Origin of the sequence: Paracidovorax sp. MALMAid1276 (genome assembly GCF_049198005.1) — a bacterium.
GTDB lineage: Bacteria > Pseudomonadota > Gammaproteobacteria > Burkholderiales > Burkholderiaceae_C > Acidovorax.
In genome coordinates, this window is record NZ_JBMIRS010000203.1 from 1 (window position 1) to 57289 (window position 57289).

Genomic DNA, 57289 nt, shown 5'->3' on the forward strand with positions numbered 1-57289 from the left:
TGCGTCCCCCTTCCCGAATCGCGCAGCGGTTCGAGAGAAGGGGGAAGGCGCGCAGCGCCACAGGGGGTAGAATGCTAGGTGACGGGCCTCCTCGCATGGTGAAGCGGCCAACCGGGTCAGGTGGGGAACCAAGCAGCCCTAACCGTGGAGTCAGTGCCGGGGGTAAGGCTCGTCAACTTCCTGTTTTTTCCTTTCGCGTCGCGTTTCGGCTGAAACGTTGCATGGCGCGAATCCCCTCTCCCTCCTTCTTCATTCCTTCTCCACCTGCACCGCGCTGTGCCGGTGGATGTCTTCTTTCCCCTCTCGCTGCCCTCCGCATTGATCGCACTTGGCGCGGCTTGAACACGCCCCTTGGCGGCGCGGTTGCGCCCGTGCTGTCGTGTCGGCGCTATCCGACGGCGGGATGCGGCGGCGGAGCAGTCTGCGCCGGCGTGGGGTTGGGCACACTTTGCGGCATCCGTTTCAACTCCTGGTTTTTTTGCTCCGCAGGTGTTTCCATGCCAGCCCTTTCAGCAGCGCCCATTGCCGTGTTGTTGTTCCCTGCCAAGCCTGCCCGCGCGCCCCGCTGCCTCGGCGCGCTTTCGATGTCGCTGGCGCTCACGCTGGGTGCCGCCGGTGCGGGATATGCGGCCGACGGCACATTTGGCAGCGATGCGCTCGCGGCCTGGCAGAAGGAGTGGCAGGAGGAATGGACCACAGAGCGGCAGAGCCTGGGGTCGGCTTTCGAGCTGACCACGGCCGTACGGCCGCAGCTGGGCGACCTGCCCGGATCAGGCGGAATGGGGCGAAGCCTTGCCGCCGGCAGCAACGCCTCCAACGCCACACAACATCTCGACCTGACCCGCTGGCTGACGCCGCAGAGCCCCCAACGTTTTGGCGTCACCCTGGGGTTGAGCGGGCCGGCCCCTCCCTCTGCACCACCGAGCCCCACCACCGGCAGCACATCGGGCAGCCAGCCGCCGCCCATGCAGCTGGACCTGGGGGTGCGCTGGCGTTCGCAACTGCAACCGGGGCGGCACCTTGATGTCTCAGCCTGGGCGCAAACGCCCGACACCATGGGCTTGATCTGGCAAACCCAGCCGCCCACCTACGGTACGCGCGTGGAAGTGCAATGGGCGTCTTCGCGCACGCGCGGGCTGGTGCCCGAATTCGGCGCCATCGGCGTGCAGTTGCAGGGCAGCTCCCGCCTGGTACTGAGGGCGCGCAAGGGCGGCCCCATGCTGTACTACCGCGCGAAATTTTGACCCCCTCCTGAGCGGCTGCGCGGTTTCGCGTTGAGGGGACGGCACCCTCGCTGCGGGGCCGCCTTTGCTCGGTGTCTGCTGATAGGGTCGCGCCCGTTTTGAAGTCTGGCAGTGGGTTGTGGTTGTCTACTACACCGGCTGCGGCTGCGATGGCTGTGATGGCCTAATCCACTCCAGCGCGCCAGCGCCCGCCATGCGGCCAGTGGCCATGCACGCCGTGAGCAGGTAGCCGCCGGTGGGGGCCTCCCAGTCCAGCATTTCGCCTGCACAGAACACGCCGGGCAGGGCGCGGGCCATGAGGTGTTCGTTGAGCGCCTCGAAGGTGACGCCACCCGCCGTGCTGATGGCTTCGTCGATGGGCCGGGCCGCCACCACTGTGATGGGCAGGGCCTTGATGGCATGCGCCAGGGCGACGGGGTCGTTCATGCCGTCCTTGCCCAGGTGCTCGTACAGCACGCCGGCCTTGATGCCGTCGAGCCCCAGGCGGCTCTTGAGGTGGCTGGACAGCGAGCGCGAACCGCGCGGGTGGCGCACCTCCACCAGCACCCGTTCGGGCGTGTGGTCGGGCAGCAGATCAAGCTGAAAGGTGGCGTGGCCATGGGCCTCGATCTCGTCGCGCAACAGATGCGACGCGGCGTAGACCAGGCTGCCTTCCACCCCCGTGGCGGTGGCGACAAACTCGCCCCGGCGCTGAAAGCTGCGGCCCTGGCTGTCGGTGAAGCCCAGCGCCACGGTCTTGAAGGGCTGGCCCACAAAACGCTCGGTGAAATGGGGCGTCCAGCCCACGGCGGGGCTGGGTGTGCGGCCGATCAGTTCCTGCAGGAAGGCGCGGCGCGTTTCGCCGGTCGGCGCGTCGGCGCGCAACACATCGAAGCCGCAGTTGGCCGGCCGCAGCGGCGCCACCGCCACGCCGCGCTCGGCGAGGTGGGGCACCCACGCGCCATCCGACCCCAGGCGCGCCCAGCTGGCGCCCCCCAACGCCAGCACCACCGCGCGGGCATTCACGCGCACCTCACCGGTCGGCGCTGAAAACACCAGCGCCCCGCCGTCCGCCCAGCCCTGCCAGCGGTGCCGCATGTGGAACTGCACACCCTGCGCGCGCAACCGCTGCAGCCAAGCGCGCAGCAGCGGTGCGGCCTTCATGTCGGCCGGAAACACCCGGCCTGAAGTGCCCACAAAAGTCTGCACGCCCAGCCCCTGCGCCCATTCGCACACCTGCGGCCCGCCAAAGGCCTGCAGCAGCGGCTCGATCTGCGGCTGGCGCTGCGCAAAGCGGCTGGCAAATGCCGCGTGCGCTTCGGAGTGCGTGAGGTTGAGCCCGCCCTTGCCTGCCAGCAAAAACTTGCGGCCCACCGAGGGCATGGCGTCGAACACGTGCGCGGCGGCGCCGCCCTGCGCCAGCACCTCGGCCGCCATCAGGCCCGCCGGGCCACCGCCCACCACGACGGCGTCGCAGCGCAGTTCGGTAGCTGCATTGCGGTCGGCGTCGGCAGAGGGAGAAAGGGGTGCATTCATGAAAAAACCTTTGGCTCGAAATCTATGGCAGGGAGTCTTTGGCAGGGAAGGCGGGCCCACATCAGGAAGTGGCCATGATCAAAAGAGCGACCCTTGCTGGGGGCCATCCGCGCGTTCCGCACCATTGCGGCCCACCGGGGGCTCAGCCTGCGCTGCGGGGGCGAGAGTATGCCCCAGGCCAACCCCCGGCGCCGGCCCCGCACCGGCAACGGCTGGCGGCTGCGCCGCGTCGTCCGGCACCCGCACACAGCGCCCGTCGCCCGTGAGAAAAGCGGCGCGCACCACTTCGCCCGGAAGCTGCTGGCGCACGGCGGCGCGGTAACGCTGCAGCTGGGCGATCAGCGCGGGCTGGCGCTCGGGCTGCGCGGCGCTTTTGTAGTCCAGCACCCACCAGCCCGCGTGCTCGGGGGGGTGGTGGCGGTGCACCAGCCGGTCGATGCGCAGGCTCTGGCCCTGGTGGCGCAGCGGGGCCTCGTTGATGGCGGTGTCCACCACCGCCGCATCCCAGGCCCACGCGCCCTCGCCCGCCAAAATGCGCTGGGCGGTCTGCGCGGCGCTGTGTGCGGCCTCCACGGTGATGTCGAAGTCGAGCGCCAGCCGTGCCACGCGGGCGGCGGGCCAGCCCTCAGCGCGCAGGCTGGCCAGCGCAGCACCGGCCACGCCGGCCTGCTCCAGCAGCTGGTGCATGGCCTCGCCCCAGCGCGAGACAGGGGTGGACGCGGATGGCCCAAGCACGTCGACACCCACCTCCGCATCGTCCTTCTGCCGCTGCGGCGCGCGCAGCGCCTGCGGCAGCGGGGGCAGCTCGGCCAGCGTGAACGTATCCACGGGTGTGCCGCCCACCGTGTCTGCGCCAGTCCAGGCAGTAACGTTGCCAGGATCGGCAGCAGGATCCACATCGGCCAGCAGCGGGGCCAGCCGGTTCCACCAGCTGCCGGGGGCCGACACACTGGGCGCCACCGACGACAGCGCCAGGCAGTGCTTGGCCCGGGTCATGGCCACATAGAGCATGTTCAGCTCTTCGCGCTGGCGCGCCTGCTGCTCGGCCGCCAGCGCGGCTTCGGCGCTGGGCGGCGGGCTGGATTCGCTGGCCAGAAAGACAAAGCCCGCAGGCTCGGCCCGCTCGCCGGGCCAGTCCACCAGCACGCCCATGGTGTCGGCCTTCTGCGGGCGGGTGTCGGTGTCGAGCAGCAGCACGCAGCGCGCCTCCAGCCCCTTGGCGCCGTGCACCGTCAGCAGCCGCACGGCCTGCGCATCCACGCGGCCGGGGGCGCGCACGCCGCCTTTCTTCATCGCGCGCACAAAGGCATAGGGCGTGAGGTAGCGGCCGCCGTCGTGCTGCAGCGCGGCCGACAGCAGCGCGCGCAGGTTGGCCAGCACCGGCATGCGCTGTGCGGCCGGGGCGGCGGCCGCAAACCGGGCCAGCACGTCACCGTGCTGGTAAATGGCGTGCAGCGCATCGTGCGGCGGCAGCGCGTCCACCCAGGCCTTGTATTGAGCCAAATCAGCCCTCAGCGCTTTACCATCAAGCGCTGGCAGCTCACATTTTTGAAGCAGATCAAACCAGCTGCGCCCGGCATGCTCGGGCTGGCGGCGCAGCGCGGCCAGCGCCACCAGCGTGTCGTCGCCCACGCCAAACAGCGGCGACTTGAGCGCGCGCGCCAAGGACAGGTCATGCCCGGTCGAGACCAGCGCATCCAGCAGCGCCACCATGTCCTGCACCTCCGGCGCGTCGAAGAGGTCGGCCTTTTCGGGCTGCACGCAGGGCAGGTGCAGGGCGCGCAGGGCGTCCTGCATGCTGGCGAGCCGGTCGCGCTTGCGGGCCAGGACCAGCACTTCGTTGGGCGGTGTACCCGCTGCGATCTGCGCAGCCACCCAGGCGGCGGCCTGCGCGCACTCGCGCATGCGCTGGGTTTCCTCGGCTTCGTGGCGCGGCTCGGTCAGGCTGTCGCGCCAGGCAAAGGGGTCGGCGGCGGCGCCGCTGCCCTTGCCGTCCGGCGGCAGGATGGCGGGCAGGCGCAGCAGCTGGCCCGGGTCTTTCGATTCGGTGGTGTGGTCGCGGAATCCGCTGGTCTCGTGCTGCGCCTGGGCTGCGCCCATGACGCGGTTCACGGCGGCGATCACGCCAGAGGCGTTGCGGCGCGTGTGGTCGCAGCTGAGCAGGTCGCCGCCCAGGCCGTCGCGCACAAAGGCCTGCGCGGCAATGAACACCTGCGGCTCGGCCCGCCGAAATCGGTAGATGCTCTGCTTGGGGTCGCCCACGATGAACACGCTGGGCGCGTTCTGCCCGCTGGCGCCGCCGCCAGCGCCCGCATAGCCCGCCAGCCAGGCGTGCAGCGCCTGCCACTGCAGCGGGTTGGTGTCCTGGAACTCATCCACCAGCAGGTGGCGGATGCGGGCATCGAGCCGCTCCTGCACCCAGCCCGCCAGCACCGGGTCGGCCAGCATGACGAGCGCGGTGCGTTCCACATCGTTCATGTCCACCCAGCCGTGCTGCTGCTTGACCGCCGCGAACTGCGCCAGCAGGCAGCGCGCGAGCCGCGCCATGCGCTGCTGGTGTTGCCAGGCCTCGTGCTGGCGCCGTGCCATGAGCAGGCGTTGCAGTTCGGGCTCGGCCTCCTGCGCGGGGGCAAACTTTTCGAGGTTCTTGGTGAGGCGGTCTTCCTTGGCCACGAACATCGCGCGGCGCAGCCCGTCCAGGGCCTCGTTGGCGTCAGCGCATGCCAGCGCGTCGATGATGGCGTCGGCGGCCTTCTGCGGGGTCTGTTTGGCTTCGGTGCCCAACGCCCGGGCACGGGCCAGCCAGCGCTGGCGGCTCGCCTCGCCTTGCAGCGCCTCGGCAGGCCCGGCAAAAGCTGCCAGTTCGGGGTACGCCAGCTGGAACGGCGGCACCGACGCATCGACCACACCGGCCGCATCGGCCAGGTCGAATTCCACCCGCTTGGCCAGCGCTGCGGCCAGGGCCTTGTGCGTTTGCGAGCGGCCGTGGCGTGCCACCACGGCCTCATAGTCGGCACGCAGGCTTGGGCTGTCGGCCACCGCCTGCAAAAAGGGCCCCCACACCTCGCGCACGGCCTCGGCGTCGTCTTCAAGCAGCTCGAAGCGGGCGGGCAGGCCCCGGTCTTGCAGCAGCGCCACGGGCGCGGTGCCCAGCAGGGCCGCAAACCAGCTGTGAAAGGTGCGGATCTGCACGGGGCGCCCGCTGGCCAGCATCTGGCGGTATAAATTTTGTAGCGCCTCGCGCTTATCCAGAGCGCGCTCAGGGCTGATTCCTCTTGAAACCAGCTCACGCGCCAGGTCCGCCAGCGGCGCATGGGCGAACGCTTCGAGCCACTCCTGCAGACGCTGGCGCATCTCGCCCGCCGCCTTCTTGGTGAAGGTGATGGCCAGGATCTCGTGCGGTGCGCTGCCGTCCAGCAAGGCGCGCAGCATGCGCGACACCAGCATCCAGGTCTTGCCGGCACCGGCGCAGGCCTCCACGGCCACGCTGCGCGCGGGGTCGCAGGCGATGGCGTAGAAAGCCTCGCGCGAGACGGGCTGGCCGTTGTGTTCGTAGGCGGCGTTCATGGGATGCATCCCCTCGAACGGCGGTGAGGGGTCGGCGGCTGGAACCGGCGCGGCCCGGGCGCGGGGACACCGAGCAAGGGCCGCCCCGCAGCGAGGGTGTCGTCCCCCCTCCCGGCGCAGCCCAGAGAGGGGGTGAAGGCGCGCAGCGCCACAGGGGGGTGCCCTCTTCTATTCATTCCAGAAGTCTTTCCGGCACAGGCCGCGGGCTGCGCAGTAGTCGCACACGGCGCCCTCGCCCAGCGCGGGCATGGGGGTCCCGGCGGCAATGCGTTCAAAGTCGTGCCGGATGCCATCCACCAGCAGGTCGCGCAGGTGCACCACCTCGTCCTGCTCGTGCATCTGTGTTTCGCCGCGCTCACCCACGTTCACATAGGCGGCACGCAGGGTGTCGTGGCTCAGCAGCGCGGCATAGAACGCGAGTTGCGTGTCCTCGGCGCCTGCGCCGATGCGCTTGCGGGTGGCGGCGTCGTTTTCGGTCTTGTAGTCGATGACCAGGGTGGCGGGCTCGCCGGTGGTCGACACGCTGTCGATGCGGTCGATGGTGCCCACCAGCTGCAGCGTGCCCAGCGGCTGCGCGGTCTTCACCTCGGCCTGGCGAAAGAGCCCACCCGCGCTTTCGTGCTGTGCCAGCCAGCGCAAATAGCCGTCGCGCACCTGGGGCCAGCCTGCGGCAAACGGCAGGAATTCGCCCTCTCCCAGGCGCTGCGCCTGGGTGACGGCCTGCGCGGCACTGTCCATGCGCGCCACGCGCGCGGCCGCGTCGTCGGTGGGCGCGTCCCGCAGCGACTCGTGGAACTGCTGCAGCACGGCGTGCAGCCAGTTGCCAAAGTCGCGCTTGTCCACTTCGGCCGCCAGTTCGTCGGACTCCTGCAGACCCAGCTGCCGCAGCGCAAAGAACCGGTAGGGGCAGTGCCGCAGGTCGGAATACGCGGTGGAGGACAGCCGCTGCACCGGCAGCGCCTGACCGCTGGGCGTGGGGCGCGCGGTGGGCTGCGCGGCCACGGTGCGCGGGCTGCGGCCGTCGGCGCCCGGTGCGGCCGTGCCGTCCAGGTGCAGGGCCAGCACCAGCGGGCTGGCCAGCAGGGGCTCGCCCCCCTCGTCGCCCGTGCGCCACAGCACATCCACCACGGGCGTGCGCAGCGCCTGCTGCCAGGCGGCGCGCTGTGCGGCCTCCAGGGTGTCGCGCGTGGGCAAGCCGAAGGCCTGGCGCTGCTGCGCGGTCCATTCGCCCGGCGGCTCGGGGGCAGCCTGCAGGCGCTTTTCATCGCAGCCGGGCAGCACCAGCGCGGCAAAGGGGCGCGCCAGCAACTGGGGCATGGGCAGCACGGTCACCGGCACCTCGCCGGGCTGCAGCGGCACAAAGCGCGCGGCTTCGAGCACCTCGTTGGCCCATCGGGTGAACTCGGCCAGCGCCATGCGGCGGCCCGCTCCGCTCCAGCCCGCGGGTTCCGCCTCTTGCCCGGGCTGCAGCCGCAGCGCGGCCAGCACGCGCTGGCCTGCGGCGTCGGCCTCCAGCAGCGCCCACTGCCCGCTGGCCGCCAGCAGTTCGCGCAGCGCGCCCAGCCATTGCACCAGGGTGCGCGGGGCAGACAGCGGCTTGCGCCAGGCATCGACCTGTTCCACGCAGGCGGCGAGCGCGGCCTGGCCCTCGCCATGGCCCGGGGCGCCTGCCGCGCCTGGCGCGTTGGCCCACGCGGCCACGGCGGCCCGGCGCAGGGCGCGCTCCAGGGTGTTGACGGTGGCCGCAGGCAGCACGGGAGCGTGCTTGAGCCAGTCCAGCACCTCGTCGGCCGAGGCATTCCACGCGCAGGCCTTGAGCGCCGCCATCAGCTGGGCCGCAGCGCGGGTGGTGGACAGGGTCCAGCCGTTCTCGTCGCGCACGGACACGCCGCTGCTGGCCAGGTGGGCGCTGATGCGGCGCGTGAGGGCGCGGTCGTTGGCAGCCAGCGCCACCGGGGTGCGGCCTGCGGCAATATGGGCCAGCACGCAGGCGGCTGCGCGCTGGGCTTCGTCTTCGGCATCGTGGGCGGCATGCAGGGCGACGGCGCCGGTGACCACGGCGCCGTGCGCTGCGGGGGCACCCTCTGGCGCCAGCGCCAGGGCCACCGCCTTGTCACCCCAGTGGGCCTGCAGCGCGCGGGCCAGGGGGTCTTCTTGAAACCCCTGCAACACCACCAGCGCGTCCACCGCCTGGAGCACACCCGGCTCGAACAGCACATCGGTGGCGTGCCGCGAAGCCAGCGCCCATTCCAGTGCGATGCGGGCCACCGCGGCCTCCAGCCGCAGCGCCGACCCCTCGTCCGGCTCTGCAAGCAGGCCGCGCGCGCGGACGGCCCAGGCCGCCCGCTCGGCCGGGGGCACGGCCGCCACGGCCGCCGCCAGCTGGGCCGCGCCCTCCTGCAGCGGTGCGGCCAGCACATCGCGCTGCGCTGCAAGCCCCGCCTGGTCCAGCAAGGTGCGGGCGGTCAGCGCATCGCACGCCACGTCGCCCGCCAGATCGCTGCCCAGGGGCACAAACGCTGACAACTGGCGAGCCCAGTTGCGCGTGGTTTCAAACCGGGGTGAGAAACCGTCGGGGCAGTATGCGGCCCAATAGCGCTGCGCAAGCGGCATGAGCTGGGCATAGGGCACCAGCACCACCGTGCGCGCCGGATGGGCGCCCCGGGCCTGCATGTGCGCCTGCACACGGGCCAGCACTGCAGTCCACAAGGCATCGCACTGATCGCTTCTCGCTATGACAGTCATAGCGTCGCAAGGCCCGGCCATAACGGTGAACGTGGAATGGGTTTCTGTCACAATCGCCAGACTTTAAACGTATACCGCTTGCAACCCGCCCCAGATACAAGGAATCCGCCATGGCCAGCGAACTCATCAAACACGTCTCCGACGCCAGCTTTGAAGCCGACGTTCTGCAACCCGGCACGCCCGTGCTGGTGGACTACTGGGCCGAATGGTGTGGCCCCTGCAAGATGATTGCCCCCATCCTCGACGAAGTCGCAGGCACCTACCAGGGCAAACTGCAGATCGCCAAGATGAACGTGGACGAAAACCGCGAGATCCCCGCCAAGTTCGGCATCCGCGGCATCCCCACGCTGATGCTCTTCAAGGACGGCCAACTGGCCGCCACCAAGGTGGGCGCCATGAGCAAGGCCCAGCTCACCGCTTTCATCGACCAGCAACTGGCCTGATTTCGCAAGCCCCGCAGCAGCAACGCCCGCTGCGGGGTGCTTCAGGGATGGCCTGCCAGCGGCACGCGCCGCGGCCTGGCACAAACGGACCGCAACCAGCACCCGAGCCCCTGAAGCCCCGGATTTTTTCCTGTCATAATTCCCCCAGATCACCGGCCTGCACGCATTGGCAGCCGGTCCCTGATCCCCGGCGGGCCGGGCCTGCAAACAGCAGCCCTTCCGGCACCCGCCCCCACCCCCCAAGATTCTTACCAGCTCCGCCCAGGAGTCACTCCATGCACTTAAACGAACTCAAGGCACTGCACGTGTCTGAAGTCCTGAAGCAAGCCGAAGAACTCGAAATCGAAAACACCGGCCGCATGCGCAAACAGGAGCTGATGTTTGCGATCATCAAGAAGCGCGCCAAAGCCGGCGAGCAGGTGTTTGCGGATGGCGTGCTGGAAATCCTGCCGGACGGGTTCGGTTTTCTGCGCAGCCCCGACACCAGCTTCACGGCCAGCACCGACGACATCTACATCAGCCCCAGCCAGGTGCGCCGCTTCAACCTGCACACGGGCGACATGATCGAAGGCGAGGTGCGCACGCCCAAGGACGGCGAGCGCTACTTTGCCCTCACCAAGCTGGACTCGGTGAACGGCGGCCCGCCGGAGCAGAACAAGCACAAGGTGATGTTCGAAAACCTGACACCGCTGTTCCCGAAGGAACAGATGCGCCTGGAGCGCGACATCAAGGGCGACGAGAACATCACCGGCCGCATCATCGACATCATTGCCCCCATCGGCCGAGGCCAGCGCGCGCTGATCGTGGCGCCCCCCAAGAGCGGCAAGACGGTGATGATGCAGCACATCGCTCACGCCATCACGGCCAACAACCCCGATGTGCACCTGATGGTGCTGCTGGTGGACGAGCGCCCCGAAGAAGTGACCGAAATGCAGCGCACGGTCAAGGGCGACATCATTGCATCGACCTTTGACGAGCCCGCCGCCCGCCACGTGCATGTGGCCGAGATGGTGATCGAGCGCGCCAAGCGCTTGGTCGAACTCAAGAAGGACGTGGTGATCCTGCTCGACTCCATCACCCGCCTGGCCCGCGCCTACAACAACGTCGTGCCTTCCAGCGGCAAGGTGCTGTCGGGCGGTGTGGATGCTGCCGCGCTGCAGCGCCCCAAGCGCTTCTTCGGCGCGGCGCGCAAGGTCGAAGAAGGCGGCTCGCTCACCATCATCGCCACGGCGCTGGTGGACACCGGCAGCCGCATGGACGAAGTGATCTTTGAAGAATTCAAGGGCACGGGCAACTGCGAAATCCACCTGAACCGCCGCCTGTACGAAAAGCGCGTGTTCCCCGCCATCGAACTCAACAAGAGCGGCACGCGCCGCGAAGAGCTGCTGCTGGCACCCGAGATCCTGCAGAAGACCCGCATCCTGCGCCAGTTCATGTACAACATGGACGAGATCGAGTCGATGGAACTCATGATCAAGAACATGAAGGCCACCAAAACGAATGTGGATTTCTTCGACATGATGAGGCGCGGGGGCTGATTTTCAGTCTGTGCAATAATCGAGGGCTTTTTCTTGCGGAAAGTACATCGGACTGGCCGGTGCGGCTCCCGCAGTTGACCTAAAGGAAGATCATGAAAGAAGGCATTCACCCCAACTACCGCGAAGTTCTGTTCGTGGACCTGTCCAACGGTTTCAAGTTCGTGACCCGTTCGTGCGTGAACACGAAGGAAATGGAAACCTTCGAAGGCAAGGAATACCCGCTGTTCAAGCTGGACACCTCTTCTGAATCGCACCCCTTCTACACCGGCACGCAAAAGTCCGTGGACAACATGGGTGGCCGCGTGGAGCGCTTCCGCAACCGTTTCGGCAAGACCGCAGCGAAGTAATTCGACACCTGCGTTTTCGCACAAGGGCAGCCCGGGCAACCGTGCTGCCTTTTTGTTTGCTTTTGCCCTTATTCTTGGCGGCTTCGCCCCGCGCTGCCCCCGCCCCTGACGTGTGACCCCTCCCACCCCCGCCATCGTGACCCAGAATGCGGTGAGCCCGCTTCCGCGCTGGGCGCTGCTGCTGCTCTGTATTGCCTATGTGGTGCCTGGTTTCGTGGGCCGGGACCCGTGGAAGAGCGCGGACGTCACGGCCTTTGGCTACATGCTGGAGCTTGCGCAGGGCCGCACTTCCTGGGCCAGCCCGCTGCTGGGCGGCATGGCACCGGAAACCGAAGGGCTGCTGCCCTACTGGATGGGCGCCTGGGCCATGCAGATCGCCCCTCAGTGGCTGCCTGCCGAAATGGCCGTGCGGCTGCCGTTTGCCGCGCTGCTGGTGCTGACGCTGATGGCGACCTGGTACGGCGTGTACTACCTGGCGCGCAGTCCGGGCGCGCAACCCGTGGCCTTTGCCTTTGGCGGCGAGGCCAATGCACCCGACTACGCGCGCGCCATCGCCGATGGCGGCCTGCTCGCCCTGATCGCCTGCCTGGGCCTGGCCCAGCTTTCGCACGAAGTCACCAGCTACGTGGTGCAGCTCAGCTGCACGGCCCTGGTGTTCTTCGCGGTGGCCGCCATGCCCTACCGCACGGTGGCGCCGGCATGTGCGCTGGTGGCCGGCACGGTGGGGCTGACGCTGGCGGGGGCGCCGGCCCTGGCCGTGATGCTGGGGGCGCTCAGCGCCGCTGTGGTGGTATTTGCGCCGGGCAGCGGTGCCGACCGGCGCCTGCGGTGGGCGGTGGTGATTGCCGGGGTGGTGGTGGCGGCAGCGCTGCTGGCCCTGGCGCTGGACCTGTGGCGCTGGCGGATCGTGGGCACCGCCGCAGGCGGCAAGGAATGGCAGAGCCTGGCCCGCCTGCTGCTGTGGTTTGGCTGGCCTGCGTGGCCCATGGCGTTGTGGACGCTGTGGCGCTGGCGCAAACAGGTGTTCAACCTTCCGGGGCACCGGCATCTGCTGCTGCCGCTGGGCTTTCTGGCGCTGTCCATCGCCGCCACCGTGGCCACGGCACCCGCCGACCGTGCACTGCTGCTGGGCCTGCCGGCGATGGCCGCGCTGGCCGCGTTTGCACTGCCCACCCTGGGGCGCAGCGTGGGCGCGCTGATCGACTGGTTCACGCTGCTGTTCTTCACTGTGTCGGCGCTGGCCATCTGGGTGATCTGGATCGCCATGCAGACCGGCCTTCCTGCCAAGCCCGCCGCCAATGTCGCCAAACTGGCACCGGGCTTTGAGCCGCAGTTCTCTGCGCTTGCGCTGGCGGTGGCGCTGGCGGCCACGGTGGGCTGGGCGGTGCTGGTGTGGTGGCGCGCTTCGCGCGACCGCGCCCCGATCTGGAAGAGCCTGGTGCTGCCCGCGGGCGGCGCCACCCTGGGCTGGCTGCTGCTGATGACGCTGTGGCTGCCGCTGCTGGACTTTGCGCGCAGCTATGCGCCGCAGGTGCGCAGCGTGATGGCCGTGGTGGGGCCGGCACCCGGCTGTGTGCAGACGCTGGGCCTGAGCCGGGCGCAGGTCGCGGCCCTGCAGTACCACGGCGGGCTGGAACTCACGCGCGCCGGTCTGCAGGACGAATGCGACTGGCTGGTAGCCGACATCGCGTCCTGGCCCGCGTCGGAGCGCAAGGTCAACGCCGCCCTGTGGGAGCTGCAGGCCACGCTCCCCCGCCCCACGGACAAGAACGACCAGCTCCTGGTGCTGCGCCGCGTCGGATCCGCGCCCTGATGTCGGAGCGGTCCGTCATCGTTCGCCACGCCCTCACGGTGCTGGCGGGCCAGCTGGCGGTCATGGCCTTTGGCGTGACCGACACCATCGTGGCGGGGCGCCACAGCGCAGCGTCGCTGGCCGCACTGTCCGTCGGATCCGCGATCTTCATCAGCGTCTACGTGGCACTCATCGGCGGCCTGCAGGCGTTGCTGCCCGTGTGGGCCGAACAGCGCGGTGCGCAGCAGACCGACGCCGTGGGGCGTTCGATGCGCCAGGCTCTGTATCTCTGCGCTGCGGCATCGGCCGTGGGCATGGCGGTGCTGCTGGCGCCGGGCCCTCTGCTGCGCCTGACGGAGGTTCCACCCGGCCTGCGCGGCGAGGTGGAGAGCTATCTGGCCGTGCTGGCACTGGCCCTGCCGCCCGCGCTGCTGTTTCGCATCTACAGCACGCTCAACCAGGCACTGGGACGGCCCAAGCTGGTGACGGTGTTGCAGGTGGGGGCGCTGTTCGTCAAGCTGCCCCTGTCGGTGTGGTTCACCTTCGGGGGCGCCGGCCTGCCGGCGCAGGGGGTGGTGGGCTGCGCCTGGGCCACGCTGGTGGTCAACTGCAGCATGCTGGCCGTGGCGCTGTGGTTGCTGCGCACGCAGGATCTGTACAGGCCGTTCGGCATCTGGCAGCGCCTGGAGCCGCCCCACTGGCCCACGCTGGCAAACTTTGCGCGGCTGGGCATCCCCGCAGGCCTGGCGGTGATGGTGGAGGTCACATCCTTCACGCTGATGGCGCTGTTCATCGCCCGGCAAGGCACCACGGCGTCCGCCGCGCACCAGATCGCCGCCAACGTGGCCGCGGTGCTGTACATGGTGCCCCTGTCGCTGGCCATCGCCACCAGCGCCCGCACCAGTTACTGGCTGGGCGCGCAGGACAATGGCCGCGCGCAGCATGCCGTTTCAATAGGTTTTAGGCTCTCAGCGCTTACTGGTATTGCGCTGGCAGCTATGCTATTTATAGCAAAAGACCATGTAGGCGCCATCTATTCCGGCAACGCCGCAGTGGTGGCCATGGCCGGGCCGGTGCTCGCCTGGGTGGCGGCTTACCATGTGGCGGACGCGCTGCAGACCGTGTGCGTGTTCGTGCTGCGCTGCTACCACATCACCGTGGCGCCGCTGATGGCCTACTGCGGCCTGCTCTGGGGCGCTGGGCTGGGCGGCGGCTACTGGCTGGCCTACGGCGCGGGGCATCCCGGGGCCGTCATGGCGCAGTCGCCCACGCCCTTCTGGGCGGCCAGCAGCGTGGCACTGGCCGCAACGGCCGCCCTGTTCGTGGCCATGCTGTGGTGGGCCGTCAACCCCGCAGCGCGAACCCGCGCAGCCGGTTTGCCGGGAACGTGACCGAAAACACCGAGCCCTTGCCCACCGTGCTGCGGATATCCAGCGCCGCACCGTGGCGCTGCAGCACGTGCTTGACGATGGCCAGCCCCAGCCCGGTGCCGCCAGTTTCGCGCGAGCGGCTGCGGTCCACACGATAGAAGCGCTCCGTCAGGCGCGGGATGTGTTCGGGCGCAATGCCTGGACCGGTGTCCCGCACGGAGAACACCGCGCTGCCGTCCGCCAGCCGCAGCCATTCCACCGTGATGGAGCCGCCGGCCGGCGTATAGCGCACCGCGTTGCTGATCAGGTTGGACATCGCGCTCTGCAGCTCGGCAGACACGCCGGCGATGTCGCCTTCGGTGCGCAGCTGGTCTTCGGACGGAAACTGCAGCACATGCGGCGCCTGGTTCTGCGTGAGCAGGGCCGACAGCGCACGGCCTTCGTCCTCGCAACGAGTCAGCAGCGCCTGCACCGGTGTCCACTCGGCCATGCCGGGCAGCGGGCTGCCCTCCAGCCGCGACAAGGTCAGCAGGTCCTGAACGACGCTTTGCATGCGCAGTGCCTGCTGGGCCATCATGCCCAGGTAGCGCGATCGCTCGTCCGCCGCCAGGGGCAGCGTCTGCAGGGTTTCGACGAACCCTGTCAGCACCGTCAGGGGCGTGCGGATTTCGTGGGAGACGTTGGCCACGAAGTCGCGCCGCATGGCATCGGCCTGCTCCAGCGCCGTGACGTCGCGCGACAGCAGCAGCGTGCGGCCATCGCCGTAAGGGTGCAGGTGCACGGAAATGCGCACGGGCCGCGACGGCGTGCTGAACCGACCTTCCAGCACCACATCGCTGCCAAAGTCCTGCTCGGCCAGATAGGCCGTGAAGTCAGGGTCTCTCACCAGGTTGCCGATCGACTGCATCACGTCGCGCTGCGCATCGAAGCCGAACTGGTTGGCCGCCATCTGGTTGCACCACTCGATGCGGCACTGCGCGTCCAGCAGCACGACGCCATTGGGCGTGGCCTGCAGGGCAGCCAGAATTTCCTGCAACCGGTCCTGGCTTTCGCGGATCTGGGATTCCTGACGCCGCAGCAGGCGCCGCGCGCGGTCGGCGGCCTCGCCCCAGATGCCGCGCATCACCGGCACATCGGCCAGATCGCCGTTGCGCAGCCAGCGCAGCACCCGCACCCCGCGCAGCAGATCCCACACAAACCAGGCCCAGGCGGCCAACGCCGCCCCCAGGGCAGCTCCCCAGGGCCCCCCTTGCCACAAACCCAGACCACCCCCCGCAAATTGCCAAAGCAGGAAATACGTAATACGCCACAGCATGCGGTCAGCAAAGCCTTCCAAGAAACCCGGGGCGGCTCGCGCGCCCCATCCATACATTCAGGCCAGGAATGGGCACGCCAGACGACGCACCGGGCGCAGCGCGCGACCCACTGGTCTTGCGCGCGCCGCACGGTGCCTGCTGCCGCGCCCGCTCCTGATCGCCGTCAGGCCTGCAGTTGCACCTGCGGTTGTGCGGTCAGCCGGTAGCCAGCGCCGCGCACCGTCTCCACCATGACGGAAGCCGCCCCCAGCGCCTCGCGCAGACGCTTCACGTGCACATCCACGGTGCGCTCCTCGATGAACACGTGGTCGCCCCACACCTTGTCCAGAAGCTGCGAGCGGCTGTGCACCCGCTCCGCGTGCTTCATCAGAAAGTGCAGCAGCTTGAACTCGGTCGGGCCCACCTTGAGCGGCTGGCCCTGGAAAGACACCCGGTATGTCGCCGCGTCCAGCACCAGGTCGGCGATGGTGACGCTGTCGCTCACCTGCTCGGGCGCACGGCGGCGCAGCACGGCGCGGATGCGCGCGAGCAGCTCCTGCGTGGAGAACGGCTTGGTGATGTAGTCGTCCGCACCCGCGTCCAGCCCGGCGATCTTGTCGGGCTCGTCGCCACGCGCGGTGAGCATGAGGATGGGGATGGGCTTGGTGCGGCTGTCGGCGCGCCACTTGCGGGCGAGCGACAGGCCGCTTTGCCCGGGCAGCATCCAGTCGAGCAGGATGACGTCCGGCAGCACGGCGTCGAGTTCGCGCTGGGCGGAGTCGCCGTCTTCCGCCCAGAAGGGCTGGAAGCCGTTGTGCCGCAGGTTCACGGCAATCAGCTCGGCAATCGCCGGTTCATCCTCGACGATGAGGACGCGTGGGAGCTTTCTCATAGGTTTGCCAAAGCCCTTTCTGCTTACAGCACGGCCGACTCGATCTCGTCGAGGGCAGTGTGGCGCACATCCTTGCCCTTGACCAGATAGATGATCAGCTCGGCCACGTTCTTGGAATGGTCTCCGATGCGCTCGATCGCCTTGGCGAGGAACAGCAGGTCCAGGCTGGGCGAGATGGTGCGGGGGTCTTCCATCATGTAGGTGATGAGCTTGCGCACGAAGCCGTCGAACTCCTTGTCGATCAGGTCGTCCTCCTTGAGGATGGCCACGGCCGCCTTGACGTCCAGGCGCGCAAACGCGTCCAGCGTCTTGCGCAGCAGGCCCGAGGCCAGCTCGGCCGCCGTGCGCAGATCGCTCGAAGGCAGCGAGCGCGGCGCGCCGCTCTCGATGATGGAGCGCACCATGCGGGCCATCTTGTTCGCTTCGTCGCCCATGCGCTCCAGGTTGGCCGTGGCCTTGGAGAAAGCCAGCAGCAGGCGCAGGTCACGCGCCGTGGGCTGGCGGCGGGCAATGATGGAAGACAGTTCCTGGTCGATCTCGACCTCCATCGCGTTCACGCGGGTTTCGATGGAAGCCACCGTGTCCGCCGCCTCCAGGCTGAACTGGGACAGGGCGTAGACCGCCTGGCGGATCTGCGATTCCACGAGGCCGCCCATCTCCATGACGCGGGCGGAGACGCTGTTGAGTTCACTGTCGAACTGCGAGGAAAGATGTTTGTCTGGCATTTGGCGTACAACCTCACGGTTATGAATCAAATTTGGCCCCAGCGCTTATCCATAAAGCGCAAGCAGCTATCAACAATGTAGCAAAGCCTTAGCCGAAGCGGCCGGTGATGTAGTCCTCGGTTTCTTTGCGCTCGGGCTTGAAGAAGATCTGCTCGGTGGCGCCAAACTCGATCATCTCGCCCAGGTACATGTAGGCCGTGTAGTCGCTGCAGCGCGCGGCCTGCTGCATGTTGTGCGTCACGATCGCGATCGTGTAGTCGTGCTTGAGCTCATCGATCAGCTCTTCGATCTTGGCGGTGGACAGCGGGTCCAGCGCCGATGTGGGCTCGTCCAGCAGCAGCACCGAGGGCTTCACGGCCACGCTGCGCGCAATGCACAGACGCTGCTGCTGGCCGCCGGACAGCGACAGCCCGCTCTGGTGCAGCTTGTCCTTCACTTCGGTCCAGAGCGCCGCCTTGGACAGCGCCCATTCCACACGGTCGTCCATCTCGCTCTTGGAGAGCGTCTCATACAGCTTCACGCCAAAGGCAATGTTGTCGTAGATGGACATGGGAAACGGCGTGGGCTTCTGGAACACCATGCCGATGCGGGCGCGCAGCAGGTTGATGTCCTGCTTGGGGTCCAGGATGTCCTGGCCGTAGAAGTTGATGGAGCCTTCGGCGCGCTGGCCGGGGTACAGGCTGTACATGCGGTTGAGCGTGCGCAGCAGCGTGGACTTGCCGCAGCCCGAGGGGCCGATGAAGGCGGTGACCTTGTGCTCTGCGATGTTCAGACTCACATTGCGCAGGCCCTGGAACTTGCCGTAGAAGAAGCTCAGATTGCGCAGCTCCAGCGCGTTCTTGACGGCGGGTGCTGCGGCGGTGGCGGTGGCGTTCATTGTCAGATCCTGGGATTGGAGACGTTGTTCGTATCGGGAAGACGGGGGTGTGGATGCGTCAGCTGCGGCTCTTCTCGCGCAGGAACACACGGGCCACGATGTTGAGCACCAGCACCGACAGCGTGATCAGCAAGGCGCCACCCCAGGCCAGACGGACCCAGTTTTCATATGGGCTGAGCGCGAACTGGAAGATCACCACAGGCAGGTTGGCCATGGGGGCGTTCATGTTGGTGCTGAAGAACTGGTTGTTCAGCGCCGTGAACAGCAGTGGAGCGGTCTCGCCGCTGATGCGGGCCACCGCCAGCAGCAGGCCGGTCATCACGCCGCTGCGGGCGGCGCGCAGGGTGACCATGGTGGACACCTTCCAGCGCGGCGCGCCCAGCGCAAAAGCGGCTTCGCGCAGGCTGCCCGGCACCAGGCGCAGCATGTTCTCCGTGGTGCGCACGACCACGGGCACGGCGATGAGCGAGAGCGCCAGGCTGCCCGCCCAGCCGGAGAAATTACCCACTGTGGCCACCGCAATCGCATACACGAACAGACCCAGCACGATGGAGGGGGCCGACAGCATGATGTCGGTCACGAAACGGGTGAGCTCGGCAATCTTGCTTTGCTCGCTGTATTCGGCCAGGTAGACACCCGCCAGCACGCCGATGGGTGTGGAGACCAGCACCGTGAAGCCCACCATCATCAGGCTGCCGACGATGGCGTTGGCAAGCCCTCCCCCTTCCGAGCCCGGCGCCGGGGTGGACTGGGTGAACATGTTCCAGTCGAGCGCGGCAAAGCCATTGGCCAGCAGCACGCTCAGGATCCAGAGCAGCACGGCCAGGCCCAGCACCATCGCGCCCAGCGACAGCGTGAGGCCCACGGCGTTGGAGCGCTGCCGCTTTTTGTAGAGTTGTTGATTGAATTCCATGGTGGCTACGTCTCTTGAACGGTTTCGCTGGGGGCGGGGTCGATCGCGGTTGCGGCCTGCACCGTTACAGGCCCTTGGCCTTCTCGGCGCGCAGCATCATGATCTTGGCCGCCGACAGCACCACAAAAGTGATCACGAACAGCAGGAAGCCCAGCGCGAACAGTGTGGAGAGATGGAAATCCGCGGCTTCGCCAAACTCGTTGGCCAGGGTCGAAGCGATGGAGGTACCTGGCGAGAACAGCGATGTGGGCATGCGGTTGGCATTGCCGATCACGAAGGTGACGGCCATGGTCTCGCCCAGCGCGCGACCCAGGCCCAGCATGATCCCGCCGATCACGCCCTTTTGCGTGTAGGGCAGCACCACGCGGCGAACCACTTCCCAGGTCGTGCAGCCCAGGCCATAGGCCGATTCGCGCAGGATGGGGGGCACGATCTCGAACACGTCGCGCATCACCGCTGCCACGAAGGGCAGCACCATGAACGCCAGCACAATGCCGGCGGCCAGAATGCCGAAGCCGTTGGTGCTGCCGCCGAACAGAAAGCCCACCAGCGGCATGGAGCCCAGCAGCTTTTGCACCGGCATCTGGAAATAGTCGGCAAACAGGGGCGCAAACACGAACAGGCCGAACATGCCGTAGATGATGGACGGCACGGCCGCCAGCAACTCGACGGCGGTGCCCAGCGGGCGGCGCAGCCAGACCGGGCAGGTCTCCGTCAGGAAAAGCGCAATGCCAAACGCGAGCGGCACCGCAATCAGCAGCGCGATGCCAGCACTGGCCAGGGTGCCGACGATGGCGATCGCCGCACCGAATTCTTCATTGATGATGTCCCATTCCACGCGCCAGATGAACTGCGCCCCGAACTTGTGGAACGTGGGCCACGCGTAGACGAACAGCGAAACGATGATGCCCAGCAGCGCAGCCAGCACCAGCAGGGACAGGCTTTGCGTCAGCCGATGGAAAAAAATGTCCTGAAGCCGTTGCCGCCGAGCAATCGACACCATGGACTTGGTGGGTGCATCCGCCAGCTTGGCAGGTGCGGTTTGTGAACTCATGGTGGTTCCCACGCTCATGTTGACTCCCAACTGGCTTCTGGAGACTCCACAAACCAGCGCCCATCGGCCAGCCAGGCCGACCCATGGGCGCTATTTTGGAGCAGACTGCTTACTTCTTGATTTGCGACCACACCTTGGAGCGGATTTCGGCGGTCAGGCTGTCAGGCAGCGGCACATAATCCAGGTCTGCAGCCATGCCCTTGCCGTTCTTAAAAGCCCAGTCAAAGAACTTCAGCACTTCGGCCGACTGGGCCTTGTCTGCAGGGTCCTTGTACATCAGGATGAACGACGCCGTGCTCACGGGCCAGCTGTCGGCACCCTTGGCATTGACCATGGAGATGCCCATGCCGGGAACGCTGAACCAGTCGGCGCCGGCAGCGGCCGCCGCAAACGTCTTGTCGTCCGGGCTCACATACTTGCCATCGGCGTTCTGCAGCTGCAGGAAGTTCATGTTGTTCTTCTTGACGTACGCGTATTCCACGTAGCCCACCGCGCCCTTCACACGGGTCACGTTGGCGGCCACGCCTTCATTGCCCTTGCCGCCCACCGAGGAGGCGGCGGGCCACTTCACGGCAGCGCCCTTGCCCACCGTGTCCGCCCACTCCTTGCTCACGGCCGACAGGTAGTCGGTCCAGTTGAAGGTGGTGCCCGAGCCGTCGGCGCGGTGCACCACCGTGATGGCCTGGTCGGGCAGGTTCTTGCCGGGATTCAGGGCTGCCAGCTTGGCGTCGTTCCACTTGCTGATCTTGCCCAGGAACATCTCTGCCAGCACCGGGCCGGTCACACGCAGTTCGCCGGGCTTGAAGCCGTCCAGATTGATCACAGGCACGGTGCCGCCAATGATGGCGGGGAACTGCACCATGCCATCCTTGTCCAGATCGGCGCCGGAGACGGGGGCGTCGGTGGCGCCAAAGACCACGGTCTTGGCACGGATCTGGCGGATGCCGCCGGACGAGCCGATCGACTGGTAGTTCAGGCCGGTGCCGGTTTCCTTCTTGTAGGCCTCAGCCCACTTGGCGTACATGGGGAACGGGAATGTAGCCCCAGCGCCAGTGATGTCAGCCGCAAAGGCGGCGCTACCTACAGCCACGCTGGCCAGCGCTACCGCGACGGATTTGAGAAATGTGCGTTTCATTCGATACCTTCTTGGCTAGGGTTGACAGGAACAGGTGGGACTTTAGGGCGGCAAGATGACAGTTCGGTGACAAAACCTCCCCATCCACCCCTTCTGCCGAAACATTTCAACGGGATTGCGATGTCACAAAACCGTCATCGCGCACAGAGAAACTGCCCGAGTGCTCCCCCGCCCGGGCCCTTGCGCCCAGAAGTGCCGCAGCGGCGTCACGGCGCCGCGCTCGCGGTACGATGCCGGGGCAAGCAGCTTCAATAATTCCATGCAGAACGGCACACGACTCGCCGCGGTCGATCTCGGCTCCAACAGTTTCCGCCTTGAAATCGGGCGTTATGAGTTTGGCCACATCCAGCGGGTGGAGTACCTGAAGGAAACCGTGCGCCAGGGAAATGGCCTGGACGAGAACCGCAACCTGACCCGCGAAGCCATGGAGCGAGGGTGGGCGTGCCTTGCGCGCTTCGGCGAGCGCCTGGCCGGATTTCCGCCCAGCCAGGTGCGGGCCGTCGCAACGCAGACGCTGCGCGAGGCGCGCAACCGGGACGAGTTTCTGGCCCGGGGCCGCGATGTGCTGGGCTACCCCATCGACGTGGTGTCCGGCCCGGAGGAAGCGCGGCTGATCTACCAGGGTGTGGCACGGCTGCTGCCGCAGTCCGACGAGCGCCGCCTGGTGGTCGACATCGGCGGACGGTCGACCGAACTCATCCTCGGCCAGCAGTTCACCCCCCACGCGGTGGCCTCGTTCCGCGTGGGCAGCGTCGCCTGGTCGCAGCGCTACTTTGCCCGGGGTGAATTCACGCCACAGGCCTTTCTGGCCGCCGAGATCGCCGCGAAGGCGGTACTGGACGAAGCCCTCGCAACGTTTCGCCCCGACACCTGGGACGTGGCCTACGGCTCCTCCGGAACTGCGGGCGCCGTCGGCGACGTGCTCGCGGCAGCCGGTGGGGCGGAGGGTGTGATCACCCTCGATGGGCTGCACTGGCTGCAAGACAGGTTGTTGCGTGCGCAGTCCGCCGATCGCGTGCGCATGGATGGCCTCAAGGATGAGCGCAGAGCCGTCATCGGCGGAGGCATCAGCGTGCTTCGGGCCGTGTTTGACTTGCTGGAAATCCGGCAGATGCAGGTGGCCCAGGGCGCGCTGCGCCAGGGCGCGCTGTATGACCTGCTGGACCGGGAGCAGCCGGGCACCGACCTGCGCACCAGCACTGTCAACGGCCTGATGCACCGGTTTGGCGTGGACATGGAGCACGCAGAGCGTGTGGCCCGCACGGCTTGCGCCCTGTTCGAGCAGGCAGCGCCGGCGGGGAGCGAACGTGCATCGCGCAAGCTCGAGTGGGCGGCGCGCCTTCATGAAATCGGCTGCATCGTTTCGCACGGCGACCACCACCGGCATGGCGCCTACATTCTGGACAACACCGATGCCGCCGGTTTCGCGCTGCCCGAGTTGCACCGGCTCGGCCAATTGGTGCAAGGCCAGCGCGGAAAGGTCCGCAAGCTGGATGTGGACTTCGACGACCCGGTGTTTGTCCTGCAACTTCTGAGTCTGCGGCTTGCCGTGGCGCTGTGCCACGCACGGCGCGCCCCCGATACGCGCGGCCTGACGCTGCGGCGCGACGCGCAGCGTTTTCACCTGGCCACCCGTGCGGGCTGGAGCGCCGCCTATCCGCAGTCAGCGCACCTTGTGCGCGAAGAAATGGGCGCCTGGCAAAAGACACCATGGGAGCTGGTGGCAGAGCTGTCTTGAGCAGCCTTGATAAACGGTATAAACTGTTTATACCGTTTACTCATCTGCAGTCATGTCAAGCGCCACCCCCTCCCCCACCGTGCTCTCTCCAACCCCCGCCGCCCCCGCTCCGGGGCGAACGGCAAAGGCCGCCAAATCCACCAAAGCCACCAAAAACGCCGCCCCCGTGACCGCACCGGCCACCGTGCCGGCGCCCAGCCAGCCTGTACCCAGCAAGTCCGCCGCAACCAAAGCGACCGCCAAGAAGTCTGCCAAGCCCCGAAGCGCTGCACCGTCCCCAGCGGCGCCCAAGGAATCAAAGGCCAAAAAGCCCAAGCTCGTGCGCGACAGCTTCACCATCCCGAAGGACGAGTACGCCGTCATCGACACCCTCAAGGACCGCGCCACCGCACTCGCGCACCCCGTCAAGAAGAGTGAAATCCTGCGGGCCGGACTGAAAGCGCTCGCAGGTCTGTCCGACAGCGCTCTGCGCAGCGCTCTGCAGGCGGTTCCCTCCATCAAGACGGGGCGCCCCAAGGCCGATGCATCCGCTCCCGCTCCCGCCTCAGCCACCGCAACCAGGACGAAAGCCAAGCCGGCAAAAAAGTGAGGGGGTACCCCCCGGCCCCTTGCGCCGCAGCGAAGGGGCCGGCGTCAAAGCAGCTCTGGAGACTGCACGGTCAGCAGCACCGTCTGGCTCTGGTCCATGCGCTGGCGCTGGCGCAGCCACCACACCGCGCCTTTGCGCACGGAACATTCGGCAGCCTGCATGCCCAGCAAAAGCGAAATCGTCTGGCCCAGCACGGGCTGGTGCCCCACAATCAGCACCGTTCCTCGGGCGCGCGGCCACTGGGCCAGCTCCAGCAGGTCCTGCGGCGTGGCGCCAGGCAGCAGTTCCGCGCGCATCTTGAACTTGCGGCCCAGGGCGCTGGCCGTCTGCTCGGTGCGTCGGGCCGGGCTGGCCAGCACGCGCAGGCCCTCTGGCAGTTGCCGATCAAGCCAGGCGGCCATGCGGGAAGCCTGCTTTTCTCCGCGTGCCGTCAAGGCCCTCGAAAGGTCATCCGACCCCACAGGCCCCTCCTCGGCCTCCGCATGCCGCCAGAGGATGAGATCCATCATGCGGCTCCTGCAACCACAGGGGCGACGGAAGGGCGCACTCGGGGTCCGTAGCGCACCATCAGCGCCGCCTGTGCGCCCAAGCCATCGCCGGGACGCGGTGCCCTGTCATAGGTGCCCTGGGCATTGAGCGTCCATGCGTCACGGTCATCGAACAGGTAGGCGACCAGGCACTCGTCCACGATCTGCTGGCGCAGCGCAGGGTCAGTCACCGGCCAGGCCAGTTCCACGCGCCGCATCATGTTGCGGTTCATCCAGTCTGCACTCGAGAGATACAGGTCCTCTTGATCTCCGCACCGGAAGTAGAAGACACGGGTGTGCTCCAGAAACCTGCCGATCACCGACCGCACGCGGATGTTGTCGGTCACCCCCGGAACCTGAGCGGCCAGCATGCATGCGCCCCGCACGATGAGATCGATGCGCGCGCCCCGCTGCCCCGCAAGGATCAGGGCGCGCATCAGCCCTTCGTCCGTGAGCGCGTTCATCTTCGCCACGATGCGCGCGTCCTCGCCGCGGCTTGCCGCCAGCCCTACCTGTTCAATCTTCTCGAGCATGCGCCGGTGCAGATGGAACGGCGCCAGCATGAGCTTGCGCAGCTTGGGGGGCCGGTTCTGGCTGGCCAGGTGGTTGAAAACCCCGTCCATGTCGGCCGTGGTGTCTTCGTCGGCCGTCAGGTAGCTCAGATCGGTATACAGGCGCGCGGTGCGCACGTTGTAGTTGCCGGTGGAAAGATGACCGTAGCGCCGCAGGCTCCGTCCTTCGCGGCGGGTGACCAGGAGCATCTTGGCGTGCGTCTTCAAGCCCACCACGCCATACACCACCTGCGCGCCGATGGATTCCAGCGCCTCGGCCCAGTTGATGTTGGCCTCTTCGTCAAAACGCGCCTTCAGCTCCACCACGGCCATGACCTCCTTGCCACGCCGCACGGCTTCCGTCAGCAGGTTCATGAGCTCGGAATCCGCTCCGGTGCGGTAGATCGTCTGCTTGATCACGAGAACCTGCGGGTCGTTCACGGCCTCGCGCAGAAACGCCAGCACGCCGTCAAAGCTCTCGAAGGGCTGGTGGATGAGCACATCCCGGTGGCGCAGCTGCTCCATGATCGACACGTCCTGCCGCAGCTGGCGCGGCCACGTGGCGCTCCACGGCGGGAACAGCAGCGAAGGATCGTCCACCAGGTCCACCAGCTGGTTCAGGCGCACCAGGTTCACCGGGCCATGCACACGGTAGAGCGCCGCAGAAGGAAGGGCGAACTGCTCCAGCAGGAACTGTGCGAGAAATGGAGAGCAGCCCGCCGACACTTCGAGCCGGACCGCCTGCCCGTAGTGGCGCTGCTGCAGGCCCTGGCGCAAGGCGGTGCGCAGGTTGCGCACATCCTCCTCGTCCAGGGCCATGTCGGAATGCCTCGTGACGCGAAACTGCGAGAACTCCGTCACCTCACGGCCGGGGAAGAGATCGGCAAGGTGCGCGCGGATGATGCTCGACAGACTGACAAACAGCGATTCGTGCGGCGCCACCTTCACCGGCATGCGCACCAGGCGGGGCAAGGCCCGGGGCACCTTCACGATGGCAATTTCATTTTCGCGTCCGAAAGCGTCATGCCCCTTGAGGCGAACGATGAAATTCAACGACTTGTTCGCAACCTGCGGAAACGGATGCGCCGGGTCCAGCCCCACCGGAATCAGCAGTGGCCGCACTTCCGCAACAAAGTAGTCGTGCACCCAGCGCTTCTGCGCTCCGGATCGGTCTCCGTGGGACACGATGCGGATGCCGTGTTGCGCAAAGGCCGGCACCAGCGCCTCGTTGTACAGGGCATATTGCCGTTCCACCAGGTCGTGCACCTTGTCGGCCAGCGCTTCAAAGGAAGCGGTGGTGTATGTCCCCTTCGTCTCTCCGCGCTTGGCTGCCGTGATGTGGGCCTCTGCCCGCACCTCAAAGAACTCATCCAGGTTGGAGGAAACAATGCACAGGAAGCGCAGACGTTCCAGCAGCGGAATGTCGGTGCGCGCCGCCCAATCGAACACACGCTGGTTGAACGCCAGGATGCTGTGATCGCGGTCCAGAAACATGTGTGGCGGCGGCGCCACCCAGGCCGAAGTCGCCACACTGTCGACCGAAGGGCCGTCGGAATCGGTCAGCGCGACCGGTTCGGTGGCATTGCGCTGAGTTTCGGCTGCATCATGAGGAGGCGAAGGCAACATGGTTTCGCTGGCGCGGCAAGTGCGGAATAGACCAGTATTTAACGCCCAGATGACAATGATGTGACAGATTTTGTGACAGTCATGGGGTGCGCGCTGGCGCCCCGCGCGGGGACCAGATGGGACTGGAACTGAGCCGCAGCCTGCGTCCAGGTGAAATCCAGCGCGCGGCTGCGCGCTGCGGCCCGGGGAATCGCGAGGGCCTCCTTGGCGGCCGTCAGCAGGTTGTCATGCAGCACACCGCCCTGCGGCTGCGCCCCGGCACGGGCTCCCAGCACCTCGGTCGGCCCTTCCACAGGGAATGCCGCCACCGGTGTGCCGCACGCCATGGCTTCCAGCATCACGAGCCCAAAGGTCTCCGAACGGCTGGGGAACACGAAGACATCTGCCGCGGCATAGACCTGCGCGAGCGAGTTGCGATCGAGGATGCCCAGCCAACGCACCTGGGGGTACCTGGCGCGCAGCCGTGCCTCCAGCGGCCCCACGCCACAGACCACCTTCGTGCCAGGCAGGTCCAACTGCAGGAAGGCTTCAATGTTCTTTTCGTAGGACACGCGCCCCACGTACAGCGAAACAGGGTGTGCCAGCGCTCCGGTGAGCGGGCTGGGGCACACCTCGCCCTGAAACGGGAAAGCGTGGGTGTCCACGCCGTGGGTCCATTGCCGCAAGTTGGAAAAGCCGCGCTTCTGCAGCATCTGCAGCACGCCCAGCGTGGGCACCATGACCCCGGCGGATGGGCGATGGAAATGTCGGAACAGTGCGTAGCCCCAGTTCAGCGGCACCCGCAACGCGGCGTGCAGGATCTCGGGAAATCGCGTGTGAAAGGCGGTGGTGAACGCGAGCCGGTGTTGCACGCAATAGCCGCGTGCGGCCCAACCCAGCGGACCTTCGGTGGCGATGTGAATGGCATCGGGCCGAAGATCGTTCAGCACGCTGGCAACCTGTTTTGCGGGGCGCACCGCCAGGTCGATGCCGGCGTAGCCCGGGCACGGCCGCGTTCGAAACTGGCCGGGGTGGACCACATGAACCTCGTGGCCCGACAACTCCAGCTGACCTACCAGTTCGATCAAGGTGGTGACCACGCCATTCACCTGCGGCGCCCATGCGTCCGTGATCAGCGCAATCCTCATGCGACCGCCTCGGTGGCATTGCGGGCTTTCCTTTCCATGCCGGGCGCTGTCCACTGCACCAGCTCCAGCCTCCCGTCCAGATGCTCCACCAGCGCGGTATGGCTTTCCACCCAATCACCGTCGTTGCAATACAGGACGCCGCCTATGTCGCGCATCTCGGCACGGTGGATGTGTCCGCACACCACGCCGTCGTGCCCCCGGCGACGCGCCTCAGTGGCCACGGCCACCTCGAAGTCGGTCACATAGTTCAGCGCCGACTTCACCTTGCCCTTGAGGTAGGCCGACAGGGACCAGTACGGCAACCCCATGCGCGCCCGCAAGGTGTTGAGGTGGCGGTTCAGCTTGAGCGTGAATTCGTACAGGTTGTCGCCCAGGTAAGCCAGCCATTTGGCGCACTGGATCACGCCGTCGAAATGGTCGCCGTGCGTGACCCACAGGGTTCGACCGTCTGCGGTGGTGTGCACGGCGTCGGACACCACATCGATGCCGCCGAACGAGTGCCCTACAAAAGCGCGCGCGAATTCGTCATGGTTGCCGGGCACAAAGACCACCCGGCAGCCCTTGCGGGCGCGGCGCAGCAGTTTTTGCACCACATCGTTGTGCGCCTGCGGCCAGAACCACCTGCGGCGCAGCTGCCATCCGTCCACGATGTCGCCGACCAGGTACAGATGTTCGCTGGGGTGGTGCTTGAGAAAGTCCAGCAGCGCAAGCGCCTGGCACCCCGGGGTTCCCAGGTGCAGATCGGATATGAACACCGCGCGATACCGGTGCGCGCCTGCCTCCGAAAGATGCGCGTCGGTCGCTGCGTCCTCGGGCACGCCCAGGTCACCCATCCAGGGGCCGAAAGCGTCGAAGGCGGCACGCATCAGGCCCCCAGGAAGTGCTTGCGGTAGCGCGGATGCAGGTCGGAAAGCCGCATGAGCATGGGCAGGTCCGCCGTGTTGAAGTCAGGATCCCAGGCCGGTGCGCCCAGCACGCGCGCGCCTAGCCGCAAATAGCCCTTGATGAGCGCGGGCGGCTCCACCGTGATCGAACCATCCAGCTGGTCCACCGGCAGCGGCAGTCGGGGCAGCACATGGTAGTCAATGGGGGCCAAGTGGGTCTTGCGCACCTGTTGCCAGATGCTGGCTGCGGCGTCGCCGCTGACCACGCCGTTGTGGAGCATCGGGATGCTTGCGCAGCCGATCATGGTGTCGAGCTGATTGCGCACCATGAAGTCTGCCAGCGCGCTCCACAGCGCCATGATCACGCCGCCGTGGCGGTGGTCCGGGTGCACGCAGCTGCGGCCCAGCTCCACCATGCGGGCGCGCAGGCTGCGCAGCCTTGTGAGGTCAAACTCGGTGTCGCTGTAGGTGCCGCCCACACGCCTTGCCTGCGCCGGCGTGAGCACTCGGTAAGTCCCAATGACTTGCTGGCTCACGGCATCGCGCACCAGCAGGTGCTCGCAGTAGTCGTCGAACAGGTCCACGTCGTGGCGCGCAATGGGGGTCGTCAATCGAGCGCCCATTTCGGCCGCGAACACTTCGAATCTGAGGCGCTGCGCCTGGCGCACTTCGTCCAGGTGCCGGGCCCACGTGACCTCGATGGCGCCGCGCTCTGGCACAGGCCTTGCAACTCCGCCCCCCAAGCCTGGACGATGCAGCGCGGGGCCGGCGGGCGAATCAGAAGACCGGATCGGTGTCAGGCGGGGCAGCTCGTTCATGGTGAGACATCTCCTGGTGGAGGGCCGACGGAAACCTCAGCCCCTGCGCCGCAGTGTGGGCGCAGGTGGTGACGGGCGCGTGTCCGAGCCATGTCAAAACGATGACGGGGACGCCCCCTGCATCCGGCGCCGCCCGGGTGCTGGCAGCGGCTTCATAATCGACACAGGAATTCACCGTGGCCTCTCTCGTCTCAACCCTCGCACAACGGCCCACCATGGCTTCTATGGTGGTTTTTGTGCTGGCTGCCGCTTGCGCGGGCACGCTGGTATGGACTCTGGAGCGCCAGGACCGCACCCAGCAGCGTACGCAGGTGGCCGACATGGCGGGTGACCACGCGCAGGCCCTGCAGCGCGCGATCGGCTTGGCGTTGTCTGCCAACAACGCCCTGGTGGCTCTGGTCCGCCAGGGTCAGGGCACTGTGGCGCAGTTTGAGGACATCGGCACGCAGATGCTGCCCTTCTACCCGGGGATAGCCGCTTTGGGACTTTCGCCGGGCGGCGTGGTGCGGCAGGTGGTGCCACTCAAGGGAAACGAAAACCTCATCGGGTTTGACCAGCTCAATGACCCCCGCCAGGGCGCCGAAGCCAAGCGTGCGCGCGAGTCGGGCCAGCTCACGCTGGCGGGCCCGCTGGAGCTGGTGCAAGGCGGGCTGGGGGTGGTGGGCCGTCAGCCGGTGTACCTGGACGATGCCCAGGGCGCGCGGCGTTTCTGGGGCTTTACCTACGTCACCATCCGCCTGCCCGAGGTGCTCGCGGCCGCGCGGCTGCCCCAGCTGGTGGAGCGGGGCATGCGCTACCGGCTGTGGCGCGTGCGGCCCGACAACGGACAGGAGCAGACCATCGCCGCATCGGCGCCTGCGCCGGGTGCGGATGCCGTGGGCCGCTCCCTCACCCTGCCCAATGGCGAATGGATGCTGAGCCTCGCGCCGGCACGCGGATGGGGCGATGGGCAGGTGCTGGCCCAGCGCATCGTGGTGGGCCTGCTGTTTTCGCTGCTGATGGCGTACCTGGCCCGGCTGCTCGCGGCCCTCAAGGCGCACGAGCGCGGGCTGGCCCAGCAGGTCGCCTTGCGCACGTCGGTGATCGAGTCGACCCAGCAGCAGCTGCGCGCCACCATCGATGCCATCCCGGATCCGCTGTTCGAGATGGACGAAGAGGGTGTGTTTCACAGCGCCCACAGCCAGCGTGCCGAACTGCTGGTGGCCCCGGCCGCCCAGTTGGTCGGCCGCAACGTGGCCAGCGTACTGCCCCAGGCTGCAGCCCAGACCGTGATGGGCGCGCTGGCCGAAGCCCAGGCGCAGGGCTGGTCCGCCGGCCGCCAGTTCATGCTGGAACTCCCGCTTGCGGGCGCCACCTGGTTTGAGCTGTCGGCCGCACGCAAACCCGCTGCTGCCGGCGAGAAGCCGCGTTACATCCTGCTGTCGCGCGACATCACGCAGCAGCGCCAGGCGCAGGACCGCATTCAGCGCCTCGCGCATTTCGACCCGCTCACCGGCCTGCCCAACCGTGCCTTGCTGGCGGAACGCACCCAGCACCGCATCGCGGAAGAACAGGTACGCGGCGGCAGCCTGGCCATGCTGTTCGTCGACCTGGACCACTTCAAGAACGTGAATGACTCCCTGGGCCACCGCATTGGAGACATCCTGCTGGTGGCCGTGGCGCGGCGGCTCGAAGCCCTGGTGCGCGCGCAGGACACCGTGGCGCGCCTGGGCGGCGACGAATTCATGCTGCTGATGCCCGCCACCACGGCGGCCCAGGCGGCGGAGGTGGCCAACCAGCTGCTGGCTGCGGTGTCTCAGCCCTTCCAAGTCGACCCCCATGAGCTGACCACCACGCTCTCCGTGGGCATTGCGATGTATCCGGCGGACGGCGATACCTTTGACACGCTTTACCAGCGCGCCGATGCCGCCATGTACCGTGCCAAGCAGGGCGGCCGCAACCGGCTGGGCTTCTTCACGGCCGACCTGGAGGCGCGCACTGCGCGCATGCTCCAGATCGAGAACGCACTGCGCCGTGGCCTGGAACGCAACCAGTTCCAGCTGTACTACCAGCCGCAGGTGGCCCTGGCGAGCCGCCAGGTGGTGGGTGCCGAGGCCCTGCTGCGCTGGCACCACCCCGACCTGGGCGATGTGTCGCCGGCCGAGTTCATCCCCGTGGCGGAGAGCACCGGCATGATCGTGGCGATTGGCGAATGGGTCCTGCACACGGCCGTGCAGGACGCAAAGCGCTGGCTCGACCTGCAATTGCCGCTGCGGGCGGTGTCGGTCAACCTTTCGGCCGTGCAGTTTCGGCACCCCCAGTTGCCGGACATGGTGACGCGGTGCCTGCAACAGGCCGGCTTGCCGGCCCGGCGGCTGGAGCTGGAGCTGACCGAAGGCGCTGCCGTGGACGACCCCGTGGCCGCGCTGGCAATGATGGACCAGCTGCACGACCGGGGCGTGCGGCTTTCCATGGACGACTTTGGCACGGGCTATTCGTCGCTGAGCTATCTCAAGCGATTCCAGATCTACAAGCTCAAGATCGACCAGTCCTTCGTGCGCGACCTGGACGACGATGCCAATGACCGTGCCATCGTGAGCGCCATCATCCGCATGGCGCAGGCGCTGGGCATGCAGACGACCGCCGAGGGCGTTGAAACCGACGGGCAGCTGGAATTCCTGCGCCGGCAGGGATGCGATGAGGGCCAGGGCTATCTCTTCGGGCGCCCCTTGCCTGCGGCGCAGTTCGAGGCGTACCTGCGCCAGCACGACAGCCTGCAGACCGGAACTTCCACCCAGGACCTTGCGGGATAGCCCTCAGGTCCGGCAAAAACGGCGCTGGTACAATTTGGTACAACTTGCGAGGCCTTCTGGCCATTTCTGGTCATTACCGGCTTTATCTCCCTGCAACGGTCTTCATGTCTGCGCTGTACGGCCCCGCGGAACTGCAGCGTCCGGCGGTTGCCACCGACACTCCCCTGCAACGCACCCTGCGTGAACAGCAAACATTGCTGGACAGCGCCGGTGTGGGTATCGTTTTCCTGCGCCAGCGCAGCGTGGTGCGGTGCAACCAGCGCTACGCTGAAATCTTTGGCTACGCCAGCGCGGACCACCTGGTCGGCCTGAACACCGAGACCTTCTACCCCGACCGCGACGCGTTCCGCGACCTGGGCCGCAGCGCCTACCCGGTGCTTGTGCAGGGCGAATCCTTCCGGGTCGAGCGGCAGCTGCGCCGACGCGACGGCAGCCTGTTCTGGGGCAGCCTCACGGGGCGGCTCATCAACCCCCAGGACACGGGGGATGGCTCGATCTGGATCGTGGACAACATCGACGACCACAAGCGCGCCCAGGCCGCACTGAACGCCGCAGTGCGCGAGAAACAACTGCTTTTCGACAGCGCGATGGTGGGCATCGTGTTCCTGCGCGACCGCCATCTGACCCGGTGCAACGGACATTTCGAGCAGATGCTGGGCTACGAGCCTGGCGAACTGATGGGCAGCTCATCGCGCCGCTGGTATGCCAGCGATGCCGCGTGGGACGAAGTGGGCCGGCGCTGCTACCCCTCCATGGCCACCGGCAACCCCTACGAAGGCGAGGTGGAGCTGTGCCGCAAGGACGGCACGCCCGTGATCTGCGAGGTGCGCAGCAAATCCATCGACGCCGCCGACCCCTCGCAGGGCTCCATCTGGATCACGATGGACATTACCGAGCGCAAGCAGGCCCAGGCGGCCCTGGCGCGGGCCCACGAAGACCTGGAGCAGCAGGTGCAGGACCGCACCCGAGAGCTGCGTGAAACCGTGGACAACCTGCACCGCGAGATCAGCGAGCGCAAGGCCGACCAAGAACGCATCTACTGGCTGGCGCACTACGACGCACTGACCGGCCTGCCCAACCGCTCGTTGCTGGCAGAGCGTGCGCAGCAGGCGATCCAGGTCGCGCAGGACAACAAGACACCGCTGGCCGTGATCTTCCTGGACCTGGACCACTTCAAGCACGTCAACGACTCTCTGGGCCACCGTGTGGGCGACTCCCTGCTGGTGCAGATCGCCCGGCGCCTGCGCGCGGTGGTGCGCGACAAGGACACCGTGGCACGCCTGGGCGGCGATGAATTCATCCTGCTGCTGCCCGGGGCCAATGCGCACGGCGCCGCGCGCGTGGCCGGCAAGCTGCAGGAGGCCTCGCGGCATCACTACCAGATCGACCACCACGAGCTGACCATGGCGCCCTCGATGGGAATTGCGCTGTATCCACAAGATGGCGCAGATTTCGACACGCTGACCCAGTCGGCCGACGTGGCGATGTACCGGGCCAAGCTCGATGGGCGCAACACGTTCCGCTTCTTCACACCCGAAATGCAGGCCCAGTCTGCGCGCGCCCTGCAGCTGGAAAACGCGCTGCGCCGCGCGCTGGAGCGCGACCAGTTCCACCTGCACTACCAGCCGCAGCTGAGCCTTTCCAACGGCGCCGTGCACAGCGTGGAGGCGCTGCTGCGCTGGCAGCACCCGCAACTGGGCGGCGTGTCGCCGGCAGAGTTCATTCCCATCGCCGAAAACAGCGGGCAGATTCTTCAGATTGGTGAATGGGTGCTGCGCACGGCACTGGCCCAGCTCAAGGCCTGGCGCAGCAGCGGGTTTCCGGGGCTGACCATGGCCGTCAACCTGTCGGCCATCCAGTTCCGCCAGCCGCAGCTGCCCGAGCTGGTCAGCCGCATGCTCGCCGAATTCGACCTGCCGCCCGATTCGCTGGAGCTGGAGCTGACCGAGGGCGTGGCCGTGGACGACCCGCACGCCGCCGTCGCCACCATGGACCAGCTGCACGCGCGCGGCGTGCGCATGTCGATGGACGACTTCGGCACCGGCTATTCATCGCTGAGCCAGCTCAAGCGCTTCCAGATCTTCAAGCTCAAGATCGACCAATCGTTTGTTCGCGACCTGAGTGACGACGGCAACGACCGCGCCATCGTCAGCGCGATCATCCGCATGGCGCAGGCGCTGGGCATGCGCACCACGGCCGAAGGCGTGGAGACCGAAGGGCAGCTGGCCTTCCTGCGCGAGCAGGGGTGCGACGAAGCCCAGGGTTTTCACCTCAGCACTCCGCTGCCGCCGGCCGACCTGGAAGTGTTCATGCGCCGGCACGTTGGCACGTCCAAGGCCGATTGCTATCAAATATAGAGCTGCAAGCGCTCATCAGCGCTAGGTTTCAAGGCAAAATCTCTTGAATCCCTTATGCATCAAGCGGTGGCCGCTATGTTTTTGGAAGCATAGGGCGCCCTGAGGGCCCTGCGGGGCGGTGTCAGTGCCCCAGGATCTTGGACAGAAAGTCCCGGCTGCGCTCGTTCTGCGGGTTGTGAAAGAACTCTTCGGGCGTGTTCTGCTCCACGATCTGGCCCTGGTCCATGAAGATGACCCGGTCGGCGACCGCCTTGGCAAAGCCCATTTCGTGCGTCACGCAGATCATGGTGATGCCCTGGTCGGCCAGCTCGATCATCACGTCCAGCACCTCCTTGATCATCTCCGGGTCGAGCGCGCTGGTGGGCTCGTCGAACAGCATGATCTTGGGCGTGAGGCACAACGCCCGCGCGATGGCGACGCGCTGCTGCTGGCCGCCCGACAGTTGCAGCGGGTATTTGCCTGCCTGCTCGGCGATGCGAACGCGCTCGAGCTGCTGCATCGCACGGGCCTCGGCCTCTTTCTTCGGCAGCTTGCCGACCCACATGGGGGACAGCGTGAGGTTCTCCAGCACGGTGAGGTGCGGGAACAGGTTGAACTGCTGGAACACCATGCCCACCTGCTTGCGGATGGCGTCGACGGCCTTCACGTCGTCCGACAGCTCCACGCCATCCACCACCAGGCGCCCTTCCTGGTGCTCTTCCAGGCGGTTGATGCAGCGGATCAGGGTGGATTTGCCAGAGCCGGACGGCCCGCAGACGACGATGCGCTCGCCCTTGGCCACCTGCAGATCGATGTCGCGCAGCACATGGAAGTGGTTGCCATACCACTTGTTGACTTTGTCGAAGGTGATGATGGGTTCAGACATGGCGGTGTGGGATGGTGGTGGCACTAGCGCTGGCGTCCCTTGTTGGCCTGCCGTTCTACCCACAGGCTGTAGCGCGACATCGAAAAGCAGAACGCGAAATAAATGAGCGCGATGAACAGGTAGCCCTCGATCTTGTAGGGCCGCCAGTCGGCGTCGGAGTTGAGCGCCAGGCCCAGCGAGCCGGTCAGCTCGTACAGGCTCACGATGGTGACCAGCGAGGTGTCCTTGAAGATGGCGATGAAGCTGTTCATGATGCCCGGCACCACAATGGCCAGCGCCTGGGGCAGCACGATCTTGCGCTGCGTTTGCCAGTACGACAGCCCCAGCGTGGCCGCCGCCTCGACCTGCCCCTTGGGAATGGCCTGCAGCCCACCGCGGATCACTTCGGCCAGGTACGCAGCCGCAAACAGCGTGATGCCCGCCAGCACCCGGATGAGCACGTCGATGGTGACGCCCTGCGGCATGAACAGCGGAAACATGAACGACGCCATGAACAGCACCGAGATCAGCGGCACCCCGCGCACCAGCTCCACGTAGACGGTGCACGCCGTGCGAATGGCCGGGAGCGCCGAGCGGCGGCCCAGCGCCACCAGCAGCGCCAGCGGAAACGCCATCACGATGGACAGGCTGGCCAGCAGGATCGTGAGCGGCAGGCCGCCCCAGCGGTCGGTCTCCACCAGGGTGAGGCCCAGCACGTCGCCATGCATCAGCGTGAAGAAGCAGGCCAGCACCCCTACCCACAGCAGCACCAGCCAGGGGCGCCAGAAATAGCGCGTGCAGCTGGCCACCAGCATGGCCACCATGAGCAGCGTGGCCACCAGCGGTCGCCATTGCTCGTCAAACGGATACCGGCCGAAGAGGATGAGGCGGTATTTCTCGGCCACCACGCCCCAGCAAGCCCCCACGCCATCGGCGCGGCACGCGTCGGCATCGGGCCGCCACACGGCCTGGAACAGCCCCCAGTGCAGCAGCTGCGGCACGTACCACAGCAGCAGCGCTGCGATCAGCACGGTGGACAGGGAGGTTCTCCAGTCGGCGAACAGGTTGGCCCGCAGCCAGCCGACCACGCCCCGGCTTTGCGCGGGCGCAGGCCGCGCGGCGATGGGTTCAAACACTTTGGCGGCCATGCGTCAGCGCTCCTTGATGGCGGCGCGCGCGTTGTACCAGTTCATCAGCAGCGATGTGAGCAGCGAAGTGCTCAGGTACACCAGCATCACGATGGAGATGCACTCCACCGCACGACCTGTCTGGTTCAGGGCGGTGTTGGAGATGGAGACCACGTCGGGGTAGCCGATGGCCACGGCCAGCGAAGAGTTCTTGGTGAGATTGAGGTACTGGCTGGTCAGCGGCGGAATGATGACCCGCAGCGCCTGCGGCAGCATCACCAGCCGCATCTGCTGCCCCCGGCTCAGGCCCAGCGCGGCCGCCGCCTCGCCCTGCCCGCCCGACACCGACTGTATGCCCGCGCGCACCACCTCGGCCACGAATGCCGATGTGTAGAACGTCAGCCCCAGCAGCACGGCCAGAAACTCCGGCGTGAGCGCACCGCCGTGCTCCACCGCGAAGTCGCCTTTCACGGGCACGTTGAACTGGGTGGGGGCGCCACCCACCAGCCAGCCCAGCACCGCACCGCTCAGCGCCACCGCCATGGGCACCCACACCATGCTGCGCCCGCGCCCCGTGGCCTCGAAACGCCGCCAGGCCCAGCGGCGGTAGCCCCAGGCGGCCACGCAGCCCAGTACCAGGCCGATGGCAGCCATGCCATGGCCCGTGGCCCACACCGGAATGGGGAAATTGAGCCCGCCCTTGCTCAGAAAGAACGGGCCAGCCTTCCAGGGCTCGTAGCTGGCAGGCAAAGTCTCGGTCAGCACCAGGTACCAGGTGAGCAGCTGCAGCAGGATGGGCACATTGCGAAACAGCTCCACATAGGCCGAGCACAACCCCCGCACCAAGGCATTGCGCGAAAACCGCCCCACGCCCAGCAAGGTGCCCAGCACCGTGGTCAGCACGATGCCGATGACGGCCACGCGCAGCGTGTTGACCACGCCCATCAGGAACGCGCGCCAGTACGGCTCGCCCGAATCAAACGGGTACAGGCCTTCGCCAATGTCGAAGCCCGCAGGCTCGGTCAGGAAGTCAAACCCGCTCTGGATGCCGCGCACCTGCATGTTGTGCAGGGTGTTGCGCGCCAGAAACCACACCACAAGCGCAATCAGCCCCACGGCCAGCACCTGGTAGACCAGGCCCCGGAAGGCCTGGCTGCGCCACGACAAGGAGCGCTTCTTGGGGGGAATTCGGGGTGGTGGCATGCCTGCTCAATCCTGAACGTTGGAACCCGCCCCCGCCAGCGGGGGAAAGCACGGCCAAGCCCTGCCGCACGCCGCTTTTGCTGTGGCGGCCACGGGGTCGGCTGCTCGGCCAGTCAAACCATCATCAACACGCCGGACTGCGTGTTGCTTGCGAAAACGGTGCCACGGCAAGGGACGAAGCCGTGGCATGGGTGCAAGGGATGCCCTGCATGACCCTCGAGAGTCGGTGGTAGTGCGGATCGGGAGGGGCCGCAAGGCGTCCTTTTGCCGCCAACCGCCCAGCGATTGGCAAGAAAGGCAACGCAGCGGACCGCCCGCGACCGCGCTACCACCGACCGCAGGGAGGAATGCAGGAAGTCATACAGGCCATCCCTGGCTCCTCAGCGAATGGGGAAGGCGTACATCAGCCCATCCTTGTTCCATTGGTTGTTCAGACCGCGCGGCAGCGCAAGCGCCGACTTGGGGCCCACATTGCGTTCGAAGATCTCGCCGTAATTGCCGGTGGTCTTGAGGGCACGGGCCAGCCAGTCGCGCTCCAGTCCCAGCAGCTTGCCGGTGTCCTCCGTGGTGCCCAGCATGCGCTGCACCACCGGGTCGGTGCTGGACTTCATCTGCTCCAGGTTGGCCTGGGTCACGCCGTATTCCTCGGCTTCGATCAGGCCATAGACCACCCATTTCACGATGGCAAACCATTCGTCGTCTCCCCGGCGCACCATGGGGCCGAGGGGTTCCTTCGAGATGAGTTCGGGGAGGATCACGTGCTCGGCAGGATCCCGGGCTTCCTTGTTGCGCACGGATGCGAGGCCCGAGGCGTCGGTCGTGTAGGCGATGCAGCGGCCCGCGAAATAGGCCCCGGTGGCGGCCTCCACCTTTTCGAACACCACAGGCTTGATGCCCAGGTTGTTGGCCTTGGAATAGTCGGTCAGGTTCTTTTCGGTGGTGGTGCCGGACTGCACGCACACCGTCTGCCCCTTGAGCTGCTTGGCGCTCTTGATCTTGCTCTTGGTGGGCACCATGAAGCCCTGGCCATCGTAGTAGGTCACGGCCGTCTGGTGCAGACCGAGCGACGCATCGCGCGTGAGGGAGAACGTGGTATTGCGCGACAGCACATCGATCTCGCCGGACTGCAGCGCCGTGAAGCGCTGCTGCGCGTTCAGCGGAACATACTTCACCTTGTCGCCATCACCCAGCACGGCCGCCGCCACGGCACGGCAGATGTCCACATCCAGGCCCGACCACTTGCCGTTGGAGTCCGCAGCGGAAAACCCGGCCAGCCCCGTGTTGACGCCGCACACCACCTGGCCGCGCGACTTGATGCCATCCAGTGTCTTGCCGGCATGTGCGGGGGCTGCCAGCAGTGCGCCCACAGCAGCCAAGCCGGCTGCGGCGATACGGAAACGTGAATTGTTCATAGCGGGTTCACTCCAGAAACAGGATTGATTTGCACGCCCTTGAAGCACAGGGATGCGCGTTCTTGGTGCAGAGTCCCGACCTTAGCGATACGCCCGGCGAGAAGGCATCGGTGTTTACGCGGGGCGCCCCCCTGGGCCGTGATGGGGGTCGCGACGTGCGCTGCAAGGATTCGGCCCTGCGAATTTCGCAAAAACCATGCCCGGCTCGCTGCAGCAAGACACTTCGAGGCAGAAGCCTTTGAGCCGTCAGCCTGCCCGGGCTGCGTCCGCCAGGCGCTGCGCGCAGGCATTGGCCTGCTCGGCATCGCGGGCCTCCACCATCACGCGCAGAAGCGGCTCGGTGCCGCTGGCGCGGATCAGCACGCGGCCCGTGGCGCCCAGTTCTCGCTCCACGTCCTGCGTGGTGTCGGCCAGCTTGCGGTTGGCTTTCCAGTCCTGCCCCTGCTGCAGCCTCACATTGAGCAGCACCTGTGGATACAGCGTGACGTCTGCGAGCAGCTGCGCCAGCGTGCGCCCGCTGCGCACACAGGCCTGCAGCACCTGCAGGGCGCTCACCAGGCCGTCGCCCGTGGTGTGGCGGTCCAGTGCCAGCAGGTGGCCCGAGCCCTCACCACCCAGCAGCCACCCGTGGCGCGCCAGTTCTTCCAGCACGTAGCGGTCGCCCACCTTCGCGCGCACGAACTTCACGCCGCGCTGCTGCAGCGCCACCTCCACGGCCATGTTGGTCATCAAGGTGCCCACCACGCCGGGCACATGCTCGTCGCTGGCCATGCGGTCGCTGGCCATCAGGTACAGCAGTTCGTCGCCGTTGAACAGGCGGCCGGCGGCGTCCACCACCTGCAGGCGGTCCGCATCGCCGTCCAGCGCAATACCGTAGTCCGCCCGGTTGGCCCGCACGGCGCGCACCAGGGCATCGGGATGCGTGGCGCCCACGTCGTGGTTGATGTTGAGGCCGTCTGGCGCGCATCCAATGGATATGACCTCTGCGCCCAGCTCATGGAACACCTTGGGCGCCACCTGATAGGCCGCACCATGCGCGGCATCGACCACGATCCGCACACCCTTGAGCGTGAGGTCATGGGGAAAGGTACTTTTGCAGAACTCGATGTACCGGCCTGCCGCATCGTCCAGCCGCCGCGCCTTGCCCAGGCTGGCCGAATCGGCCCATACGGGCGGCTCGTTCAGCGCCGCCTCGACCTCCAGCTCCCAATCGTCCGGCAGCTTGGTGCCCTGGGCGCTGAAAAACTTGATGCCATTGTCAGGAAACGGGTTGTGGCTTGCGCTGATCACCACCCCCAGGCTGGCGCGCTGCGCCCGCGTGAGGTAGGCCACGCCGGGCGTGGGCAGCGGGCCCAGCAGCACCACGTCCACCCCGGCCGAGTTGAAGCCGGACTCGAGGGCACTCTCCAGCATGTAACCCGAGATCCGCGTGTCCTTGCCGATCAGGACCGTGGGGCGCTCCTCGGAGCGGCGAAGCACGCGCCCCACGGCATGGGCCAGGCGAAGCACAAAGTCGGGCGTGATGGGCGGCTCGCCCACCGTCCCGCGGATTCCATCGGTCCCAAAATACTGGCGTGTCATTGTTCAGTGTCTCCTCGTATCAATTGTGCTTGTCACTGCGGCTCTCTCGGCTCCGTGCGCACCCTCGTTTGCGGCCGTCCTAGTAATCGCGCATCAACTCGCGTCCGCCCGCTGCATCGCCGTCCAGACGGCCAGGGCGGACACGGTCTCGCGCACATCATGCACCCGCACCACCGAGGCCCCGCGCTCCACCGCCAGCAGGGCCGCTGCCACGCTGGGCAGCATGCGGTCTTCCACGGGCAGCCCGGTCACTGCCCCCAGCGACGACTTGCGCGACCAACCCGCCAGCAGGGGGTACCCGGCATCCAGCAACTGGGCCTGCCGGGCCAGAAGCGCAAAGTTCTGCTCCACCGTCTTGCCAAAACCGATGCCAGGGTCCAACACAATGCGAGCCTTTTGAACGCCCAGCGCTTGCAGATCAAGCGCCGATTGCTCCAAAAAAGATAGCACACCAGGCACGACATCACCCTGCATGGGCTGCGCCTGCATGGTCTGGGGGTTGCGATGCATGTGCATGAGGCAGACGCCACACAGCGGGTGGGCTGCCACCACGCCGGCAGCGCCCGGTTGTCGCAGCGCCCAGATGTCGTTGATGATGTCGGCCCCCAGGTCCAGCACAGCCTGCATGACCTGCGGCTTGTAGGTATCGACGGAGACCGGCACGCCCAGCGACACCGCCTCCCGCACCAGGGGCAGCACGCGGCCGAGTTCGTCGTCCAGCCCCACCGGCGGACTGCCGGGCCGGGTCGACTCTCCACCGATGTCGAGAATGTGTGCTCCTTGCTTGATCAGCTCCTCGCAGTGCCGCAGCGCGCTGGCGGTGCTGGCATGGTGGCCGCCATCCGAAAACGAATCCGGCGTCACGTTGACGATCCCCATCACGCGGGGCATCGACAGGTCTATCTCAAAGCGGCTTGTCTGCCAGATCATGAAACCACCCGCGGTTGATGATGCGCCACCAGGCATGCGCAGGCATCCGGAATGTGCAACGGCATCAGGAAACCATGAAAAACGGGGCCGCAAGGCCCCGTGGGAGAAGAAAACGGCAGAAAACTCTGCGGGCGCCCTCAGGCGGCCGTGGGTGCAGGGTCGGTGCCGACCGCTGGCGTGCCGCCGCTGGAGTTGTCACCGCCCGACGAGGGCGGCGTGCGCGGCGTCCAGTCCTTGGGCGGGCGAGGTTCCTTGCCCGCCATGATGTCGTCCAACTGCTCGGTGTCGATGGTTTCCCATTCGAGCAGCGCCTTGGCCATGGCGTGCATCTTGTCGCTGTTTTCCTCGATCAGTCGCCGCGCCAGGTTGTACTGGTCGTCGATGATGCGGCGCACCTCCATGTCGACCTTCTCCATGGTCTGCTCGCTCATGGTGGTGGTCTTGGTCACCGAGCGGCCGAGGAACACTTCGCCTTCGTTCTCGGCATACACCATCGGGCCCAGTGCGTCGGTCATGCCGTAGCGTGTGACCATGTCGCGCGCGATGTGCGTGGCGCGCTCGAAATCATTGCTGGCGCCGGTGGTCATCTGGTTCATGAACACTTCTTCGGCAATGCGGCCGCCAAACAGCATGCTGATCTGGTTGAGCATGTATTCGCGGTCGTAGCTGTAGCGGTCTTGCGCGGGCAGGCTCATGGTGACGCCCAAAGCACGGCCACGCGGGATGATCGTCACCTTGTGCACCGGGTCGCACTTGGGCAGCAGCTTGCCGATGAGCGCGTGGCCGGCCTCGTGGTAGGCGGTGTTGCGGCGCTCTTCCTCGGGCATGACCATGCTCTTGCGCTCGGGGCCCATGAGGATCTTGTCCTTGGCCTTCTCAAAGTCCTGCATTTCCACCGTGCGCGCGTTGCGGCGCGCCGCCATCAGCGCCGCCTCGTTGCACAGATTGGCCAGATCGGCGCCGCTCATGCCGGGCGTGCCACGGGCAATGATGCCGGCGTTCACGTCCTGCCCGATCGGAATCTTGCGCATGTGCACGTTCAGGATCTGCTCGCGGCCGCGGATATCGGGCAGCGTCACATACACCTGGCGGTCGAAGCGGCCGGGGCGCAGCAAGGCTGCGTCCAGAATGTCGGGGCGGTTGGTGGCCGCGACCACGATCACGCCCAGGTTGGTCTCGAAGCCGTCCATCTCGACCAGCATCTGGTTCAGCGTCTGTTCGCGCTCGTCATTGCCGCCGCCCAGGCCCGCGCCACGCTGGCGGCCCACGGCGTCGATTTCGTCGATGAAGATGATGCAGGGGGCGTTCTTCTTGGCGTTGTCGAACATGTCGCGCACACGGGCCGCGCCCACGCCGACGAACATTTCCACAAAGTCAGAGCCCGAGATGCTGAAGAACGGCACCTTGGCTTCGCCAGCGATGGACTTGGCGAGCAGGGTCTTGCCGGTGCCGGGCGGGCCGACCAGCAGCAGGCCGCGCGGAATGCGGCCGCCGAGCTTCTGGAACTTCTGCGGATCTTTCAGGAAGTCCACGACTTCCTTCACTTCTTCCTTGGCCTCGTCGCAACCGGCCACGTCCGCGAACGTGACCTGGTTGTTGTTCTCGTCGAGCATGCGGGCCTTGCTCTTGCCAAAGCTGAAGGCACCGCCCTTGCCGCCGCCTTGCATCTGGCGCATGAAGTACACCCACACGCCGATCAGCAGCAGCATGGGGCCCCAGCTGACCAAGAGGGTCATGAGCAGCGAGCCCTCTTCGCGGGGCTTGACGTCGAACTTGACGTTGTTGTTGATGAGATCGCCCACCAGGCCACGGTCCAGATAGGTGGCTGTGGTGCGGATCTTGCGGTCGTCATTGGTGACGGCCACGATTTCGGTCCCGCCCTGGCCTTCCTGGATGGTGGCGCTCTTGATGCGGTTGCTGCGGACTTCCTGGAGGAATTCCGAGTAGCCGACGTGGCTTGCGCTGGCGCCAGCACGGGTGTCAAACTGTTTGAACACCGTGAAAAGCACCATGGCGATGACCAGCCACACGGCAATTTTTGAAAACCACTGATTGTTCAAGCGGGGCTCCAGTTGCGGGGAACAGAAAACGGACACACTGCCGTCACGGCTCGCATGTGTGGCCGATTTTAGGTGTTTCAAGCCGCGCCACCATGCGTATTCCCCCTTTCAGCCATGGAAACAGCACGGGTTTTGCGGCCGTTTTTCACGCTGGGTTGATGCGGCGCAAGCTCAGGCCGAGCGGCTTTTGAGCCCCATGCCCACCAGAAAGGTTTCAGACGACTTGTCCCTTGAAGCCTTGGGTTTCAAGGGTTTGACGACCTTGAAGGTCTGCTTGAACAGCGTCACCAGGTCGCTGTATCCGCTCCCGTGGAACAGCTTGACGACGAGCGCCCCATCCGGTTTCAAATGGTTGCAAGCAAAGTCGACGGCCAGCTCTACCAGGTGCGCAATGCGCGCGGCATCTGCCGATTCGATGCCGGACAGGTTGGGAGCCATGTCAGAGACCACCACATCCACCACACGGCCGTCCAAGGCCTGCTCCAGGCGCTCCAGCACGTCGGGCTCCCGGAAATCACCATTGAGATAGGTCACGCCTTCGATGGGCTCCATGGGCAGGATGTCCAGTGCGATGATCGCGCCGTTGAGCTGTCCGGCGGCGGCACCGGTGGGTGACAGGCGCCGGCGCAGGTACTGGCTCCAGGCACCGGGCGTGGAGCCCAGGTCCACCACCGTGTAGCCGGGCTTGATGAGCCCCAGCTGCTCGTCAATCTCCTTGAGCTTGTAGGCCGCGCGCGCACGGTAGCCCTCTTTCTGGGCCAATTTCACATAGGTGTCGTTGACATGATCGTTCAACCACGCCTTGTTGACCTTCTTGCTCTGGGTTTTGACTTTCATACAGGCTGCATTGTCTCTCGCCGGCCGGGCGCGCCACGCCGCCCTGCCTTTTCGCCCAGTGGAATCGGCGCCTGCGACCCAAGGGCCGGACTTAAAATACCGCCCATGCCCCAAATTCAACTGACTCCCTCCGAGCGCCGGGAACATCGCGCCAACGCCCACCACCTCGACCCGGTGGTTCTGATCGGTGGCGACGGCCTGACCCCCGCCGTGAAGAAGGAGATAGATGCCGCCCTGAACGCACATGGCCTGATCAAGGTGCGCGTTTTCAACGATGACCGCGCAGCCCGCGAGCAGATGTACCAGCAGATCACGGCCGACCTCGGCGCCGCGCCCATCCAGCACATCGGCAAGCTGCTGGTGCTGTGGCGCCCCCAGCCCGAGAAGGTGCGCACCCTGGACGAAGACCGCATGCCCGGCCCGCGCGATGTGAAGGTGCTCAAGTTCAGCAAGCGTGGCGGCCAACGCCCCGAGATCAAGCAATTGCGCGTACTGGGCAACCAGCGTCTCACCTCGGGTGGCCAGATCAAACGTGCCAAGCCCAAGCAAAAATCCGTCAAAAAACGCCAGGCGGACTGATTGATGAGCAGCGCCCCGGCAGTCCGCGCTGACGCCGCCCGCACCCGCCACATCCTCTGCATGAAATGGGGCACAAAGTACGGTCCCGAGTATGTGAACCGCCTCTACGCCATGGTTCGGCGGCACCTCACGGGCGACTTCCACTTTATCTGCCTGACCGACGACAGCACTGGCATCCGCAGCGAGGTGCAGTGCCTGCCCATTCCGCCGCTGGATCTGCCGCCAGGCATTCCGGAGCGCGGTTGGACCAAACTGGCCACATTCAGCGCAGACCTGCACGGTCTGCAGGGCACAGCGCTGTTCCTGGACGTGGATGTGGTCGTCACCGGCAGCCTGGATGCGTTCTTCACGCAGCCGGGCGAGTTCCTCATCATCCACGACTACAAGCGCCCCTGGCGCATCACCGGCAACTCATCGGTATACCGGTTCGAGCTGGGCGCCCACCCCGACGTGCTGGCGCACTTTCGTGGGCACTTCGCCGAAATCCGGCAGCAGTTCCGCAATGAGCAGGCCTACCTGTCAGACTTTCTGCACCGCCAGGGCAGGCTGCAGTACTGGCCCAAGGACTGGTGCCCGAGCTTCAAGTACCACAGCATTCCACCGTGGCCCACAAACTACTGGCGTGCTCCTGGGGTACCGCACGGCGCGCGCATCGTGATTTTTCATGGGGAATGCAACCCCCCCGACGCACTGGCCGGGCGGCGCAACCGGCGCCTGCGCTACATCCGGCCTGCCACCTGGGTGGCCGAGCACTGGCACGAGTAGGCTCAGTCGCCGTCGTCGGAACGTTCGGCAGTTGCAACAACCGCGGCAGGTGCGGCAGGCTGCAGCGTCAGCCACAGCACCGCCAAGGCGCAGCACCACTGCAGCGCATACATCGCGGTGCCTACCGAATGCCACAGGCGCAGATCCTGCCGCGCCACGATGCGCGGCGCCACGCCAAACTGTGCAAGCAGGGCCAACAGCATGCCACCCAGCATAAAAACCATAGCAGCCTTTGCCCATGGGTAAAGCGCTGGGGCCGATTTTGGCCTTGAAATGAGTAGCAACACCACACAACAGGCCACCACAACCCAGGTTTGCGCCGCAAACAGCTTGGCGGCCATGAACCCGGCAAGTGACGGCGAGGGAAGATGAGCGAACAGCAGGGGCACGGCCAGAAAACCGATGGCCGTCATGCTGCCCCACCACAGGGCCGCAACCAGGGCAGGAAGACGCGCGCGCATGCTGCAGCTGCCCAACGATCTCACAGGTAGCTGACGGCCACCACTTCGTAGCGACGGATGCCGCCCGGTGCCTGCACTTCCGCCGTGTCGCCCTCTTCCTTGCCGATCAAGGCCCGTGCGATGGGGCTCGAGATGTTGATCAGGCCCTGCTTCAAATCCGCCTCATCCTCGCCCACGATCTGGTACTTGACGGTATCGCCAGAGTCCTCATCTTCCAGCTCCACGGTGGCGCCGAAAACGACCTTGCCACCGCCGTCCACGGCGCTGGGGTCGATCACCTGGGCCACCGAAAGCTTGCCCTCGATTTCCTGGATGCGGCCTTCGATGAAACCCTGGCGGTCCTTGGCGGCGTCATAGTCTGCGTTCTCGCTCAGGTCACCCTGGGCCCGCGCCTCGGCGATGGCGGTGATGACCGCAGGACGCTCGATGGTCTTGAGGCGGTGCAGCTCTTCCTTGAGCTTTTCTGCGCCACGCTTGGTGATAGGAATGGTCGCCATTCTTGTGAGTCTCCATAGGTCAGGGCAGCAGCAGCGCGGCAGCGCCACTGCGGCGGGGTCCGCTAGGCAGGCACCATCGTGCGCCCGCAATCATTCGCGACCCAATAAAAGGAAACCGCCGCGAGTTGCCGCGCGGCGGTGTCTGTTCAGGGGCCGATTATGCCCCGTTTAGTTGCGCTTAGGCCAGCAGCTGGGCATGCAGCTCCTGCACCGAATACACGTCGAGCTTGTCCATGTACTTCATGCCTTCCACAGCTGCTTCCGCGCCGAAGATGGTGGTGAAGGTGGTCACACGGGCCAGCAGCGACGAGGTGCGGATGGCGCGCGAATCGGCGATGGCGTTGCGGCGCTCTTCCACGGTATTGATGACCATCACGATCTCGTCGTTCTTCATCATGTCCACGATGTGCGGGCGGCCTTCGGTCACCTTGTTGACCACCTGCACCGGCACGCCAGCCGCGTCGATGGCAGCGGCCGTGCCCTTGGTGGCCACCAACTCGAAGCCCATGGCCACCAGTTGGCGCGCGATGTCCACGGCACGGGGCTTGTCGGCGTTCTTCACCGTGAGGAAGACCTTGCCGGCCGTGGGCAGCTTGGTGCCCGCACCCATCTGGCTCTTCACGAAGGCCTCGCCGAAGGTCTTGCCCACGCCCATGACTTCGCCGGTGGACTTCATCTCGGGGCCGAGGATGGTGTCCACACCGGGGAACTTCACGAAGGGGAACACGGCCTCCTTCACGCTGAAGTACGGTGGCGTCACTTCCTGGGTGATGCCCTGCGAGGCCAGCGTCTGGCCGGCCATGCAGCGCGCAGCCACCTTGGCCAGCTGGATGCCCGTGGCCTTGCTCACGAAGGGAACCGTGCGCGAGGCGCGCGGATTCACTTCGAGCACATAGATCACGTCCTTGCCTTCGGTCTCCTGAATGGCGAACTGCACGTTCATCAGGCCGACCACGTTCAGGCCCTGGGCCATGGCGGCCGTCTGGCGCTTGATCTCGTCGACCGTGGCCTGCGACAGGTAATACGGGGGCAGCGAGCAGGCGGAGTCGCCGCTGTGCACGCCGGCCTGCTCGATGTGCTCCATCACGCCACCGATGAAGGTGACGCCCGTGGAGTCGCGCACGCAGTCCACGTCGCATTCGATGGCATTGGAGAGGAAGCGATCCAGCAGCACGGGCGAGTCGTTGCTCACCTTGACCGCTTCGCGCATGTAGCGCTCCAGGTCGCGCTGCTCGTGCACGATTTCCATCGCGCGGCCGCCCAGCACATAGCTGGGGCGCACCACCAGGGGGTAGCCCAGGGCGGCAGCCTTTTCCAGGGCCTCAGCTTCGGTGCGGGCCGTGGCGTTGGGCGGCTGGCGCAGGCCCAGGTCGCCCAGCAGCTTCTGGAAGCGCTCGCGGTCTTCGGCCGCATCGATCATGTCGGGGGTGGTGCCGATGATCGGCACGCCTTCGGCCTCCAGGCCCAGGGCGAGCTTCAGGGGCGTCTGGCCGCCGTACTGCACGATCACGCCGACCGGCTTTTCCTTGTCGACGATCTCCAGCACGTCTTCCAGCGTCACAGGCTCGAAGTACAGCCGGTCGGAGGTGTCGTAGTCGGTGGAGACGGTCTCGGGATTGCAGTTGACCATGATGGTCTCGTAGCCGTCCTCGCGCATCGCCAGCGCCGCATGCACGCAGCAGTAGTCGAACTCGATGCCCTGGCCGATGCGGTTGGGGCCACCGCCCAGCACCATGATCTTCTTGTTGTTCGTCGGCTCGGCCTCGCACTCCTCGTCGTAGGTGGAGTACAGGTAGGCGGTGTTGGTGGCGAACTCGGCGGCGCAAGTGTCCACGCGCTTGTAAACAGGGCGCACGTTGAGCGCGCGGCGCGCCTCGCGCACCGCCTTCTCGCTGGTCTTGAGCAGCTTGGCCAGGCGGCGGTCGGAGAAGCCCTTTTGCTTGAGCGTGCGCAGCGTGGTCGCATCGATGGCGGCCAGCGCGCCCTCGCCCTTCTCGGCGACGAGCTGGTCGATGTCGAGCTCGATCTTCACGATCTGCTCGATCTGCACCAGGAACCACTTGTCGATCTTGGTGAGTTCGAACACCTCGTCGACCGACAGGCCCATGGCGAAGGCGTCACCCACATACCAGATCCGCTCGGGGCCGGGCTCACCCAGCTCCTTCTCCAGCGTCTCACGGTCCTGGGTCTTTTCGTTCATGCCGTCCACGCCCACTTCCAGGCCGCGCAGGGCCTTCTGGAAGGATTCCTGGAAGGTGCGGCCCATGGCCATGACCTCGCCCACCGACTTCATCTGCGTGGTCAGGCGGCTGTCGGCCGTGGGGAACTTCTCGAACGCAAAGCGCGGGATCTTGGTGACCACGTAGTCGATGGAAGGTTCGAACGAAGCGGGCGTGATGCCGCCCGTGATCTCGTTGCGCAGCTCGTCGAGCGTGTAGCCCACGGCCAGCTTGGCCGCGACCTTGGCGATGGGGAAGCCCGTGGCCTTGGAGGCCAGTGCCGAGGAGCGCGAGACGCGCGGGTTCATCTCGATCACGACCATGCGGCCGTCCTTGGGGTTGATCGAGAACTGCACGTTGGAGCCGCCCGTGTCCACGCCGATCTCACGCAGCACCGCGAGCGACGCGTTGCGCATGATCTGGTACTCCTTGTCGGTCAGCGTCTGCGCAGGGGCCACGGTGATGGAGTCACCGGTGTGCACGCCCATCGGGTCCAGGTTCTCGATGGAGCAGACGATGATGCAGTTGTCCGCCTTGTCACGGACCACTTCCATCTCGTACTCCTTCCAGCCGAGCAGCGATTCTTCAATCAGCAGCTCGTTGGTGGGCGAGGCTTCCAGGCCGCGCTTGCAGATGGTCTCGAACTCTTCGGGGTTGTAGGCAATGCCGCCACCCGTACCGCCCAGCGTGAAGCTGGGGCGAATCACGGTGGGGAAGCCCACGTTCTTCTGCACCGCCCAGGCTTCTTCCATGCTGTGGGCGATGCCCGAGCGCGCGGAGCCCAGACCGATCTTGGTCATCGCGTCCTTGAACTTCAGGCGGTCTTCAGCCTTGTCGATGGCCTCGGGCGTGGCGCCAATCAGCTCGACCTTGTACTTGTCGAGCACGCCGTTGTGCCACAGGTCCAGCGCGCAGTTCAGCGCGGTCTGGCCACCCATGGTCGGCAGGATGGCAAAACCACCGGGGTTCTTCTCGCGCTCCTTGGCGATGATCTTCTCGACCGTCTGCCAGGTGATGGGCTCGATGTAGGTCACGTCGGCCGTGGCCGGGTCGGTCATGATCGTCGCAGGGTTGCTGTTGATCAGGATGACCTTGTAGCCCTCTTCGCGCAGGGCCTTGCAGGCCTGCACGCCGGAGTAGTCGAACTCACAGGCCTGGCCGATGATGATCGGGCCGGCGCCAATGATGAGGATGCTTTTGATGTCTGTACGTTTTGGCATGTTGCGTCGATCAATCGTTGACCGTGGGTTCTGCTGCCTGGTGGCCGGAGGCATGGGCGGCGGGTTGGGCGTCGTCGGCCGCTGACTGCCGCTCGGCGAGCTTGGCCAGCAGTGCCTGGGCCCGCTCCGCAGGCAGGTTCTTCTGCATGAGCTGCAGCAAGCCGTCGCCCTGGATCAGCGGGCGCAGCACTTCTTCTTCGGCGTCATAAAACGTGACTTCCCAGTCCCGCAGCATCTCTGCGAACTCCGCGTCGTCCATGGTCTTGCCCTTGGCCACCAGCGTGACCAGAGGCATGGCCTTGTTTTCGACAAAGGCCTTCTTGTAGGGCTTCTGGGCCCAGCGCACGGAGAACCACTCGCGGTGGTGCGGCGGCAGGGTCAGCACGCGCTTGTGAATGGCCTTCTCGAGCGATGCGAGAGGGAAGCTGAACAGTTTCATGGCGCTCTTCCTTGGGCCTCAGGCCTTTTTGGCGGCGCGCATGGCGTCGGTGAATCGGTCGAACAGGTAGGCGATGTCGTGCGGACCGGGCGAAGCCTCGGGGTGGCCCTGGAAGCAGAACGCCGGCTTGTCCTTGTGCGCCAGGCCTTGCAGCGTGCCGTCGAACAGGCTCACGTGGGTGGCGCGCAGGTGCGCGGGCAGCGAGTCCATCTCGACAGCAAAGCCGTGGTTCTGGCTGGTGATGCTCACGCGGCCCGAATCCAGGTCCTTCACGGGGTGGTTGGCGCCGTGGTGGCTGTTGGCCATCTTGAAGGTCTTGGCGCCCGCGGCCAGTGCCATGATCTGGTGACCCAGGCAGATGCCGAACGTGGGCATGCCGCTGTCCACGATGGTGCGGGTGGCATTGATGGCGTAGTCGCAGGGCTCTGGGTCGCCAGGGCCGTTGGAGAGGAACACGCCGTCCGGCTTCATCGCCAGCACGTCGGCGGCGGGGGTCTGCGCGGGCACCACCGTGACCTTGCAGCCACGCTGCGCCAGCATGCGCAAAATGTTCTTCTTCACGCCGTAGTCATAGGCCACCACATGGAACTGCGGGGCGTCGAGCCGGCCATAGCCCTTGCCCAGCTCCCACTCGGTCTCGGTCCACTCGTAGGTCGACTTCGTGGAAACGACCTTGGCCAGGTCCAGCCCGGCCATGCTGGGCGCCGCCTTGGCAGCTGCCAGCGTTTCGTCGATCAGCGACTGGGTGACTGCCTGCCCGGGTGCAAGCCCCATGATGGCGCCGTTTTGCGAACCCTTTTCGCGCAGCAGGCGGGTGAGCTTGCGCGTGTCGATGTTGGCGATGGCGACCGTGCGCTCGCGCACGAGGTATTGCGAAAGGGTTTCGGCAGAGCGGAAGTTGCTCGCCAGCAGGGGCAGGTCCTTGATGATCAGGCCCGCGGCATGGATCTTGTCGGCTTCGATGTCCTCGACGCTCACACCATAGTTGCCGATGTGCGGATACGTCAGGGTGACGATCTGCTGGCAGTAGCTGGGGTCGGTCAGGATTTCCTGGTAGCCGACGATGGAGGTGTTGAACACCACTTCGCCGACGGTGATGCCCACGTCTGCAGACGCGGCACCGATCGAGTTGCCGATAAAGACCGTGCCGTCTGCGAGCGCCAGGATGGCGGGCGGGAAGGTTCCCTGTAGAGACAAAAGCACTGGGTTCTCCGGATGGTTACGGTCGCCCGGCGCCTGCAGGCCGCTTGCAAAGGATGTTTGCAATCGAATGCCAGCGGCTGCTCTCAGATGGGTTGTTGCTTTGGGTGCGGTCGGGCGACGCTGTTGCGAGAAAAGCTCCCGATTATACCCCTGGGCCATGGCATGGCGGGAAATGCAGGTAATGCATAACCCTTGTCAAGCAGGTTTACGAGCAGCTCAGCGCCCCGCCCCGCTGGCGTGCAGGCAGATGGCAGCGGCGGCGGCCACGTTGAGCGACTCCTCGCCGCCGGGCTGCGCAATGCGGATGCGCTGGGCGGCCCGGTCTTCCAGGCCCCGAGAGACCCCCTGCCCCTCGTGGCCCATCACCCAGGCGCAGGGCCAGGGCAGCGTTGCCTGGTGCAGAAAGTCGCCCGCGTGGGAGCTGGTGACCAGCAGCGGCACCTGCAGCGCTTCGAGCGCACCCTCGTCCAGGCCCTCGACCAGTCGCAGCGCGAAATGCGCGCCCATGCCGGCGCGCAGCACCTTGGGCGACCACAGGGCCGCGCTGCCCTTGACGGCCACCACCTGCCGAAACCCGAAAGCCGCCGCGCTGCGCAGGATGGAGCCCACATTGCCCGCGTCCTGCACGCGGTCCAGAACCACCGTGGCCGCATCGGCCTGCAGCGACACCTGCTGCGGCCAGTCCAGCAGAAAACCCATGCGCGCCGGAGACTCCAGCCCGCTGATGTCGGCAAACAGCCCATCAGCGATCACTACATTTTTTGTAGCTGCAGACGCCCATTCAGTAAGCGCCAACGGCCAAAATGATTCAGAAAATACCGCCACGGACGGGCGCAGCCCGCGCTCGATGGCGGCCCGACAGAGGTGGTCACCCTCCAGCCACACGCGCCCCTGCTTGCGGTAGGCGGTGGTGTCCTGGGCGAGCCGCCGCAATTCCTTGACGAAGGCGTTGTCGCGCGAATGGATGGTAGTGACGGACGGCGAAGTCATAGGCCAGTGGGCACGGTTGCGGCGGCGGCGTGCGCGGGCGCCACGGATGCCGGGGCGATGGACTCGGGCGCCAGCAGTGGGCGGCTGAGCAGGCTGGCGGCCACCGGTGCGAAGGATCGGCGGTGGTACACGCACGCCCCGTGCGCGCGCAGGGCTTGCATGTGGTCGGCCGTGCCATAGCCCTTGTGGCCCGCAAAGCCGTAGTGCGGAAACTCCACATGCACCTGCTCGCACCAGCGGTCGCGGTGTACCTTGGCCAGGATGGACGCCGCAGAGATGGCCTTCACCAGCGCGTCCCCCTTGACGATGGCTTCGGCGGGCACATCCAGCTGGGGCAGGCGGTTGCCGTCCACCATCACCCGCACGGGCTTGAGCCGCAGGCCCATCACCGCGCGGCGCATGGCCAGCATCGTGGCCTGCAGGATGTTCAACTCGTCGATCTCCTGCACGCTGGCCTCGGCCACGCTGCAGCACAGGGCCTTGGCACGGATCTCGTCATAGAGCTTTTCGCGCCGCGCGGCCGTGAGCTTCTTGGAGTCGTTGAGCCCCGCGATGGGGTGCAGGTCGTCCAGGATGACCGCTGCCGCCACGACGGGGCCAGCCAGCGGCCCACGCCCGGCCTCGTCCACGCCCGCCACCAGGCCCGGCGGATGCCAGGGCAGGCTGGCCTGCTCAGTGAGCAGCTGCAGGGGTGAGGATTTTCTGGATCGCATCGGCAGCCAGTTGGGAGGTGTTGCGGAGAAGGCTCTCGTGCAAGGCGGTGAAGCGCTGTTCCAGCGCGGTGATTTTCTGCGGATCGTGCCGGCGCGCATCCAGCCATTGCATCGTGGCTGCGCACAGGGCCTGCGGCGTGGCCGCGTCCTGAATCAGTTCAGGCACAACAAAGTCACGGCACAGGATGTTGGGCAGGCCCACCCAGGGTTGCAGCTGCTTGCGCCGCATCAGCCACCAGCTCACGGGGTGCATATGGTAGCCAATGACCATGGGGCGCTTGAACAGCGCTGCTTCGAGCGTGGCGGTGCCGCTGGCGATCAGCGTCGCATCACACGCCGCCAGCGCCGTGTGCGACTGCCCACGAAGAATCTGCACCCGGCCGCCCAGCCCGCATTGCTGGGCCATCTGCTCGATGCGAGTCTGCAGGGCAGGCACCGCAGGCACTATCAACTTGATAGCTGGTCGGGCTTGATGGACAAGCGCTGCAGCCTGAAAAAAGGGTTGAGCGATGTACTGGATCTCCGATGTCCGGCTGCCCGGCAGCACGGCCAGCACTTCGTCCTCATCGCTCAGGCCCAGTTGCACGCGGGCAGCCGCGCGGTCGGGCACCATGGGGATCACACCGGCCAGCGGATGGCCCACATAGGTGGCCGCGATGCCGTGCCGGGCCAGCAGCTCCGGCTCGAAGGGAAAGATGCACAGCATATGGTCGGCGCTGCGGCGGATTTTCTCCACGCGCTCCGCACGCCAGGCCCAGATCGAAGGGCACACGAAATGCACGGTCTTGATGCCGGCAGCCCGCAGCCCGGCCTCCAGCCCCAGGTTGAAATCCGGCGCGTCCACGCCGATGAATACGTCGGGCCGGTCTTGCAGCAGGCGCTCGCGCAATTGCTTGCGGATGCCGAGCAGTTCTCGCAGGCGGCGCAGCACTTCGAGGCTGTAGCCGTGCACGGCCAGCTTGTCGCTGGGCCACCAGGCAGCAAAGCCGCGCCGCTGCATCTGCGGGCCGCCAATGCCGCACGACGCCAGGCCCGGCCAGTGCGCCTGCATGCCATCCAGCAGCAGGCCCGCCAGCAGATCGCCCGAGGTTTCGCCCGCCACCATGGCGACGCGAGGGAAGGCACCCATCACCCGCCCTTAGCGCGCAATGCCGCGCGTGGATGCATCGAGGAACGCCAGCACGAGCGCCACATCGTCAGCCGCTTCGGGATGGGAGGCCTGCAAGCCGGTGATGGCGGCGCGGGCCGCTTCCAGCGTCAGCCCCTGGCGATAGAGCGCGCGGTGCACCTGCTTGATGCCCGCCACACGCGCGGCCGAGAAGCCCCGGCGGCGCAGGCCCTCCAGGTTGAGGCCCCGCACGGACAGCGGGTTGCCATCGACCATCATGAACGGCGGGACGTCCTGCGACACGGCGCTGGAAAAGCCGATCATGGCGTGCGCCCCTATCTTCACGAACTGGTGGATGCCGGTGAGCCCCCCCACCGTCGCCCAGTCACCGATCACCACATGGCCCGCCAGTGTGGTGTTGTTGGCCATGGTGGTGTGATTGCCCACATGGCAGTCGTGCGCGATGTGGGTGTAGGCCATGATCCAGTTGTCGTGGCCGATGCTGGTCTTGCCGCCCGCACCGGGCACGCCCCGGTTGAACGTGCAGAACTCACGCACCGTGTTGCGGTCGCCGATCACCAGCTCGGTGTCTTCGCCCTTGTACTTCTTGTCCTGCGGGTCGGCCCCGAGCGACGCAAACTGAAAGATGCGGTTGTCGCTGCCGATGGTGGTCCGCCCCTGGATCACGCAGTGCGGGCCGACAGAGCTGCCGGCGCCGATCACCACCTGCGGACCGATCACCGCGTAAGGCCCCACCGTGACGGAGGGGTCGATGCGCGCGCCGGGCTCGACGATGGCCGTGGGATGGATGTTGCTCACGTTCCGTTGGACTTGTCTGGTTCTGTCGGTGCTTCCATGGCCGGGCAGCGCCTCAGCCCACGCTGCGCATGGTGCACATGAGCTCGGCTTCGCAGGCGACTTCCTCGCCCACGCTGGCCACGCCCTTGAACTTCCAGATGCCGCCGCGCACGCGGTCGATGGTGATGGTGAGAACGAGCTGGTCGCCCGGCTCCACCGGGCGCTTGAAGCGCGCACCGTCGATGCCCACAAAGTAGTAGATGTTGTTTTCGTCCGGCACCTTGCCCATGGCGTCGAAGGCCAGCAGGCCGGCGGCCTGCGCCAGCGCTTCCAGGATCAGCACGCCGGGCATCACCGGACGGCCCGGAAAATGGCCGCCAAAATAAGGCTCGTTGAACGTGACGTTCTTGATGGCCTTGATGCGGGTGTTGCTCTCCAACTCGATCACCTTGTCCACCAGCAGGAAGGGGTAGCGGTGGGGCAGTTGCTTGAGAATTGCGTGAATATCCATCATCGAGTTGTTCTTCCGTCGTCTTTCATGCTGCCTTGAGGGCCTGCTCCAGCGCCTTGATTCGCTCTCGCAGGCTGTGCAGTTGTTTGAGTGTTGCAGCGTTCTTTTCCCAGCGCGCATTGTCGTCGATGGGGAACATGCCGGTGTATTGCCCAGGGCGCGTCAAAGAACGCGTGACCACCGTGGCCGCCGAGACATGCACGTGGTCGGCCAATTCCAGATGCCCCAGCACAATCGCACCGCCCCCCACGGTGCAGTGCGCCCCGATGGTGGCACTGCCCGCAATGCCCACGCAGCCCGCCATGGCGGAGTGCCGGCCGATGCGCACGTTGTGCCCCACCTGGATCAGGTTGTCGAGCTTCACGCCATCTTCAATGACCGTGTCCTGCAGCGCGCCACGGTCGATGCAGGTGTTGGCCCCGATCTCGACATCGTTGCCGATGCGAACTGCGCCCAGCTGCTCGATCTTGACCCACTGCCCGTTCTCGGGCGCAAAACCAAAGCCGTCGGCCCCGATCACCACACCGGGGTGCACGATGCAGCGCGCGCCGATGTGGCAGTCCTCGCCCACGGTCACCCTGGACGTGAGCACCGTGCCTTCGCCCACATGCGCCCCGCGCTCGACCACGCACAGCGGCCCGATGGTGGTCGTGGGGTGCACCTGGGCTGATGGGTCGACCACCGCGCTCGGGTGCACGCCGGCCGCGCGCGGCCGAGCCTGGCGCTGCCGCCACAGCTGCGTGGCACGCGCGAAATACACATAGGGGTTGTCGGCCACGATGCAGGCACCGCGTTCCAACGCAGCCTCCCGCAAGGCGGGCGCCACAATGACACAGGCCGCCCGGGAGGCGGCCAGCTGTTGTTGGTAGCGGGGGTTGCTCAGAAAACTGAGATCCCCCGGCCCTGCAAGCTCCAGCGGTGCAATCCGGGCAATGGGAGTCTCACGTACTCCTCCCTCCAGCGAACCACCGAGCGCATCCACAATGTGCCCGAGAAGCAAGCCGCTCACGCGTCACCTGCCCGACGGCACTGCGGCTTACTTGGCGCCCGCAGCGGCATTCAACGCCTTGATCACCTTGTCGGTGATGTCGTGCTTGGGGTTGATGTAGACGGCCTCTTGCAGGATGACGTCGTACTTTTCGGCTTCTGCCACTTGCTTGACCACCTTGTTCGCACGGTCCAGCACCTGGGACAGTTCTTCGTTCTTGCGGGCGGTCAGGTCTTCCTGGAACTCACGGCGCTTGCGCTGGAAGTCACGGTCCTGGTCCACGAGCTGGCGCTGGCGTGTGTTGCGCTGGCTTTCGGCCATGGTGGGCGCTTCACGCTCGAAC

At 66.4% G+C, this 57289-nt stretch carries 47 protein-coding genes and 1 other RNA gene (1 of these 48 cut by a window edge); 13 read left to right on the forward strand and 35 right to left on the reverse strand.

What is annotated here, in order from left to right:
• The first annotated feature begins 80 nt into the window (after positions 1-80).
• Both ffs and ACOQFS_RS16265 read left to right on the forward strand, forming a co-directional pair.
• Positions 81-177, forward strand: an RNA gene (gene ffs / locus ACOQFS_RS16260) — signal recognition particle sRNA small type.
• Between the two features lie 320 nt (positions 178-497).
• Positions 498-1244 carry a hypothetical protein gene (locus ACOQFS_RS16265; protein ID WP_421563869.1) on the forward strand — a complete coding sequence of 249 codons (747 nt, stop codon included), beginning with the start codon at positions 498-500 and terminating at the stop codon, positions 1242-1244.
• Positions 1245-1373: 129 nt separating this feature from the next.
• On the opposite strand, the gene ACOQFS_RS16270 is transcribed toward ACOQFS_RS16265, so the two are convergent.
• From ACOQFS_RS16270 to ACOQFS_RS16280, 3 genes are all read right to left on the reverse strand, one after another.
• Complete coding sequence (locus tag ACOQFS_RS16270) at positions 1374-2759, reverse strand: TIGR03862 family flavoprotein (RefSeq protein WP_421563870.1); 1386 nt, start codon at positions 2757-2759, stop codon at positions 1374-1376.
• Between the two features lie 78 nt (positions 2760-2837).
• Positions 2838-6335 (reverse strand): UvrD-helicase domain-containing protein, encoded by a 3498-nt coding sequence (locus ACOQFS_RS16275; RefSeq protein WP_421563871.1) that lies wholly within the window; start codon positions 6333-6335, stop codon positions 2838-2840.
• A 159-nt stretch (positions 6336-6494) separates the two neighbouring features.
• Positions 6495-9071, reverse strand: coding sequence for a PD-(D/E)XK nuclease family protein (locus ACOQFS_RS16280; RefSeq protein ID WP_421563872.1), 2577 nt, complete (start codon positions 9069-9071; stop codon positions 6495-6497).
• 110 nt (positions 9072-9181) lie between these two features.
• On the opposite strand from ACOQFS_RS16280, the gene trxA reads away from it, so the two are divergent.
• The 5 genes from trxA (at position 9182) to ACOQFS_RS16305 (ending at position 14582) form a co-directional block, all read left to right on the forward strand.
• A complete protein-coding gene (gene trxA / locus ACOQFS_RS16285; RefSeq protein WP_099656170.1) occupies positions 9182-9514 on the forward strand; it encodes a thioredoxin TrxA in 333 nt (110 codons plus the stop codon).
• Between the two features lie 275 nt (positions 9515-9789).
• Positions 9790-11052, forward strand: coding sequence for a transcription termination factor Rho (gene rho / locus ACOQFS_RS16290; protein ID WP_060987513.1), 1263 nt, complete (start codon positions 9790-9792; stop codon positions 11050-11052).
• Between the two features lie 92 nt (positions 11053-11144).
• Complete coding sequence (locus ACOQFS_RS16295) at positions 11145-11399, forward strand: type B 50S ribosomal protein L31 (RefSeq protein WP_124510676.1); 255 nt, start codon at positions 11145-11147, stop codon at positions 11397-11399.
• A 112-nt stretch (positions 11400-11511) separates the two neighbouring features.
• On the forward strand, positions 11512-13212 hold the full coding sequence (locus tag ACOQFS_RS16300) for a hypothetical protein (RefSeq protein ID WP_421563873.1): 1701 nt from the start codon (positions 11512-11514) through the stop codon (positions 13210-13212).
• A complete protein-coding gene (locus ACOQFS_RS16305) occupies positions 13212-14582 on the forward strand; it encodes an MATE family efflux transporter (protein ID WP_421563874.1) in 1371 nt (456 codons plus the stop codon). Before ACOQFS_RS16300 ends, ACOQFS_RS16305 begins: the two co-directional genes overlap by 1 nt.
• Here ACOQFS_RS16305 and phoR read toward each other — a convergent pair.
• The 7 genes from phoR to pstS all read right to left on the reverse strand — a co-directional run bounded on the left by phoR (position 14536) and on the right by pstS (position 21452).
• Positions 14536-15876 carry a phosphate regulon sensor histidine kinase PhoR gene (gene phoR / locus ACOQFS_RS16310; RefSeq protein WP_421563875.1) on the reverse strand — a complete coding sequence of 447 codons (1341 nt, stop codon included), beginning with the start codon at positions 15874-15876 and terminating at the stop codon, positions 14536-14538. The two genes, ACOQFS_RS16305 and phoR, sit on opposite strands and share 47 nt — an antisense overlap.
• Positions 15877-16040: 164 nt before the next feature.
• On the reverse strand, positions 16041-16748 hold the full coding sequence (gene phoB / locus ACOQFS_RS16315) for a phosphate regulon transcriptional regulator PhoB (RefSeq protein ID WP_409833730.1): 708 nt from the start codon (positions 16746-16748) through the stop codon (positions 16041-16043).
• A gap of 23 nt (positions 16749-16771) precedes the next feature.
• A complete protein-coding gene (gene phoU, locus ACOQFS_RS16320) occupies positions 16772-17473 on the reverse strand; it encodes a phosphate signaling complex protein PhoU (RefSeq protein ID WP_421563876.1) in 702 nt (233 codons plus the stop codon).
• Between the two features lie 88 nt (positions 17474-17561).
• Positions 17562-18350: a phosphate ABC transporter ATP-binding protein PstB gene (gene pstB, locus ACOQFS_RS16325; protein ID WP_421563877.1), complete on the reverse strand. Its 789-nt coding sequence runs from the start codon at positions 18348-18350 to the stop codon at positions 17562-17564.
• Positions 18351-18408: 58 nt separating this feature from the next.
• Positions 18409-19263: a phosphate ABC transporter permease PstA gene (gene pstA, locus ACOQFS_RS16330; protein ID WP_421563878.1), complete on the reverse strand. Its 855-nt coding sequence runs from the start codon at positions 19261-19263 to the stop codon at positions 18409-18411.
• 64 nt (positions 19264-19327) lie between these two features.
• Positions 19328-20317, reverse strand: a complete 990-nt coding sequence (pstC, locus tag ACOQFS_RS16335) for a phosphate ABC transporter permease subunit PstC (protein ID WP_421563879.1) — start codon at positions 20315-20317, stop codon at positions 19328-19330.
• 109 nt (positions 20318-20426) lie between these two features.
• Positions 20427-21452, reverse strand: a complete 1026-nt coding sequence (pstS, locus tag ACOQFS_RS16340; protein WP_421563880.1) for a phosphate ABC transporter substrate-binding protein PstS — start codon at positions 21450-21452, stop codon at positions 20427-20429.
• Positions 21453-21711: 259 nt separating this feature from the next.
• Between pstS and ACOQFS_RS16345 the strand changes: the two genes are divergently transcribed.
• A complete protein-coding gene (locus tag ACOQFS_RS16345; protein WP_421563881.1) occupies positions 21712-23190 on the forward strand; it encodes an exopolyphosphatase in 1479 nt (492 codons plus the stop codon).
• Between the two features lie 79 nt (positions 23191-23269).
• Positions 23270-23779, forward strand: coding sequence for a hypothetical protein (locus ACOQFS_RS16350; protein ID WP_421563882.1), 510 nt, complete (start codon positions 23270-23272; stop codon positions 23777-23779).
• Between the two features lie 44 nt (positions 23780-23823).
• On the opposite strand, the gene ACOQFS_RS16355 is transcribed toward ACOQFS_RS16350, so the two are convergent.
• From ACOQFS_RS16355 to ACOQFS_RS16375, 5 genes are read right to left on the reverse strand one after another with little or no spacing between them, the layout of a single operon-like run.
• Positions 23824-24288 (reverse strand): SixA phosphatase family protein, encoded by a 465-nt coding sequence (locus tag ACOQFS_RS16355; protein WP_421563883.1) that lies wholly within the window; start codon positions 24286-24288, stop codon positions 23824-23826.
• Complete coding sequence (ppk1, locus tag ACOQFS_RS16360) at positions 24285-26483, reverse strand: polyphosphate kinase 1 (RefSeq protein ID WP_421563884.1); 2199 nt, start codon at positions 26481-26483, stop codon at positions 24285-24287. The genes ACOQFS_RS16355 and ppk1 overlap by 4 nt, the downstream gene beginning before the upstream one ends.
• Positions 26484-26521: 38 nt before the next feature.
• Complete coding sequence (locus ACOQFS_RS16365) at positions 26522-27610, reverse strand: glycosyltransferase family 4 protein (protein WP_421563885.1); 1089 nt, start codon at positions 27608-27610, stop codon at positions 26522-26524.
• Positions 27607-28476 (reverse strand): UDP-2,3-diacylglucosamine diphosphatase, encoded by an 870-nt coding sequence (locus ACOQFS_RS16370; protein ID WP_421563886.1) that lies wholly within the window; start codon positions 28474-28476, stop codon positions 27607-27609. Before ACOQFS_RS16370 ends, ACOQFS_RS16365 begins: the two co-directional genes overlap by 4 nt.
• Positions 28476-29312, reverse strand: coding sequence for a GNAT family N-acetyltransferase (locus tag ACOQFS_RS16375; protein ID WP_421563887.1), 837 nt, complete (start codon positions 29310-29312; stop codon positions 28476-28478). The genes ACOQFS_RS16370 and ACOQFS_RS16375 overlap by 1 nt, the downstream gene beginning before the upstream one ends.
• A gap of 215 nt (positions 29313-29527) precedes the next feature.
• Between ACOQFS_RS16375 and ACOQFS_RS16380 the strand changes: the two genes are divergently transcribed.
• Both ACOQFS_RS16380 and ACOQFS_RS16385 read left to right on the forward strand, forming a co-directional pair.
• On the forward strand, positions 29528-32104 hold the full coding sequence (locus tag ACOQFS_RS16380) for a bifunctional diguanylate cyclase/phosphodiesterase (RefSeq protein ID WP_421563923.1): 2577 nt from the start codon (positions 29528-29530) through the stop codon (positions 32102-32104).
• A 104-nt stretch (positions 32105-32208) separates the two neighbouring features.
• Positions 32209-34461: an EAL domain-containing protein gene (locus tag ACOQFS_RS16385; protein WP_421563888.1), complete on the forward strand. Its 2253-nt coding sequence runs from the start codon at positions 32209-32211 to the stop codon at positions 34459-34461.
• A 121-nt stretch (positions 34462-34582) separates the two neighbouring features.
• Here the strand turns inward: ACOQFS_RS16385 and ACOQFS_RS16390 are convergent, their stop codons facing one another.
• From ACOQFS_RS16390 to ACOQFS_RS16425, 8 genes are all read right to left on the reverse strand, one after another.
• Entirely contained in the window at positions 34583-35326 is a 744-nt protein-coding gene (locus ACOQFS_RS16390) for an amino acid ABC transporter ATP-binding protein (RefSeq protein ID WP_421563889.1), read from the reverse strand.
• A gap of 23 nt (positions 35327-35349) precedes the next feature.
• On the reverse strand, positions 35350-36453 hold the full coding sequence (locus ACOQFS_RS16395) for an amino acid ABC transporter permease (protein WP_421563890.1): 1104 nt from the start codon (positions 36451-36453) through the stop codon (positions 35350-35352).
• 3 nt (positions 36454-36456) lie between these two features.
• Positions 36457-37635 carry an amino acid ABC transporter permease gene (locus tag ACOQFS_RS16400; RefSeq protein WP_421563891.1) on the reverse strand — a complete coding sequence of 393 codons (1179 nt, stop codon included), beginning with the start codon at positions 37633-37635 and terminating at the stop codon, positions 36457-36459.
• 380 nt (positions 37636-38015) lie between these two features.
• Positions 38016-39047: an amino acid ABC transporter substrate-binding protein gene (locus ACOQFS_RS16405; RefSeq protein ID WP_421563892.1), complete on the reverse strand. Its 1032-nt coding sequence runs from the start codon at positions 39045-39047 to the stop codon at positions 38016-38018.
• Between the two features lie 246 nt (positions 39048-39293).
• Entirely contained in the window at positions 39294-40628 is a 1335-nt protein-coding gene (glmM, locus tag ACOQFS_RS16410) for a phosphoglucosamine mutase (protein WP_421563893.1), read from the reverse strand.
• 93 nt (positions 40629-40721) lie between these two features.
• Positions 40722-41558, reverse strand: a complete 837-nt coding sequence (gene folP, locus ACOQFS_RS16415; RefSeq protein ID WP_421563894.1) for a dihydropteroate synthase — start codon at positions 41556-41558, stop codon at positions 40722-40724.
• Positions 41559-41695: 137 nt separating this feature from the next.
• Positions 41696-43618: an ATP-dependent zinc metalloprotease FtsH gene (gene ftsH / locus ACOQFS_RS16420; protein WP_421563895.1), complete on the reverse strand. Its 1923-nt coding sequence runs from the start codon at positions 43616-43618 to the stop codon at positions 41696-41698.
• A 171-nt stretch (positions 43619-43789) separates the two neighbouring features.
• Complete coding sequence (locus ACOQFS_RS16425) at positions 43790-44455, reverse strand: RlmE family RNA methyltransferase (RefSeq protein WP_421563896.1); 666 nt, start codon at positions 44453-44455, stop codon at positions 43790-43792.
• A gap of 105 nt (positions 44456-44560) precedes the next feature.
• Between ACOQFS_RS16425 and ACOQFS_RS16430 the strand changes: the two genes are divergently transcribed.
• Together ACOQFS_RS16430 and ACOQFS_RS16435 are read left to right on the forward strand one after the other, a co-directional pair.
• Complete coding sequence (locus ACOQFS_RS16430; protein ID WP_421563897.1) at positions 44561-45034, forward strand: YhbY family RNA-binding protein; 474 nt, start codon at positions 44561-44563, stop codon at positions 45032-45034.
• A gap of 3 nt (positions 45035-45037) precedes the next feature.
• A complete protein-coding gene (locus tag ACOQFS_RS16435) occupies positions 45038-45799 on the forward strand; it encodes a glycosyltransferase (RefSeq protein WP_421563898.1) in 762 nt (253 codons plus the stop codon).
• Positions 45800-45801: 2 nt separating this feature from the next.
• On the opposite strand, the gene ACOQFS_RS16440 is transcribed toward ACOQFS_RS16435, so the two are convergent.
• From ACOQFS_RS16440 to ACOQFS_RS16495, 12 genes are all read right to left on the reverse strand, one after another.
• Positions 45802-46260, reverse strand: a complete 459-nt coding sequence (locus ACOQFS_RS16440) for a DUF4149 domain-containing protein (RefSeq protein ID WP_421563899.1) — start codon at positions 46258-46260, stop codon at positions 45802-45804.
• A 20-nt stretch (positions 46261-46280) separates the two neighbouring features.
• Positions 46281-46757, reverse strand: coding sequence for a transcription elongation factor GreA (gene greA / locus ACOQFS_RS16445; protein ID WP_421563900.1), 477 nt, complete (start codon positions 46755-46757; stop codon positions 46281-46283).
• 178 nt (positions 46758-46935) lie between these two features.
• A complete protein-coding gene (carB, locus tag ACOQFS_RS16450; protein ID WP_421563901.1) occupies positions 46936-50196 on the reverse strand; it encodes a carbamoyl-phosphate synthase large subunit in 3261 nt (1086 codons plus the stop codon).
• Positions 50197-50206: 10 nt separating this feature from the next.
• The gene (locus ACOQFS_RS16455) at positions 50207-50635 is read right to left on the reverse strand and encodes a hypothetical protein (RefSeq protein ID WP_421563902.1); all 429 of its coding nucleotides are present in this window, start codon (positions 50633-50635) and stop codon (positions 50207-50209) included.
• An 18-nt stretch (positions 50636-50653) separates the two neighbouring features.
• Positions 50654-51838 (reverse strand): glutamine-hydrolyzing carbamoyl-phosphate synthase small subunit, encoded by a 1185-nt coding sequence (gene carA / locus ACOQFS_RS16460; RefSeq protein WP_421563903.1) that lies wholly within the window; start codon positions 51836-51838, stop codon positions 50654-50656.
• A gap of 216 nt (positions 51839-52054) precedes the next feature.
• Positions 52055-52828 carry a TrmH family RNA methyltransferase gene (locus ACOQFS_RS16465; protein WP_421563904.1) on the reverse strand — a complete coding sequence of 258 codons (774 nt, stop codon included), beginning with the start codon at positions 52826-52828 and terminating at the stop codon, positions 52055-52057.
• Entirely contained in the window at positions 52825-53541 is a 717-nt protein-coding gene (gene rnhB / locus ACOQFS_RS16470) for a ribonuclease HII (RefSeq protein ID WP_421563905.1), read from the reverse strand. Before rnhB ends, ACOQFS_RS16465 begins: the two co-directional genes overlap by 4 nt.
• Entirely contained in the window at positions 53501-54670 is a 1170-nt protein-coding gene (gene lpxB, locus ACOQFS_RS16475; RefSeq protein WP_421563906.1) for a lipid-A-disaccharide synthase, read from the reverse strand. Before lpxB ends, rnhB begins: the two co-directional genes overlap by 41 nt.
• Before the next feature lie 9 nt (positions 54671-54679).
• A complete protein-coding gene (gene lpxA, locus ACOQFS_RS16480; protein ID WP_421563907.1) occupies positions 54680-55468 on the reverse strand; it encodes an acyl-ACP--UDP-N-acetylglucosamine O-acyltransferase in 789 nt (262 codons plus the stop codon).
• A 52-nt stretch (positions 55469-55520) separates the two neighbouring features.
• Positions 55521-55961, reverse strand: a complete 441-nt coding sequence (fabZ, locus tag ACOQFS_RS16485; RefSeq protein ID WP_421563908.1) for a 3-hydroxyacyl-ACP dehydratase FabZ — start codon at positions 55959-55961, stop codon at positions 55521-55523.
• A 22-nt stretch (positions 55962-55983) separates the two neighbouring features.
• Positions 55984-56958 carry a UDP-3-O-(3-hydroxymyristoyl)glucosamine N-acyltransferase gene (gene lpxD, locus ACOQFS_RS16490; RefSeq protein WP_421563924.1) on the reverse strand — a complete coding sequence of 325 codons (975 nt, stop codon included), beginning with the start codon at positions 56956-56958 and terminating at the stop codon, positions 55984-55986.
• A gap of 36 nt (positions 56959-56994) precedes the next feature.
• Positions 56995-57289: the 3' portion of an OmpH family outer membrane protein gene (locus tag ACOQFS_RS16495; RefSeq protein ID WP_421563909.1), read on the reverse strand. Its footprint extends 230 nt past the window's final position; only the last 295 of its 525 coding nucleotides appear in the window; its start codon lies off the right edge, out of view — the gene reads right to left on this strand; the stop codon is at positions 56995-56997.

Excerpts from the sequence above, each read along its gene's own strand:
- ACOQFS_RS16440 (WP_421563899.1), bottom strand. The coding sequence starts at position 46,260 with ATGCGCGCGCGTCTTCCTGCCCTGGTTGCGGCCCTGTGGTGGGGCAGC.
- ACOQFS_RS16465 (WP_421563904.1), bottom strand. The coding sequence starts at position 52,828 with ATGACTTCGCCGTCCGTCACTACCATCCATTCGCGCGACAACGCCTTC.
- ACOQFS_RS16265 (WP_421563869.1), top strand. The coding sequence starts at position 498 with ATGCCAGCCCTTTCAGCAGCGCCCATTGCCGTGTTGTTGTTCCCTGCC.
- pstC (WP_421563879.1), bottom strand. The coding sequence starts at position 20,317 with ATGAGTTCACAAACCGCACCTGCCAAGCTGGCGGATGCACCCACCAAG.
- ACOQFS_RS16295 (WP_124510676.1), top strand. The coding sequence starts at position 11,145 with ATGAAAGAAGGCATTCACCCCAACTACCGCGAAGTTCTGTTCGTGGAC.
- ACOQFS_RS16370 (WP_421563886.1), bottom strand. The coding sequence starts at position 28,476 with ATGCGTGCCGCCTTCGACGCTTTCGGCCCCTGGATGGGTGACCTGGGC.
- ACOQFS_RS16275 (WP_421563871.1), bottom strand. The coding sequence starts at position 6,335 with ATGCATCCCATGAACGCCGCCTACGAACACAACGGCCAGCCCGTCTCG.
- greA (WP_421563900.1), bottom strand. The coding sequence starts at position 46,757 with ATGGCGACCATTCCTATCACCAAGCGTGGCGCAGAAAAGCTCAAGGAA.
- rho (WP_060987513.1), top strand. The coding sequence starts at position 9,790 with ATGCACTTAAACGAACTCAAGGCACTGCACGTGTCTGAAGTCCTGAAG.
- ACOQFS_RS16270 (WP_421563870.1), bottom strand. The coding sequence starts at position 2,759 with ATGAATGCACCCCTTTCTCCCTCTGCCGACGCCGACCGCAATGCAGCT.
- ACOQFS_RS16405 (WP_421563892.1), bottom strand. The coding sequence starts at position 39,047 with ATGAACAATTCACGTTTCCGTATCGCCGCAGCCGGCTTGGCTGCTGTG.
- lpxB (WP_421563906.1), bottom strand. The coding sequence starts at position 54,670 with ATGGGTGCCTTCCCTCGCGTCGCCATGGTGGCGGGCGAAACCTCGGGC.
- pstS (WP_421563880.1), bottom strand. The coding sequence starts at position 21,452 with ATGAAACGCACATTTCTCAAATCCGTCGCGGTAGCGCTGGCCAGCGTG.
- glmM (WP_421563893.1), bottom strand. The coding sequence starts at position 40,628 with ATGACACGCCAGTATTTTGGGACCGATGGAATCCGCGGGACGGTGGGC.
- ppk1 (WP_421563884.1), bottom strand. The coding sequence starts at position 26,483 with ATGTTGCCTTCGCCTCCTCATGATGCAGCCGAAACTCAGCGCAATGCC.
- ACOQFS_RS16375 (WP_421563887.1), bottom strand. The coding sequence starts at position 29,312 with ATGAACGAGCTGCCCCGCCTGACACCGATCCGGTCTTCTGATTCGCCC.
- ACOQFS_RS16425 (WP_421563896.1), bottom strand. The coding sequence starts at position 44,455 with ATGAAAGTCAAAACCCAGAGCAAGAAGGTCAACAAGGCGTGGTTGAAC.
- rnhB (WP_421563905.1), bottom strand. The coding sequence starts at position 53,541 with ATGCGATCCAGAAAATCCTCACCCCTGCAGCTGCTCACTGAGCAGGCC.
- ACOQFS_RS16455 (WP_421563902.1), bottom strand. The coding sequence starts at position 50,635 with ATGAAACTGTTCAGCTTCCCTCTCGCATCGCTCGAGAAGGCCATTCAC.
- ACOQFS_RS16430 (WP_421563897.1), top strand. The coding sequence starts at position 44,561 with ATGCCCCAAATTCAACTGACTCCCTCCGAGCGCCGGGAACATCGCGCC.
- ACOQFS_RS16305 (WP_421563874.1), top strand. The coding sequence starts at position 13,212 with ATGTCGGAGCGGTCCGTCATCGTTCGCCACGCCCTCACGGTGCTGGCG.
- ACOQFS_RS16355 (WP_421563883.1), bottom strand. The coding sequence starts at position 24,288 with ATGATGGATCTCATCCTCTGGCGGCATGCGGAGGCCGAGGAGGGGCCT.
- ACOQFS_RS16395 (WP_421563890.1), bottom strand. The coding sequence starts at position 36,453 with ATGGCCGCCAAAGTGTTTGAACCCATCGCCGCGCGGCCTGCGCCCGCG.
- ACOQFS_RS16390 (WP_421563889.1), bottom strand. The coding sequence starts at position 35,326 with ATGTCTGAACCCATCATCACCTTCGACAAAGTCAACAAGTGGTATGGC.
- ACOQFS_RS16400 (WP_421563891.1), bottom strand. The coding sequence starts at position 37,635 with ATGCCACCACCCCGAATTCCCCCCAAGAAGCGCTCCTTGTCGTGGCGC.
- ACOQFS_RS16345 (WP_421563881.1), top strand. The coding sequence starts at position 21,712 with ATGCAGAACGGCACACGACTCGCCGCGGTCGATCTCGGCTCCAACAGT.
- folP (WP_421563894.1), bottom strand. The coding sequence starts at position 41,558 with ATGATCTGGCAGACAAGCCGCTTTGAGATAGACCTGTCGATGCCCCGC.
- phoU (WP_421563876.1), bottom strand. The coding sequence starts at position 17,473 with ATGCCAGACAAACATCTTTCCTCGCAGTTCGACAGTGAACTCAACAGC.
- trxA (WP_099656170.1), top strand. The coding sequence starts at position 9,182 with ATGGCCAGCGAACTCATCAAACACGTCTCCGACGCCAGCTTTGAAGCC.
- phoB (WP_409833730.1), bottom strand. The coding sequence starts at position 16,748 with ATGAGAAAGCTCCCACGCGTCCTCATCGTCGAGGATGAACCGGCGATT.
- pstB (WP_421563877.1), bottom strand. The coding sequence starts at position 18,350 with ATGAACGCCACCGCCACCGCCGCAGCACCCGCCGTCAAGAACGCGCTG.
- pstA (WP_421563878.1), bottom strand. The coding sequence starts at position 19,263 with ATGGAATTCAATCAACAACTCTACAAAAAGCGGCAGCGCTCCAACGCC.
- ACOQFS_RS16380 (WP_421563923.1), top strand. The coding sequence starts at position 29,528 with ATGGCTTCTATGGTGGTTTTTGTGCTGGCTGCCGCTTGCGCGGGCACG.
- carB (WP_421563901.1), bottom strand. The coding sequence starts at position 50,196 with ATGCCAAAACGTACAGACATCAAAAGCATCCTCATCATTGGCGCCGGC.
- ACOQFS_RS16435 (WP_421563898.1), top strand. The coding sequence starts at position 45,038 with ATGAGCAGCGCCCCGGCAGTCCGCGCTGACGCCGCCCGCACCCGCCAC.
- phoR (WP_421563875.1), bottom strand. The coding sequence starts at position 15,876 with ATGCTGTGGCGTATTACGTATTTCCTGCTTTGGCAATTTGCGGGGGGT.
- ACOQFS_RS16385 (WP_421563888.1), top strand. The coding sequence starts at position 32,209 with ATGTCTGCGCTGTACGGCCCCGCGGAACTGCAGCGTCCGGCGGTTGCC.
- ACOQFS_RS16280 (WP_421563872.1), bottom strand. The coding sequence starts at position 9,071 with ATGACTGTCATAGCGAGAAGCGATCAGTGCGATGCCTTGTGGACTGCA.
- fabZ (WP_421563908.1), bottom strand. The coding sequence starts at position 55,961 with ATGATGGATATTCACGCAATTCTCAAGCAACTGCCCCACCGCTACCCC.
- ACOQFS_RS16365 (WP_421563885.1), bottom strand. The coding sequence starts at position 27,610 with ATGAGGATTGCGCTGATCACGGACGCATGGGCGCCGCAGGTGAATGGC.